The sequence below is a fragment of the Frisingicoccus caecimuris genome, assembly GCF_004340975.1.
GTDB lineage: Bacteria > Bacillota > Clostridia > Lachnospirales > Lachnospiraceae > Frisingicoccus > Frisingicoccus caecimuris.
In genome coordinates, this window is record NZ_SLXA01000004.1 from 57,672 (window position 1) to 115,342 (window position 57,671).

The following is a 57,671-nucleotide window of genomic DNA, read 5'->3' on the forward strand; positions in this document are numbered from 1 at the left end:
TGTTCACCCAGTTCTCGAATCCGGGTATCGACTTCGCCCTCCGTTAACAATACTTTGATATTGTCTTCCATTGCTCTTTTCTCCTTTTATCTTTGCGACCAATACACGCTTTGTTGTATCGGTCACTTTATAGTTATCACTGATTCGGTGCCCCATGATCCAGAGAACATGACTTCCGTCAGCAAGTAAAAGCATCTGCTCCCGCTCTTCTCTCGGGATTTTCTCATCAATCATCCACCGCTTCAGAAGCTTCCGATGCCCCTGTCCATCCAGTGTAATGAAATCTCCATTTTCCCGGGTTCTCACCGCCAGGCCATTTTTTATTTTATCATAATCGAACCATTTCGTATACCTGTTTATGGGAATTTCTTCATTTTTGAAGGACTCTTTCACAGATAATTCAATCATGATTCCCGGTCCCGGAAGGGTATAATTTCCGGGCACTTTCACGTCGATGCAGATACTCTGAGAGGTTTTCTCATCCCCGGCGGTTTCTCTTTTTATGGAAATCCCTTCATAGGTCCGAACGGCCTGAAGCTGATAGGGAAGATGGCATCTTCGCCCGACCGGTTTATCCAAAAGCCCCCGGATCATCTCCACGTGCTCCCGCTCCACATCCTTTAACTTCCCGGCAGTAACACCAATGGCACGTCGCAGGACTTCTCTCTGTATGACCACATCCAATTCCCGAAAAGTGGGGCCGTGTATGGCACAGCAGGAATTCTTTCCCACCTTCACACAGGCATCAAAACCATTTTCGCTCTGACGATCCAGATAATCCGATATATCTTTCATCAGACCGGCCATTTCCTGTATATGTTGCCCTGCTGCCGGATTTATATTCTCCTCAACATAAGGCAGGACATGATTACGTATTTTATTCCTTGCGTAGGCATCCGTCAAGTTGGTTTCATCCGTCCTCCACGAAATTCCCTTCTCCTGAAGATATTTCTCGATATCTTCCCTGCTGACACACAACAGCGGCCTTATGATCACATCCCGTACCGGGGGAATTCCCGTCAATCCCTTAAGGCCTGTCCCCCGGAACAAATTAAACAGAACCGTTTCACAGGTATCCTCCTGTTGATGGGCCACTGCGATCCGCTGCGCGGAAACTTCCCTGCGAACCTTTTCAAAGCATTGGTATCGATAATAACGTCCCGCTTCTTCCTGGGACATTCCCTCTTTCTGGGCAAACCGTTTCAGATCCACATGAAAACTGTAACACGGGATTTCCTGCTCCCTGCACACATTTTCCACATAAGATTGGTCCGCATCCGCCGATTGTCCACGAACTCCGTGGTTTACATGGACAACAACAAGGGATAAATGAAAATATTCAGCCAGTTCGGACAAAACGGTGAGTAATCCCATGGAATCCGCACCGCCGGAGACACCAACAACAATTTTCTGTCCGTCTTCCACCATATGATGTTCCTGCATATATTCACTGACTTTCTGAACCAGATTATTCATTCCCAACGCTCCTTTTCTATATCCAATCAATAAACTCATCATAACACAGCCGCTGATTTCTTACAAATCGTACAGACAAGAACCGTCATATCGTCCTGCTGTACCTCCCCCGGCTGATCCAGGGCCTCATTCAAAATTTCCGACGCCATAGCATTCGGATTGGTCAGATCCATCTCCGAAAGTAAATCACATATTGTTTCATTTCCATGATGAAAACGATTCACCACGCCGTCGGTAACCATCACGATCACGTCGCCGTCAAATAAGTTTCTGCTGAATCCTTCACAGTCCATCTCCGGAAATACGCCCATTGGCAGCGAACCGGAGGTCACACATTCCACCTTTTCTCCCCGCTTTATAAATGTAGAGGAGGCTCCGACTTTAATAAATTCACAAATTCCACTGTAAAGGTCGATCACACTCAAATCCATCGAAGAAAATAACTGACCGTCCCCATGAAACATCATAACTGAGTTGATCATCCGCAGTGCCGAACGGCGTGCAAAGCCGGTATCCACCATCTGCTCCAGGAGATTGATCATCAACTCACTTTCCTCTTTTGCACTTTCACCGCTGCCCATACCATCCGAAAGGGACATAAGAACTTGTCCCGAATCCAGATAGATAAACGCATAACTGTCGCCGCTGACCGGTTCACCCTCCTTTGGCCGCCGGGCAATTCCCTGAATCAGCCGGTACCGGGTATCCTCCACCAATTCATATACGGCATATTTCCGGCTGACTACCCCGGGATTATCTTTCTCAGGTACAAAACGCTGTCCCGCCGCCTCGCTGACAATCTCCGACAGCTCCTTCACCGTCATACAGCGCCCCCGACGTACCCGGGCTATCAAATAGATTTTTTGCCGCCGACCATGACTGCCTTCGTCCGTGACAGAGATCTTTTTTATTTTCAGCCGTTTCTTTTCAAGTTTATGAATAAGAACATCCGAAAGTTTTTTTGAATTTTCTTTGCGCTCAGACAACTCCAGGGAAAGGTCGTCCATAATTTCTGCAATCTCACCCATCTGGCCGGCAAAGGCCAGACGATTTTCATTCACTCGATTCTGCCATCTCAGATTCATATTGGCCATCTGCATGACCCGGTTCGTCTCTTTCAGAAAACCGTCGATATTTATGCATCGGCGCCGGAAACTTGCCGGTACCTGTTTTCGTTCCACCTGTCCGTGTTCCGAAAATATATGAAGCAGATTATAGGCCGACTGGCATGTATCGTAATATTCTTTTTCCCAACAATGTGTCCGCCGTCCACAGGATGCGCACATATTTTCTGTCAATTCTGAAAATGCCTGTGCCACCTCCCCCTCGGAGAGTCCTTCTTTTTCAGGAATCTCATTAGTCAACATATGCGACAGCTTCCGAAAAGATGACGCCATATCTCCCAACCGGCACCGGATAAAATTTTGTTCGTTTGCTTCTTCGACGGGTTCTTCTCTGACCGTTTCTTTTAAAAAAACTTTCATTACAGAATAAAAGAGCGCAAAACCAAGAGCACCGAAAACAGCCTCAATGATCCCCAGCCGCAATTGATGTCCTACCGCAGTGAGGGTAAGCCCCTCCCGCGCCAGTCCATATCCCACATCTGCAGATAAAATTAAAAGACTTAACATCAGTAGCATCTCCTGCTGGCTGACCCAAGCCTTTTTCCATTCCAGTATATAAGTTATGAGCATAATGCCAATCAATATGCCCAAATATTTTAGCAGCATGTTCTGCGGAATTCCCGCCGCCATACCTATAAGCGATATTACAGGTAACAGACTGCGGTGCTCCGGCCACATGTACGCCGCGCCGAAATAAGCGATTCCGAACGGATTCATCATCCCGGATATCGGCTGCTGTAGAAAACCACTCAGCAGTATGACCATCCATTGCCGAATATGGATTCGTTTCATTTTTATCCCTCCCACAAGTGCCTGTCTTTAGACATTAACATCCTATGTTGGGAGGACATGCTTATTGCCCACAATCCATCGACATTCGCCGCTGTCCTACTCGCCGCTCTTCTTAAAAATAATATCATCCGAACCGGCCAGGCCAAGCTTTTCCCGCGCCAGCTCTTTATAGTAATCATCCGAATTCATATAATTTTGTTTATTCTCCAGGGCAGTTTTCATCTCCGTCTGGTCCTCGATCTGGGACTGAAGTTCGGCTACAGAGGCTTTATATCCGTCTAATTTATCATTGAGTTTTACACTATTATACATAAGAACAACACATAAAATAAGGACAACGCAGGCGATGATCGCCATTCCGCTCCGGTTGTGCCGCTGTGTTCTTCGTTTTGCTGTTTTCTTCGCCATATCTTTTCACCTGAAATTTTAATTATCAATTAACATTGTACCTGTTTCCACAAAATATTTCAATGGTTATTCTCCGAATTCTTTCGGAATTTGCTTAAAAGAGACAATATTCCGGAAAACAACCGAAAAAACGGTTTCAAAATCCAACAAATCAACGATATATATACAGGACTTATAGTTTTGAGATAAAAAATACTTCCGACCAGCAGACCGGCGATGGTGAAACTCCGGATCTCTCCCCGGTTATATGTGAATAAAAGATAAAACAGAACAACAGTCATTGCCATCCAATACAGAATATCCTCCGCGTTCACCCAAAATAGTGAATGGCGGACAAGCCGCCGCAGAATCCGGAGTCCATCATATATAAGACACATGCCTATCCCCCAGAAAACAGCCAGGAAAAACAGATAAAACTGGCTCTGAACCTCCGCACTCATCGGCTAACGAAATAAACGTCCAAAGCCCTTTTCGGGATTCTTCGGAAGTTTCTGACTATTGGAATAAATCAGACTGTCCACGTGCCCATCAATGTGCACTTCACCCTTTTCCAGCGTCAGGTGGTTCACATGAAGATCCTCACCCCGAATCATTAAGAGACCCTCTTCTGTATCCATGACAATCTCGTTCGTATCAAAAGAAAGTACATCCAGCACGCCGGTCATCTGGGCATTACTCCGGTTGAACAGGGACAGTTTATGATTCTTTCCCCCGAGTCTTTCATCCATAAAAAAACCTCCCCACATACTCAGATTACGTTAAGTTAATCTAAATATATGGAAAGGCTCTGCAGAATATTCTTATAAATACCTGAACAGGTCTTTGGCTTCTTCCTTACGCACCGTCTCCGTCACATCAAGTACTTCAATCTTTACATTTCGAGTCCCGAAGCCAATCTCAATGATATCTCCCGCTTTCACTGCAACCCCGGCTTTGGCAACCTTGCCATTGACTGACACACGCCCTGCATCACACGCTTCATTGGCCACCGTCCGCCGCTTGATCAAACGGGATACTTTTAAAAATTTGTCCAACCGCATCGGATTATTTATTATTTACGAGGTCTTTTAAAGCTTTACCAGCTTTGAATTTCGGAGCCTTGGAAGCTTCGATCACCATAGATGCACCTGTCTGTGGATTTCTTCCTTCTCTTGCAGGTCTTTCGCTGACTTCAAATGTTCCAAAACCAACCATCTGAACTTTTTCACCTTTTTTAAGTTCTTCACCTACAATATCTACAAATGCTTTTAAAGCTTTTTCAGCATCTTTCTTGGATAATTCTGCCTGCTCTGCGATTGCTGTGATTAATTCTGTTTTGTTCATTCTTAATACTCCTCCTTGAATTTCCTTTTCTAAATATCACTATCTTTTAAATGTTTAATTTCATTCCATAATTCATCCATCTCACCGATAGTCATATGTTTGAGCTTTAACCCCTGCTTTTCAGCAGTTCCCTCAATATATTCAAATCTATTTATAAACTTTTCCGTTGCATTTGTCAAGGCATTTTCAGCATTTACGTCTAAAAAGCGGGACAAATTGACCGCCGAAAACATTAAATCTCCAAATTCCTCAAAGACAGCTTCCTGCCGGCCTTTTTCTGCAGCATCCAGCACCTCCTGCAGTTCCTCTGCAACTTTATCTGCCGCCTGATGATAGTCTTCAAAATCAAATCCCACCCTGGCCGCCTTTTTCTGAACCTTCGCCGCCCGAATATTGGCCGGAAGCGCTCTGGCTACCCGGCGCATTCCTTCAGAGATCGTCTGTTCATCCTTCTCTTTCTGCTTAATGGCTTCCCAGTTATCCAAAACCTGTTCCGGTGTATCCGCTTTGACTGTACCAAAGACATGGGGATGGCGGTGAATCATTTTCTCTGAAATGCCCTGAATAACGTCTGACATCGTAAAACGTCCTTCCTCTTCGGCGATCCGCGCATGCATAACGATGTGAAGAAGCACATCTCCCAGTTCTTCACAGAGATTATGGTCATCTCCCGTCGCCTGATAAATATCAATTCCTTCCACCACCTCATAGGCCTCTTCGAGCATGCCGTCTCGCAGACTTTCATGGGTCTGTACCTGATCCCAGGGACACCCGTCCTTCGCCCGAAGCCGGGCAATGATGTTTTGAAAATCTTCAAATGTATATGTTGTCTTATTTTCCATGTTCTTCTACTCCCCTGCACCGGCCGGACCTTCTGCCCGGCCGCCCTCTGACAAAAACTTAAGTATATTCTATCGTGACATACGGCCTCCTGTCAAATCCTTCCTCCTTTTTTGGCAGCCACCGCCGTCGGCTGTTAAGTTGCCCTTCAGCCGATTTTATGTTAAGATTTAACCATAACTTAATCAGACAGGTATACTATATCGCGCTCCGCCAGGCTTCGCGCGACAAGGTATATATTAGCAGTAAAGGGGGAATTATTATGCGTAACAAAACTCTGTATCTGGAATGTTTCTCCGGCATCAGCGGCGATATGACGGTTGCTGCTCTGATTGACCTTGGTGTTGACCATTCCTACCTTTTAAATGCTTTAGATAGCCTGAATCTTAAAGGCTATGAAGTAAAAATATCCCGGGTCAATAAATCCGGCATTGATGCCTGCGATTTTAATGTCATCCTGGACAAAGCCCATGAAAATCATGATCATGATATGGAATATCTTCATGGCGCCGGCCAACACGGACACCATCACGACCATGAACATGAACACGGTCATGAGCATCCTCATGAACACCGGAATCTGGAAAGCATTCAGGCCATCATCAACAGCAGCGGACTCAGCCGCCAGGCAAAGGTCACAGCCCTGAAGATTTTCCAGGTCATTGCCGAAGCGGAAGCCAAAGCACATAACAAACCGTTGAATGAAGTTCATTTCCATGAAGTCGGTGCCATAGACTCCATCGTGGATATCGCCGCTCTGGCCGTCTGCCTGGACGCTCTCAAAATAAAAAATGTCATCGTCTCTGAACTGTACGAGGGGCAGGGCACGGTCCGCTGTCAGCACGGTGTTCTCCCTATTCCCGTACCGGCCGTTGCAAATATTATATCCGCTTATGAACTGCCGATGCATATCATGAACATCCATGGTGAATTTGTTACACCGACCGGAGCTGCCATTGCCGCTGCTCTCAGGACCGACCGCCAGCTTCCGGAACATTTCCGGATTCTCAAAACCGGGATCGGCGCAGGAAAGCGTGAATATGAAAGGGCAAGTATTCTTCGGGCAATGCTCATTGAAGATCTGGATAGAAAACCGGATAATGACACTCCGGAAACAGCTTCATCCACGGGTTTTGAAATCACTCTGAATACGGAAAAACGACCGGCTGCCTTTAAACCAAAGGAAAAGTCCATAGATTTTCCGAAGCGTGAGGTGGATCTGGAACCCATCTGGAAGATTGAAACCAATCTGGATGACTGCTCCGGTGAAGCAATTGCCTTCACCTTCAACCAGTTATTTGAAGCCGGCGCCCAGGACGTTTATACAACACCAATATATATGAAGAAAAACCGTCCGGCAACCATGCTGACGGTCCTCTGCCGTGAATCCCTGATTGCAAAAATGGAGGATATTATCTTCACCCATACAACGACCATCGGTCTGCGTAAATATCCGGTAGAACGCACGATTCTTCCTCGGGAAATCCGCGCCATCGAAACGCCTTGGGGTAAGGCCCACGTCAAATATACTACTTGGAAAGGTCACATTTATGCCTACCCGGAAAATGACGACGTGGCGGCAATTGCCGAAAAGAATCATCTCAGCTTCCCTGAGGTCTACGCTATAATCAAAGCCATCGCCTATGATCTCTCCGGCGGCTACGCAAGCGCCATGGCCGAACGAAAAGCCATCGACTGCAAAAAAGCCCTTCCCGAAGGTGAAAAGAAATGAAATCTTTGATCGATCATTTTATCCCCCACACGGATGAGGGAATCTGCATGGCCTTCTCCGGCGGTGTAGACAGCAGCGTGCTTCTCGCTGCTGCCTGCCGGGCCGTAAAGGCATCCAAGTCGGGCAAACCAGTTCTGGCTGTGACCTTTGCGACCCGGCTCCATCCCCACGGGGACACCGCCGAGGCTGAGGCTCTTGCCCGCTCACTGGGTGCCGCCCATCAGACCATTGAAATTGATGAGTTTTCCGACAGTCGTATCCTGACAAACCCTAAAAACCGCTGTTACCTGTGCAAATCTCTGCTCTTTCAGTCCCTCCTCCGGGTCGGACAAGATGCCGGATATCGATTTTTCTGTGAAGGCTCCAATGTGGACGACACAAAAGTTTACCGTCCGGGGCTTCAGGCTGTCCGTGAGGCCGGCGTCCATAGTCCTTTGATTGACTGCGGACTGACTAAGGCAGACATTCGCCGAATTGCTGCCGAAGCCGGACTTTCCTCTGCCGACAAGCCTTCCACACCATGCATGGCCACCCGGCTTCCATACGATACGCCCTTTGACTATGAGCTGCTCGACAGAATCCACAACGGTGAGACACGGCTTCGAAAACTAGGCTTTTATAACGTCCGTCTCCGGTTCCATGAACCGATTTTAAGAATTGAAATCGACAAAACAGATTTTAACCAATTTATGGAACAGCGTGAATCCATCATCAAAGCCATGAAAAAACTTGGCTTTAAACACATCACCCTTGATCTGGAAGGCTTTCGTTCCGGAAGTATGGATATTTAAGATACTAAATGCATATACTAACGAAAGATTATAGAACAGGAGGCTTTTATCATGAAACAAACATATCCTTTTGACCTTGTTCCTCTGCCATATGACTATGATGCTCTTGAACCTTATATGGATGCAGAGACACTTCACTATCATCATGACAAACACTTAAAAACCTACGTGGATAACCTGAATAACATTTTGAAAGATTACCCACAGTATCAGAATTGGACATTAGAAGACTTACTCACCAACCTGGATGATCTGCCGGAAGATATTCGCCAGGCCGTCATGAATAACGCCGGCGGCGTTTATAATCACCAGATGTTCTTCCGGCTGCTGCATCCTCCGGTAAACGACAATCCAATGGAGCCCTACCTCACAGAAGCATTTGGCTCCTATGAAAAGTTTGTGGAAATCATGAGTGAAAATGCTATGGGTCAGTTTGGTTCCGGTTATGCCTGGCTTACCATCAACCCGGACAAAAAGCTTGAAGTGGTCAAAACACCAAACCAGAATAATCCCATTTCCAATGGTTATATTCCCATTCTCAACGTGGATGTATGGGAACATGCCTACTATCTGAAATACAAAAATCTGAGAAAAGATTACGTGGCCAATTGGTTCCATTTGATCAATTGGAATGAAGTTTACAAAGACGCAAAAAAACATCTTGAAGCTTAAATGTTCCGATCATAGGAAAGAAAAAGCCGCGGCAGCCAGGTCCTTTTTAGAAACCTGTCTGCCGCAGCTTTTTTATGTCCTGAAAAAAATTTCTCAATTTGCCAAATCCCGGAGACTTTGAAGTAAATCCAGATCTGACTGCTGAACCCGTATATTAGATGTGATGGGTTCTTCCCCTGGTCTCGTCACAGTAATCTCGATGACCGTTCCGGCTTCAATCCCTCTTGAATATACCGCACTTAAAAATGCCGTAAACTTGGGATGATTCTCCACAAATTTATTTTTTGCACTCATGATCTTCATAATTGCCGATGGATTCATGCCCTGCGTCTCCTTCTAGCCCCAAAGGTTTGCCGGATACACGCCGTCCGCAATCAATTTCCTGAAAGCGGCCACAACGCTCTCCTTATCTTCTTTATAAGTAACACCAAACCATTTATCCTGAGTCTCAAGCACCTTTACAGAAGCCTTGCCGCTCTTGATCAACTTATCTACAATCGTCGGCAGCAAATATTCCCGTTTCACTTCACCTTCCGGAATTTCCGACAAAAATGCAGAAAAACCGGTTTCCAATTCGCTTAAAAAGTTTGGCGTAAAGCCCCACATATTCATGGATACATGCTGATCCGGTGTAATGACCATATCTGAACCATTGTCTTCATGGGCAATCGTTCCCTCCGGTGTCATCACAAGTCCACCGGTCTCCACAACCTCAGACAGATAATCCTTATCATCCACTACGCAGACACCACGGGTCACTGCACCGTTATCACTCAATGTATTCTTAAGGATAAAGCCTGCCATACACATATCATATTCTTTGCCAGTCGTACCTCCACCGATCAAATAGTCATGAACCTTCTTAAAAGCTTCTTTGCCATAATAATCATCCGCATTGATGACCGCGAAAGGCTCATGAACAACACCTTTACAGCAGAGAACGGCCTGACCGGTCCCCCATGGTTTCTTACGGTCAGCCGGCACCTTAAATCCTTCCGGAAGGTCATCCAGAGACTGGAAAACATATTCCACATCAATTACCTTCTCAATTCTCTGGCCAATGATCCTGCGAAAATCTTCTTCAATATCCTTTCTAAGGATAAAAACCACTTTGTTAAAACCTGCGGCCTTCGCATCATAAATGGAGTAATCCATAATGATTTCTCCATTTGGTCCCATCGGTTCCAACTGTTTAATGCCGCCGCCAAAACGGCTTCCGATACCGGCGGCCATGATCACTAATGTCGTATTTTTCATTGTAATATCCTCCTATAATACTGAAAATCCTCTTTCAGCAATACACATTTCTACTTCCATCACATCATCCGTCGAAATGACCATGATTGGTTTTCCAGATTCACGGTTGAAGGACAGATAAATATAATCCACACTAATATTACTATCATCCAGAGCCTGAAGAAGGTGATTCAGATTGCCGACCTCATCCTCCACCTCGACGCCAAGCACTGCCGTCAGCCGGCACAAATAACCTGCCGCTTCCAGAGCCTTAACCGTTTTCTCCGGATCCGATACGATCATTCGGATAATTCCATATTCTGCACTATCATTCGTGACAGAACCAAGAATATTGATATTTTCTTTTAACAGCACTGATGTGATTTTCTGCATCGTGCCTTTTCTATTTTCAGCATATATTGAAACCTGCTTCAGCATCTGCTTTTCCTCCTGATGATATAGTCTATTCTCTTCATTTTAGCCTTTTTCCTATATAATGTCAACAATGGGTCATGAAAAAGAACCCTTCCGAACCTGCAATATGCTCCTGAAAGTTGAACTTTCAGGGGCACACCACAAGGGTCCAAAAGGGCTCTTTCTATTCTACAACGGCTGCTGCCTGTCTTTCTTTGTAATGGTGGGCTTCTTCCAGCATCATATCTTTAACTTTCATCAGACGGATCTGGGTGGAACGTTCATTTTCATCCAGCTTCATCGTGATATATTTGATATTTGCCTGAGCCCTCGGGATAATGACATGTTCCAGTGCGTTAACGCGCCGCCGGGTTTTTTCAATCTCTGCCGACATAAGCTGGCAGGCTTTTTCTGTCTCCGCCAGTTTCAGCATATCCGGCAGAATATCTGCCAGCGATTTGACTGCATCATCCAGGTCACTGGATGTGAAGGCAAATCCATAAGAATAAATGTCATTTTCATCCGCCGTCCGGGTCTTATATTCAAAGACAGGAATATCCACACTCATGATATTTTTTTTACCTGTTTCCAGATAAACGCCCTGCTTCGGGGCCATCATCGCCGTGTGCAGTGTCTCTTCTGACATTCCGGCCTTTGCGACAACAAAATTTTTATTTGCTTCCCGGATACCGGCTTCCACCCGCTCACGCAAAGCCATATTCTCCCGAACCAGATCCAGGAATTGCCGCATCAATTCATCCCGCTTATCCTTTAAAAGCTTATGCCCTTTCGTCGCCGTTACCAGCTTTTTCTTCTGTCGGCTCAGCTCCATTCGGGTCGGGTTCACCTGCGTAGATGCCAAGTATCATCACCTCTTCTTTGTTCAGGTCTTAAAATTTACCGTAATACATATCCAGATACTCATCGTCAATACGTTTCAGCTCGCTTCGCGGAAGAATCGACAAAAGCTTCCATCCAATATTTAATGTTTCCTCAATATCCCGGTCCGTGTTAAATCCCTGAGATACATATTCCTTTTCAAACTCATCAGCAAACTTTGCATAAATCAGATCAATATCTGAAAGTGCCGCTTCTCCAAGAATGGTCATCAATTCCTTAGCGTCTTTGCCCCGGGCATAGGCCGCAAACAGCTGATTCAATGTATTGGAATGGTCTCCACGAGTCTTTCCTTCACCGATACCTTTATCTTTCAGACGGGACAGTGACGGGAGTACATCAATCGGCGGATTCACACCTTTTCTGTAAAGCTCACGGCTCAAAATGATCTGTCCCTCGGTAATGTAACCAGTCAGGTCAGGAATCGGATGGGTCTTATCATCCTCCGGCATAGTAAGAATCGGAATCATCGTAATAGATCCGATTTTTCCATTCTGACGTCCGGCACGTTCATACAGGCTGGCAAGGTCCGTATACATATATCCCGGATAACCGCGGCGGCCCGGTACCTCTTTACGGGCTGCGGAAATCTCACGCAGGGCATCCGCATAGTTTGTAATATCCGTTAAGATAACAAGAACATGCATATCCTTTTCAAAAGCCAGATATTCAGCGGCAGTCAGCGCCATACGCGGCGTTGCGATACGTTCGACCGCCGGGTCATTGGCCAGATTCATAAACAGAACGGTACGGTCGATGGCCCCTGTCTCCTTAAAGCTGTCCACGAAGAAATTGGATTCCTCGAAAGTAATACCCATAGCCGCAAACACAACGGCGAACTTTTCATCCTTACCGCGAACCTTCGCCTGTCTGGCAATCTGCGCAGCCAATGCCGCATGAGGCAGACCGGATGCAGAGAAAATCGGCAGTTTCTGTCCACGTACCAGCGTATTCAGACCATCGATGGCAGAAACGCCGGTCTGGATAAATTCATTCGGGTAACTTCTCGCCGCCGGGTTCATCGGCAGACCATTGATATCCAACCGTTTATCCGGAAGAATCTCCGGCCCATCATCGATCGGCCGGCCCATACCGTCAAATACACGGCCAAGCATATCCCCGGAAGCTCCGAGCTCCATACTTCTTCCAAGGAAACGTACTTTACTATTCGAAAGATTGATGCCGGTAGAGCTTTCAAAAAGCTGTACCAGTGCATCGGTTCCGTTGACCTCCAGAACCTTGCATCGACGTGTCTCCCCATTGGCCAGTTCAATCTCGCCCAGTTCGTCATAGGTAACACCTTCGACGCCCTTTACCAACATCAGCGGTCCGGCTACTTCTTGTATCGTTCTATATTCTTTTGGCATTTAGAAGTCCTCCCTTCCGCATACTTCTTTAATCTGTTCGTCCAGAGTATTCATTACATTCTCATACTCGGCATCCAGTTTTTCTTCAACGATGTATTTATATCGGCCAATCTGTTCACGTACCGGTATCTTGATCAGGCCCTGCACGCTGGCCCCGTTTTTCAATGCTTCCATGGACTTGTCATAATAAGCAAGCACCAGACGCATCATTAAAAGCTGTTTCTTCAATGATGTGTAAGTGTCCACATCGTGGAAAGAGTTCTGATGCAAAAAGTCCTCACGAATAGAGCGTGCCGCTTCCATCTTCAAACGGTCTGGTGCAGACAATGCATCCATACCGACCATCTGAACGATTTCATTCAATTCCGCTTCATCCTGAAGCAGCGCCATCATCCGCTGACGATCCTGCATCCATTCTTCGGATACATTTTTGTCAAACCATCCGGAAATATTATCCAAATACAGGGAATAACTGGTCAGCCAGTTAATTGCCGGGAAATGGCGCTTATAAGCCAGCGCCGAATCCAGTCCCCAGAATACCTTAACGATACGCAGTGTCGCCTGGGATACCGGCTCGGAAATATCTCCACCCGGAGGGGATACAGCGCCGATAACCGACAGGGCTCCCTCTCTGCCATCCTTACCCAGATTGATCACATGCCCTGCACGCTCATAGAACTGGGCCAGACGAGACCCCAGATAAGCCGGATAACCTTCTTCACCTGGCATTTCTTCCAGACGACCGGACATTTCTCGAAGAGCCTCTGCCCATCGGGAAGTAGAATCTGCCATCAGAGCCACCGAATACCCCATATCACGAAAATATTCGGCAATCGTTATACCAGTATAAATGGAAGCTTCCCGGGCCGCCACAGGCATATCCGATGTATTTGCGATCAGAACCGTTCGTTCCATCAGGGATTTTCCTGTTTTCGGGTCCTTCAATTCCGGAAATTCATTCAAAACGTCCGTCATCTCATTACCACGCTCGCCGCATCCAATGTAAACAACGATGTCTGCCTCCGCCCATTTTGCCAGCTGATGCTGAATAACTGTTTTACCGCTTCCAAAGGGTCCCGGTACGGCAGCTACGCCACCCTTGGCAATTGGGAAAAATGTGTCGACAACCCGCTGTCCGGTGATCAATGGCATGCTCGGCGGAAGTTTTTTCTTGTATGGACGGCCTTTACGCACCGGCCACCGCTGCATGAGCGACATCTCTTTATCACCATCGGCCGTCTCGATAACTGCTATGGTTTCTTCAACATTAAATTCTCCGGCTTTAATCTCTTTAATTCGTCCTTTGATACCATATGGAACCATGATCCGGTGCTCAACAACACTTGTTTCCTGTACGGTACCGACGATATCTCCGTTCTCGACTTCATCGCCGACTTTCACTGTCGGAACAAATTCCCATTTCAGATGACGTTTCAACGACGGCACTTCAACGCCGCGCTTTAAGTTATTGCCGGATACCTTCATAATATCATCCAGCGGACGCTGGATACCGTCATAAATACTCTTAATCAGACCAGGGCCAAGTTCTACCGACAAAGGCATTTCGGTGGACTCTACCGGTTCACCCGGTCCAAGTCCCGAAGTTTCCTCATATACCTGAATAGATGCCTCATCCCCGTGCATCTCAATAATTTCACCAATGAGCCGCTGACTGCTGACACGCACCACGTCAAACATATTGGCATCGCGCATACCTTCAGCGATAACCAGCGGTCCTGCTACTTTCTTAATTGTACCTCTACTCATTAAATGGATTCACCCACTTTCTAATTATTGCTGAAGATAATATCGGAACCAACCGCCTGCTCTACAGACTTCTTAACGCCTGCCACACCGGCACCCGTATTCCCGGATACTCCCGGAATCTGAATGATGGCCGGAAGTACCTGTTCCCGATACTTGCTTATCTCATGGGCCAGCTCCGCCGCCAGCGCCTCCGTAATATAAATTACCGCATATTCACCGGAAGCCAGCGTTTTCAGCGTGTCCTCCCCCTCCTGGACATCGGATACCGGAAATGTATCCAGTCCAAGCGCCGCAAAACCATAAATACTGTCATATGCACCGATCACTGCAATCTTATACATACATTTCCCTTACCCTTTCCCGGATAGAATCATCGGATAAGCCATTCTGCTTACAGGTAAGAATGATTCTCACCGTTTTTATTTCATTTTCCCTTGCAATCACATAAGCTACCAGAGGGCCAAGGGAAAATGGATTGGTCTTCTGTGGCTTAATGGTCTGGATAATTCGATTGTCACACCAGCGTTCAAAAGCCGAAGGCGATTCCTTCAGCGCCTCTGCTCCTGCTGCATATCCATTGCCATTCAAATATTCAATAATCGAATCCATGCCTGCCAGCGCTGCACGGGCCAGTCCGTCCACATTCAGACTGTCACAGGGAGCCATAGCACGCTGCATAAATTCTAATGACTTCGCGGTTTTTAACGCCCGTACTGCGATTTTAATATTGGCTACGGCTACGGTAGATTCGGCATAATCCCGGATGATATCATCCTTTGATGCCCGCCCCGCTTCTTTAATCGCTTCCATCGTCGCACGGTCAATAATAATATCGCATAACTGTCCATCCCCTGAATGAAGCAGCGCCTCGACTGCCTCTTCTGCTGCGGTCTGCATATTTTCAGGTAAGGCTTTATAGTCTTTTTCCTTAATGATCCGGAGCATCTCCTCCTTCGGAATCGGCGTTCCTTCATAAAAAATGTTGGCGCCGCTCTTCCCGGTACAAACCTCCTTCACCGCAGCTTTCAGATTATGAAACCAGTTTGTGTAGGATAATACATTAAACACATCCATGTCCACATGCATTTCCTCCATCGTCTCCCATATCTTTTCCCGTTCCCGCGTCAAAATCGCATCAGCATCCATCGGTACATCCGTACCGCCCCAACCTTTATCCTGCAAAAATCTGAGACAGCTCTCTACATCCTTACAGGCGATCAACTGCTCTATCGTCGACGCTGAAAACAGGGATACTTCCAAAGCACGGATTCGCGCAACCGCGTAGGTATACTGTGTTTTAGACATCACAATCCTCCTTTTATGGCGAACCGGCTTCTATAAAAACAAAATCTCATTTACTTTATCCTGAAGCTCATCTTTCTTTGCATCAAATAACGCTTTCAGGGTACAGTTTTCTTCAATGCCGCCATAGACAAGAATAAAACCATCCTCAATCGCTTTTGGTTCTTTTTTCAGAACCAGGCTCCCGCCTTTTGCCTCTGCCGCCGCCGCGATCTTTTTCTCAAAATCCTGCGGCATTCTGGCCATATCCCGGGCAGAGAAATAAATCTCGCCATTTTCCGCCAGTGCATAGGCTTTTAATATTTTTTCCATCGTCCGGAAATAGCTCTCCGTATCCGCCGTTCTCAAAGTTTCCTGAGCTTCCGCGATCACTTGGGCAATCGTCTCCTGCTTTGCCCGCAAAATCGCTGTTCGCCGCTGCTGCTCCACAGAAGATTTAACCCGGCCGTCATAATTTTCTCTCAAAAGGGCATTTTTTTCATCTGCCTCAGCTTCTATAGCCTCACAGGCTTTCTTCGCTTCCTCAAGAATCTCCCCGGCTTCCTTTTGTGCCGCTTCAAGCACCGCGGCTGCGGAGGTTTTAGCTTCTTCCAGAATCTGGTTTGTAATTTTCTCCAATCCTGTCATTCTAAAGCTCTCCTTTCTTTTCTCACACCATCACTCGCCTATTCGAAGGCCTGTCAGATAGAAAAGATGGCGAGAATAGAAACAAGCAGAGCAAGAATCGCATAGGTTTCTACCATCGCCGGCAACAGCATGGCTTTACCGAACTGTTCCGGCTTTTTAGCTACAATGCCGATAGCCGCTACAGAAGTTCTTCCCTGATGAATGGCGGAAACAAGACCAACAATACCAATTGGAAGGCAGGCCGCAAAAATCAAAAGGCCTTTTACCAGTTCCGGCTCACTTCCTCCTAAAATACCAATTCTGGAAAGGGTTACGAAAGCAACCAGAAGACCGTAAATGCCCTGTGTACCAGGCAGCAACTGCATGATCAAAACTTTGGCAAACTTACTTGGATCCTCTGTTACTACACCAGCCGCCGCCTGACCGGCCACACCAACACCGTATGCGGAACCGCATCCGGATAAAACTACTGCAAGTGCCACGCCAAGCAGCGCCCATACCGTACCATTTGTAAATAATTCACTCATATTCTTGTTTCCTCCTTAACTTCAACATACTTTGTATTCGATCGAAACGGGTGAAATTCCCTTCCACCGCCTTCAAAAAACTTTCCGAAAAATTCCACATACTGTAAACGACAGGTGTGTACATAAGCTCCCAGCAGGTTAATGCCAATATTAAATGTATGTCCTATGATGAACACGATAATAAAAATGATCGCACCCAGAACTCCGCCGCCGAACATGCTGCCCATCTGGTTAAACACGGAAGCAATAACACCTGTTGCAAGTCCCAGTGCAAGCAGACGGGAGTAAGATAACACATCACTCAGCCAGCTTGTGAGACCATATAAGTCATAGGCTCCCAGCGCAAGCCGCAGGCCCCAGTTGTTTTTCTTTCTCCGTCCGGACATCAGTAAAATACCAACAGCTCCGACGATGGCCATCCCCTTCGCCAGCAGATTCACCGGTTCCGGGAACACAATGATCATCTGTGATACAGAGGCAAATATACTGCTCGGCACCAGCATCAGCACAAGGCCGGTCAGCAGCAAAAGCCACAGGCCCACATCGCAGATACAATCCATATACTTTCCGTCCCGGATATACATATAACCTTTGAGAATCATTCCGGTATACATATGAATCAGTCCAAACAACATTGCCCATACAAGAAGCCGCATCGGTTCATCCAGCGGTACAAACCACAATGCCGGAATACCGACTTCGTGTCCGAAAAAGGTCCTCGAAACGACATTGATCGCATCGCCAAAATAACCGCCGAACATAACACCCCAGAATAAAGTAGACAAGCCGCACCAGAAAAACAATTTAATGGACTTCCGCATATTCATTCCCATCCGCGGATACTTTTTCAAAAGGACACCGCAGACTACGGACACAATGAGTCCATAGGCCGCATCTGACAGCATAAGTCCAAACAGAAATATATAAAATACTGTCATAATGGCCGTCGGATCAATCTCACCCTTCGCCGGAAATCCAAAAGAAGCCAGTACACCTTCACCAGACTCTGTAAAACTGTTATTTTTGAGAAGTACCGGGGCTTCCTCATCTTCTTTTATGTCCTCCAGTTCAACAGCCGCATCATATTTATCGGATAATTCATGGAGTATCCGCTCCCCATCCTTTGCCGGTACATATCCGCTCAATGCGAAGGTATTGGCTGTCTGCGGAAGCTTTCCAAGGACCTCATACTTCTCCGCACGCATCCGATAATAATCAGATACAAGCCGAAGATCCTGCCGACTATCTGAAAAACCGCCAATCTCCTGCTGAAGCGCCCGAATCTCTTTCTGCAGCATTTCCGCTTGCGACTGAAGTTCTTCCCGGTATAAGGTCGGAACTTTATCTACTGCCTGAGCCGGTTTTGCAAAACCTCCGGCCCGAAGCGCATCTTCCACCGTCTGAGCCTCTTTTGACAGACATATCACCGCAAGATAAGTAAAATCTCTGTCCACAGAAATGATCTCCACATCCAAAGCTTCAATCTCCGGAGCAAAACGTCCAATCATGCCATAGACTTCTTCCAGACTTATTGTCCCACTGATCGTGCCGATGAGTACGGCCGTTTTGCGTGTTCCCCGAAAACTTACCGGAACAGGTAACCCAAGCCATGGAACCAGCGCTTCCATTTGATCTTTAAGCTTTTGAACCGCTGCTGTTTTCTCTGCGACCTGCTTATCCAGGTCAACAATTTGATGCGCTGTCTCAACATATCTTTCCTGATTTTGAACAGCCGTCTCAAACAATGCCTTGTCAATCAAAGGCTTACCGGCCAGGGATGACAGCATCCCCGTCTTTTCCGGCGCATATTTCTGCAAAATATCCAGCGCCCGGTCGGCTGTCTGTGCCTGTTTCTCAAATGTGGCTCTGGAATTACTGACATCCATAGTCCTATATCCGCTGTCATCTTCCAGACGGATATCAATCTCCATGGCGCCCAGTTCCTGCAGACGTTCCAGGATTGCTTTCCTGTTCTTTTTCAACGCACACATACTGATACGCTGCATCTGCAATACTGCCATATCCACATCCCTCCTTTTCCCTTTGTTATCCCATCTATCATGTCACTAACTAAATCAGTACGGAAAGCACTGCCTGGACCGCTTCTTTCTTTTTGGGAACAACCAGTTCGTTCAGCGCGTCTATTTCCTTTTGAGCCTCCGCCGCCGCAGCCTCCAGCCGAAGACTACCCTCCTGATGCATTGCATCTGCCATTTCCTGATTTTTCAACTTCAACCTTTGAAACGTATCTTCTCTCATAACTCCGGCCCGGGCTTTCGCATCTTCCAAAATCGACGCCGCCTGGGCCTCTGCCGCTTTCATAATCTCTTCGGCTTGTGCCTCCGCATCATTCACTGATTTTAAAATATTTTCTAACACTCTCTCACCTCCTCACAAAAAATTCACTCTTTATTATTATTTGACCATTTAAAAGATTATATCACACCCATTGTATATCTTCAATGTAAAATTCCATCAAGTTTCCAGATAAAATGCAAAAACTGTCATGCAATCCTAGACAAATATTCAACATCGTCATAGATTGCAAGACAGTTCATTTAAATTAAATTTCTAATTCAATTTTTCTTCCCGAGGAATCATACTTCCGATAAACAACTCCAGCCGAATCCAACATCCGCTTCGAAGCAATGACTGCCGGTGTATCAGGATATTTATCTTCCCCATATATGATTTCCTTTATACCGCTCTGAATAATGGCTTTTGCACACTCATTACACGGAAAAAGTGACACATAAATTTTGGCTCCCTCCAGGTTACCGCCCCGATAATTCAAGATCGCATTCAACTCGCTGTGGGTCACATAAACATACTTTGTGTCCAACGGCTCACCTTCTCTATCCCATGGATACTCGTCGTCTGAACAACCTAAAGGGAAACCGTTATAACCCATCGACAATATTTTATTATCCGTACTGACGATACAGGACCCCACCTGACTGTTGGGATCTTTGGACCTCAGTCCGGCCAGCCGGGCCACCGCCATAAAATATTCATCCCAGGTAATATAATCTTTCCGCTTTCCGCTCATTTTATACCCCTCCTTTGTTCCTTTTATACATAAATCTGCTGATGTCCGGCCGCCTTCAACAGACGGTTCATGATTGCCTGACCTCTGCTGCCTTCTCCAAAGCTTTCCGAATATATATAGGAAACATTTTCTCCATCCATTCGCCGCAGAATATCATAAAGATTATGCGTAATCGTATTCTCATCCTTTCGGGTACCTATGCTCATCACGACTGGCGAAACCGCCTGAGGTCCGGCCATTGCATACAACGCCTTCGTCTCCTCTGTGGCAATGATCCCCACCCGGAATCCTGCCGCCAGTTTTTCCGAAGCCAGCTCCCGGATTTTTTCTACCACCTTTTCACTGGTTCCCGAAACAAGCGTCAGATCCCCCTTCGGTGCATAGTGCTTATATTTCATCCCCGGTGCCTTCGGCCGGAAATTCTTATCTTTGTTTTCATTCAAAATTGCCGGATCCACACAAACCTCGCCCACAACCTCCATCATCATCTCCCGGGTAATATATCCCGGACGCAAGATCATCGGCACATCCCCACTCACATCCACGATCGTTGATTCAATGCCAATGCCTACCGGCCCGTCATCCAATATCATATCGATCTTTCCGTTTAAATCTTCATAGACATGTTCCGCCCGTGTCGGACTTGGACGTCCTGACGTATTGGCACTCGGTGCAGCCAGGACAATTCCCGTTGTTCCGATCAGTTTGCGTGCCACCGGATGGGACGGCATACGAACAGCCACCGTATCCAGCCCTCCTGTCGTTCCATAGGGAACCACATCACTCTTCGGAAATATCATCGTCAATGGCCCTGGCCAAAATTTTTCCGCCAGCTTCCGGGCCGTGTCGGGAATCTCCGATACAAGGCCTTCAAGCATGGATATATCTGAAATATGCACGATCAACGGGTTATCCGATGGTCTTCCCTTTGCCGCATAAATCTTTGCTGCCGCCTCCGCATCGAGAGCATTCGCTGCCAATCCATACACCGTCTCCGTAGGAATTCCCACCAGACCTCCGGCTGCAAGTATCTCTCCTGCCTCTTTCAACCAGACCTGTTCCGCTGTTTCACTTATCTTACAAACAATGGTTTCCATCCATTCCATCTCCATTTTTCCGTGGTGTTTTTTTTATTATAAGCTTTATCCTGGCTTTTTTCTACCCCTTCTGCAGAAATCACCGAATCACTCTGCATCGGTTTCCGTTCCGGTGCTGTCCTGACCTTCGCTATTGATATAATGCATCGTTCCAAGATAAATATTCCAGGCCAGTTTCCGCTGATATTCCTCCGTTCCAAGCTTTGCCTCTTCTTCTGTATTGGTCAGGAATCCACATTCCACAATGACAATTGGCACCGGAGAGTTTTTCAACATATAATAGTTCATATTGGATTTCGGCACCCGGGTATTTTCCGGATCAACTCCCGCAATGAGCTGGTTCTGCAGGCAGGATGCCAGACGCGCTCCCTCTTCTGAATCCTGATAATAGAAGACCTGAGCGCCACTGTATTTTGCATCCGTAAAAATATTCTGATGGATGCAGAGAACAAAATCCGGCTTTGCTTCTGTAATGATCTCAATCCGTTTAGCCAGATCCTCTTTCTTTTTATTTGAAGAACTTTCACTGCTGTACAATGCCTTATCCGTATCTCGCGTCATAATGACCTCAAATCCCTGTGCTTCCAGATTTGCTTTCAAAAATAGGGCTACTGAAAGGTTTACATCCTTCTCCAGTACCCCTGATACACCTATGCCGCCCGGATCGTTGCCTCCGTGGCCAGGGTCAATGACCACCCGAAGCTTTGTCTCCCCACCGGAAGCATTGGAAATCGCCGCCGCTACCCGTGAATATGTACGACCGTAAAAAACAACAGACAGGACTAAAAAGCCCATCAACACCATTACCGCCACTACTCGTTTCATAGGTTTCCCTGCAAATTTTATTATTGCTACACTATATGCCGGCCGCCTGTCATTCATGCCATAAATCCAGACTCACCTTTCTCAATTTATGTATGGCCCTATTGACTCGTTTTCTCGCACTGCTCTCACTGATATGAAAATATTCAGCCAGATCCGAATAATCCGTATCATAAAAATATCTCAGAATGACCGCCCTGTACTCATCCTCATTTAAATAAGCTTTCAGCGTTTCTGATAATTCCAGCTCGATCTGAGCTTCCTGTACCATATATGTTTCCAGTTTATCCAACACCAGCATTTCGTGTTCATCAATATGTTGACGTTTCTCCAATTCTTTCAGCATATGAAATTTTGCTGCCTTCATGATCCATCCATGAGGATTTTCGTGGCATAGCAGTATATCAACTTTTTGGCACGCCGTTGTCCATGTGGCGATCATCACATCCTCTACCAACAGCTTATCGCTGGTCATTTTAAATAGCATCCTTGCAACGGCCTGCTCAGTATCACTAATCAGCTTCTCCATAAATTTCTGCTGTTGAAGCCGTAGTTTTTTACCATTTTCTCTGTTCATCGCCGTTCATACTACTTTCTCGGTCATTTTTATATTATAGTATATCATCGCTTTTTTTGCCATGGCAAATGCCATTTTTTCGACCGGTTTTCCCGCCAAACATACGTTTTATCAGTTCGCGCTTTCTTCGGTAATATGATTTGGAAAACTGATATTCTTTTTTCCCAAGACTTTTCTTTGCTTTCTTCATTTTAAATTCTCTTTTCACAAATATACCTCTATTTTACACTAACAGCGTAAATTATTTCCACCTAAAGTTTTGGTTTAATGGTTACACTGACTATGTAATTTATTTACACATATGTTACAAATCCTTCTGTTTTCAGTTTTATCAAAAAGGGGGTAAAATATGTCTGAATTTGCAAACCGTCTCCGCGGACTTCGCTTAAAATATTATTGGAATCAAAGTCAACTGGCGAAGCGTGCTGGTGTGTCTACCAGTCTGATCAGCTCCTACGAAAAGGCAGAACGTTTTCCCTCCGTTGATATGCTCATAAAATTATCGGACATCTTCTGCTGTACCACCGACTACCTGCTCGGATTGGAATATGATATGAAACTGAGTGTCGACGGACTTTCCGATAAACAACTCCAATTGATTGTTGATTTAATCTCTGAACTAAAAAAAGAACAGATTTCCTCCCTTCCCAAAAATCATTAAAGTGCTATAATAAAGGTTGTAGCAATGACATAAGGATGGGAGGATTTTTAATGAGTAAGATCGAACAGATTCGCGGCGAGATGGTTGCCGCTATGAAGGCTAAAGATAAGGAACGAAAGGATGCACTTTCCATGCTTCTAGGCTCTTTAAAGAACAAAGCCATCGACAAGCGCAGCGACTTGACCGAAGCGGAGGAGAATGAAGTTGTAGTAAAGGAAATCAAACAATTAAAAGAAACTCTGGACTCTGCCCCGGCGGATCGCATCGATATCATTGACCAATGTAAATTCCGTATCCGGGTATATGAAGAATTTGCACCGAAATTTATGACAGAAGATGAAATCAAGGCAACCATTCAGCAGGTTCTGGATAAACTCGGACTGACCGCACCGACTTCGAAAGATAAGGGCAAGATCATGAAAGAACTCATGCCTCTTGTAAAAGGCAGATCCGACGGAAAAATGGTCAACGCACTTGTTTCTGATTTTTTTGAATAATATAGATGATGAACATAAAGGAGTCCGATATGCAAAAGAAAGATGATATTGTTAAAATATATGATGATATGTTTAATTTGATCGGCGCAGAAAAATGGTCTGTCGTTCACGCACGCGGCCTGCTCCATCAGGTTGTCCACCTCTGGATGTATGGGGATGAACCAGATGGAAGATGGCTTTACTTTATCCAGCGTTCGAAGGATCTGGATGTTTTTCCCGGCCTTTATGACCTTCCTGTCAGCGGACACATCGACCCGGAAGAAACCTTTTCTCATGCCGTTGTCACACTTACCAGGGAACGACTCGGCCTGAAACTCCTTCCGGAATATTTAAAACATGTCGGAAATATCCGGCAGATTGTTGACAGTGGCAATTATCATGACAATGCCTTTTGTCAGATTTATGTAAAACGACTCAGACTTCCAATCCCGGAATTTGAAATCCAGGGTGCAGAGATGCTTTTTAAGACCAGATATGATGAATTCTGCCAGTGGGTTGAATATCCCAAAGGTAAACTTCCAATCTATACGCCAACCGGTGAATTTATTAAAGATTCGGTGGAAGCCGACTGGTGGTGGCCTCGTAAAAATGAATTTATAAAGGTCGTAAAACCTTATATTGATAAACAGCATGAAACAATATGAAAAATGGAGCTGTTGCAAAAGCAGATTATTCATCTTCTTTTGCAACAGCTCCCATTCGATATCCCTGTCCCCAGACAGTTTCGATATAACGAGTCTTCGGGTCTGCCTTTTTCAGTTTACTTCGCAGGTTGCTGATATGTATCTTCACTGCATTATCATCTCCGGTATAGGGCTGACGCCAAACGGCCTCATACAAACTTGCCTTTGTGTAAATCCGGTTCCGGTGACGCATCAAAAGGCTCAGGATCATATATTCCTTAACGGTCAAATCCAGAGCTCTCTGATTTATCTCCGCTTTTTTAATAGAACCATTACTGATCTTCAGGCTCTTATACTGATACAGACGCATATCATGGGAGCGCCTGTAGGCTTCCCGCAAATAATATATCATACACTCTTTCAACTTTTCACTGTCCACAGGCACCTCGACCACCGTGTCCAGCCATTTTTTCTCATCTTCTGCCTCAGGTTCAGATATCCCTTTCATTCGAATTCCTAATACCGGCACATCTGAAAATAACCGAAGTTCATCGAAAATCTTTTTCTCGCTATCACCCAAAGACCCTACTGCCCATATAATCATGTCAAATGGATGCATCTTTACCATATTCACCAGCTCTGCTTCCGAAACAGAAGTTACCTGGTATCCAAGACTGTTCAGATGATCTTCCAATCGCAGTTCAGGCGGCATCCACTGATCCGCCAATAAAATAGCCGACATTCTGCCATCAATCCTTTTGAAAAGTGTAAAGCCTTTGTCCTGTGAGAAAGCCTTACACTCTAATTTATGCTTACTATTTTGTTACTAATTCATATCCAAATCACTTGTGATAACACCAAAAGATTCCAGTTTTGCTTTTAAAACCCGTAACTGGTAATTTATCTCCTTTTCACTATCTTCGGCTGTTTTTATCCTCTGTAAGTCCGTATATTTGTCAATAAGATTATTTATCATTTCTTTTTCATTCATATCAACACTCACTTTCAATCACCGCCTTTTCAATATAAATAATATTGTTCAACATCTTTATTATATCGAAAAGAATTAAACGTGTAAAGCCTTCTCAAATTGTCAAAGAACTTTTATTGGATATTTTGCTTTGAATAAAGCTTCTGAAAAACACATACCCATTTGGGCCTCTTGGATATATCTACATTATCACAAAAACTCGTTCAGTTTCAATCATTATCCATCGACATATCTCAACAGAAAAAAGGCAAGAAGTCTTTGACCTCTTGCCCGCAATCCGTTTATAACTCATTACATTTCTTTTACACCTGCTGTCAGTTTTTCCCCATCATAGCGAATCAAAATGACATCGCCCGGCAGCACCGCATCGGAAAGAATAAGCCTTCCGGCCAGGGTTTCCACATGTTTTTGAAGGAAACGCTTCAATGGCCGCGCGCCGTAAACCGGATCGTATCCCTGTTCAATAATGTAATCCTTTGCCGCAGAATCCAGTTCAATGGAAATATCCCGATCTGCCAGACGCCTATTAAGATTTTTCATCAGGATATCGATAATGCTGTGGATATCGTCTTTGCTCAGCGGTTTAAACATGATGATCTCATCTAAACGGTTCAGGAATTCCGGACGGAAATGAGATCGAAGTTCATTCATAACCTGTTCTTCTGCAGATGCTTCGATATCACCGGCTTCGTTGATGCCATGAAGCAGATACCCAGAACCAATATTGGAAGTCATAATTAAAATTGTATTTTTAAAATCAACGGTCCGTCCCTGTGAATCGGTGATTCGACCATCATCCAGTACCTGAAGCAGTACATTAAATACATCCGGATGGGCTTTTTCAATCTCATCAAAGAGCACGACCGAATATGGTTTCCGACGCACAGCCTCCGTCAACTGACCGCCTTCCTCATAGCCTACATATCCCGGAGGCGCTCCGATCAGTCGAGATACAGAAAACTTCTCCATATATTCGCTCATATCGATACGGACGATATTCGATTCGTCATCGAAAAGGCTTTCTGCCAGAGCCTTGGCCAGCTCGGTTTTACCTACACCTGTAGGACCAAGGAACATAAAGGAACCAATCGGTTTTGTCTCATCCTTAATCCCTGCCCTGGAACGTATGATCGCTTCTGTAACTTTATCGATACCTTCATTCTGACCAATGACCCTCTTATGAAGTTCTTTGTCCAGATTCAGCGTTTTCTGACGTTCACTTTCCGTCAGTTTAGCTACCGGAATTCCGGTCCATCTGGAAACAATCCTTCCAATTTCATCCTCCGTTACCTGCTCACGCACAAGAGAATCCTCTGCGCCATGAATCTTCTGCTCCTGAGCTTCAAGCTGACGTTTAAGTTCCGGCAATTTACCATATTGTAGTTCCGCAGCCCGATTCAGATCATACTCTCTCTGGGCCTTTTCAATCTCTTTATTTACACTTTCTATCTGCTCTCTGAGGATACGGACCTGATCCACATCCTTTTTGTCCGCTTCCCACTGAGCCTTCTTGACCTGAAAATCTTCACGAAATTCAGATATCTCTTTCTGAATAGCTGACAGACGCTCCTGACTTAAATGGTCATCCTCTTTCTTGAGAGCTGCCTCTTCAATCTCAAGCTGCATAATCTTTCTGGATATCTCATCCAGCTCCGTCGGCATGGAATCCAGTTCGGTCTTGATCAGGGCACAGGCTTCATCCACCAGGTCGATGGCCTTATCCGGCAGAAAACGATCGGATATATAACGGTTTGATAATACCGCCGCCGCCACCAGAGAGCTGTCCGTAATTTTTACACCATGAAAGACTTCATACCGCTCTTTCAAGCCACGGAGAATGGAGATCGTATCCTCCACCGTCGGTTCATCCACCGTTACCGGCTGAAAACGACGCTCCAGTGCTTTATCTTTTTCAATATACTGGCGATATTCATCCAGGGTAGTGGCCCCGATACAATGAAGTTCACCACGGGCCAACATCGGTTTCAGCATATTCCCTGCGTCCATAGCGCCGTCGGTCTTACCTGCGCCAACGATCAGATGCAGCTCATCCACAAATAAAATAATCTGTCCTTGACTTTTGCGCACTTCTTCAAGCACGGCTTTGAGACGCTCCTCAAATTCACCTCTGTATTTTGCCCCGGCTACAAGAGCGCCCATATCCAGTGAAAAAATCTGCTTATCTTTCAATCCATCCGGTACATCTCCCCGGACGATACGCTGCGCCAGTCCTTCAATGACCGCCGTCTTACCTACACCTGGCTCACCAATGAGCACCGGATTATTTTTCGTCTTACGGGAAAGAATCCGAATAATATTTCGAATCTCACCGTCACGGCCGATCACCGGGTCTAATTTCTGATTTCTGGCTTTCTCTACAAGGTTTTCTCCATACTTACTCAGGCTGTCGTAAGTGCCTTCCGGATTATCCGTTGTCACTCTCTGGTTCCCCCGTACTTCCATCAGTGCCTGCAAAAATCCATTTCTCTGAATCTGGAAATTTTTAAACAGGGTTTTCAGTTCCTTATTCGCTGTTTCAAGCAGCGCCAGGAACAAATGCTCCACCGAAACATACTCGTCGCCCATCTGTCTGGCTTCTTTATCTGCCTGGGTAAAGGTCCGGCTCAGATCCTGGCTCATGTACTGCTGGCCGCCCTGGACCTTTACATGTCCGGCCAGTACCTTTTCGGTCTGATAAACAAATCCGGCCGTATTCACATTCATCTTATCCATCAGTTTAACGATCAGACTGTCTTCTTTATTCAACAACGCATATAGCAGGTGAATCTGATCTATCTCCTGGTTCCCGTATTCAAGAGCCAGACTCTGGCAAGACTGCACTGCCTCCAGAGATTTCTGAGTATATTTATTAAAATCCATAGAACATACCTCCTTCTTAGGAATATTATCATTGTTATGTTTGTTATATATGTAATATAACAAACATTATCATGTTTGTCAACCAGATTCTAAAAAATTTGCATTTTTTCTTGTAGCGCGGTATAATTTGTTAAAACTATATACGGAAAGGTATTATATATTATTATGGATACATCACACTTAACGTTATTAACCGATTTATATGAATTGACCATGATGCAGGGGTATTTTAAAAATAAAACCAACGAAACGGTCATCTTTGATGTCTTTTATCGTTCCAATCCGGAAGATGCGGCTTATTCAATCACCGCAGGCCTGGCTCAGGTCATTGAATATATTGAAGGACTGCATTTTGATGAAACAGACATTAACTATCTGCGCTCCACCGGTTTCTTTCAGGAAGACTTTCTTGAATACTTAAAAGATTTCCGTTTTACCGGCGATATATACGCCATCCCTGAAGGTACCGTTGTATTTCCGAAAGAGCCTCTGCTTAAGGTCATCGCCCCGATCATGGAGGCCCAGATTGTAGAGACCGCTATCTTGAATATTATTAACCATCAAAGTCTTATCTGTACGAAAGCGGCCCGCGTTGTCTATGCGGCTGGCGGAGGTGTTATGGAATTTGGCCTGCGTCGTGCCCAGGGCCCGGATGCCGGAACCTATGGTGCCCGCGCCGCGGTCATCGGCGGCTGTGTTGGAACCTCCAACGTATTGGCTGGCCAGATGTTCGATATTCCGGTGAAGGGCACTCATGCGCACAGTTGGATCATGAGCTTTAAAACCGAACTGGAAGCCTTTCGCAATTATGCCGGTCTTTACCCGGATAACTGTCTGCTTCTGGTCGATACCTATGACACTTTAAAATCCGGTGTGCCTCATGCCATTCAGGTCTTTGATGAAATGAAAGCCAAAGGCATCCACTCAAAACTTTACGGTATCCGTCTGGACAGCGGCGATCTGGCTTACCTGTCCAAACAGGCCCGAAAGATGCTGGACGAGGCCGGTCATACCGATGCCATCATCTCCGCTTCCAGCGATCTGGATGAATATCTGATCGACAGTCTTCATACTCAGGGTGCAAAGATCACCTCCTGGGGCGTAGGTACCAACCTGATCACGTCCAAAAACTGTCCGGCTTTCGGCGGTGTTTACAAACTGGCTGCCGTATCCGACGAAAACGGAAACTTCATTCCAAAGATTAAAGTTTCAGAGAATATCGAAAAGGTAACAAATCCGGGAAACAAAACCGTCTTTCGTCTTTATGATAAAAAGACCGGAAAGATTCGTGCCGATTTAATCGCCTTATCCAATGAAACCTACGACTCAGATATCACACTGATGATTTTTGATCCGATTTCCACATGGAAAAAAACCTGGCTGCGGGGCGGAACTTATACCGTTCGCGAACTGCTCGTTCCAATCTTCGAAAACGGCCGCTGTGTTTATGAATCCCCTGCGGTCATGGATATCCGGGATTACTGCGCCGGGGAATTAGAAACGCTGTGGGATGAATCCCGCCGTCTGGTCAACCCTCAGGAGGTCTATGTCGATCTTTCAAAACCTCTCTGGGAATTGAAAAATGAACTTCTCGACCACGTTCATAACTTCGAAGACAACGAGACGAAACACGCTTAGCGAGTTTCGCTCGTTATCACGGCAGTCGCCAAGCGGACATGCAAGCATGTCCGTTTGGCTCGTTGCTTCGCGTAAATTAAAAAACAAGGCTGTGAGGAACTGCTGAATAACCAGCGCATCCTCACAGCCTTGTTATTTTTTATCCGATGGGTTCAAAGTCTGCTGCACCATGCTTACATAACGGACAAATGAAATCGTCCGGAAGTACATCCCCTTCATAAATGTAACCGCATACTTTGCAGACAAAACCTTTTTTACCTTCTGTTTCCGGTTTTGGCTTAACATTACTCTGATAATAATTATAAGTCATTGTCTCCACATCGGAAATCACCCTCGCCTCTGTCACTGTGCAGATAAACATTCCGTGAGTATCGAAATCCACATACTGTTCTACCTTCAAAGACATAAAAGCGTTAATATATCTCGGCAAAAATACCAACCCGTTATCGGAACGCAGCGGCTCAATATCCGCAAACTTGTCCGCCGTCCGGCCGCTCTGAAATCCAAAGTTCTGGAACACGCTGAACGGCGCCTCCGTGGACAGACAGTTCACATTCATAATGCCGGTCTGCTTAATGACATGATGCGAATAATTGGCTTTATTAATGCAGACGGCAACGCGGTTTGGATTATCCGTAACCTGGGATACCGTATTTACAATAAGACCATTATCCTTTGTACCATCGTTGGATGTGACCACATAAAGACCATATCCAATCTTGAAAAGTGCCGTCATATCATTTTTATTTGCCGTCTCATCCTTCTGAGCAAGATAATCCTTACAAAGTTCCTCGGCCATGGCCTCTAACTGAGCATTGCTGTCCTCATTCAATGCAGATTTGATGGAAACTGTCGTATTCGTAAACGATGTATTCTTACAGCCTTCCAGCATTTTCTTCATCACTCTGGCTGCCATCGGCGCCCAAGAGCCATTCTCAATCATACCGATTTTCCGGTTCTGGAAATTGCGTTCCAGTAAATGATCGATAAACGCTTTCATAAACGGAAAGATATCTGCGTTGTACGTGGTCGTGGCAAGAACCAGCTTGCCGTAACGGAAGGCATCCTCCACAGCTTCTGCCATATCACAACGGGCCAAGTCATTGACAACAACCTTTGGGCAGCCCTTCGCGCGAAGCTTATCTGCCAGAATTTCTACTGCTTTTTTTGTATTCCCATAAATCGATGTATATGCAATAACAATGCCTTCTGTCTCAATACCATAGGAAGACCATGTATTATATAAGTTCAGATAATAGCCAAGGTTCTCTGACAGCATCGGTCCATGGAGCGGACAAATCGTCTGTATATCCAGTTTGTCCGCTTTTTTTAGCAGATTCTGAACCTGAGTACCATATTTTCCTACGATACCAAAGTAATAACGACGTGCCTCACAGGCCCAGTCCTCTTCCACATCCAAAGCTCCGAACTTACCAAAAGCATCTGCGGAGAATAATACTTTATCATGGGCATCATAAGTCATCATCACTTCCGGCCAGTGAATCATCGGCGCCGCTACAAAAGAAAGTTCATGAGTTCCAAGAGAGAGTGTATCGCCTTCTTTAATGATGATCTGCCGGTCAGAAAATTCATCCCCGTAAAACTGTTCCATCATTGCAAAGGCTTTTGCGCTGGCTACGACCTTCGCCTCCGGATAAAGTTTCATAAAATTGACAATATTCGCCGAATGATCCGGCTCCATATGCTGTACGATCAAATAATCCGGTGCCTTTCTCCCTGTTGCATTTTCAATATTATCCAGCCATTCGTGGGTAAAGTGAACGTCAACCGAATCCATGACCGCTATTTTTTTATCTATGATCACATAAGAATTGTATGCCATTCCATTCTCAACAACGTACTGGCCCTCAAATAAGTCAATTTTGTGGTCGTTCACGCCTACATATTTAATGTCATTTGTGATATTCATATTGCTTCCCTCCTGATTAATTTGTGGATATTATACCTCATCCTTTTCTAAATTAAAACACCCTAATATCAAAACTTTCGTCCGCCGCCTCTGCTTCCGCCGCCGAAGCTTCGTCCCGAACCACCATGCATTGTCCCGCTTCTGCTCCGATGAACGGAACTTCCTCCACTGCTCCGGCCACCCCGGGAGTTATCGTCATCATCCGACTTAATTCTCTGACGAGTCACTGTCCGATTTATAAACTGATCCCGGTGCAAAATTTCATTGGCCCCACCGGCAACAAAATAATTATTGACTCCGGCAACGACTTTGCCGCCCCGGTTCCTGGCCAGGAAAAATACGATGACTGCCCCGACGATCATACAGGCAGCGAGCTGCAGAAGCAGTCTGCCTGCTGTTAATTTATTTCCGCCTTCCACACCATATCTCTCTACATTATCTAAAAATACATCACAGCTTTTATAATACTTGCCATCTCCGACCTTCTTATAAATACGATCAAGCATTTTATCAATATTTGCTTCAGAGAATGATTCCATAACAGAATTTCCCGCGGCATACACATAAATTTCCCGAGCTTCCATATTAATCAGATAGACAAGCCCATTACGCACTCTGCCACTGTCGTTATGGTTCTTGAAAAAATTCTCCGCATAATCACGGCTTGTTTTGCCCCCGGTACTGTTTGTCGTCGTGATCAGGACTCGAAACCCCGTCTTTGACTCCAATTCTCCGATTCTCTGTTCCAGCTTTCCCACTTCACTTTCCGTAAGTAATACGGCCTCATCTAAAACATTTCCCAGTAAGCGCGGCTCTTTTTCACTTTCTGTTTCATCTGTTGTATCCGACGTTTCTGGTCCGCCGAGGACATGATCGACTCCGGTCAAAAACTGCTGACAGCTTCCATAAAAATTATGATTGACCGCCTCGTCATATATATCATCCATTATACTGTCCAGACGGCTGTCCGTAAAGGTATGTATGATATCTTCTCCACTGGTAGATATATACAGCTCACTGTGCTGCATATCGATCAATAATAGCAGACCGGCGCCGGATGTGCCGGCGCCATTATGATCTTCAAAGAAATCATCGGCATAATCCGCGACTTCTTTGCCCTGCGTATCCTCGGTCGTAACGATCATCAGGTGAATCTCATACTCCGCCTCCAGCGCCTGTATCTGTGACGAAAGTCCCGTTTTTTGGTCTTCCGCCAAAATGCCCGCATCATCAAAGATACCCACATAGGCATCGTCGGCCAGCGCCCTTATTCCAGCAGATCCAAACAGAGCACAGGACCATATCATCGCCAACAATAAATATGTATATAATTTTTTCACATCATTTTCCTCCATACCCTGAATTCTATATCATTGAACCAATGAAAGTGATTATAAATAATACGGCGGAAATTCCTGCCCACCATACGGCCATTTTCCCTCTGCTGGTCGGCGGCGTCCCCGCAATCCGGCCATTCTGTCCGTTCATCATAAATTTGTAAACCTTGCCATGATAATTATAATCCACAAACCAGATGGGAACGAAAATAAACGCCTCTTCCTCCCGTTCAAAATTCACCGTATGCCCGTTCAGATGGACCGTTGAATAACCGGAAACGGCTCCCTGTGCATAGTCCCCGGCATATTTCCTGACTTTATCCTTTGCCGATGGTGAAAGCTCCCCATCATCAAAATCATAACTTGATGAATCAAAACCGGCCAGATAAGGCATATCAAAGGTCTTTAACTCGTTAAAATTAAACGGTTCCAACTTCGCCATTTCCCCATCTTCCAACTGACGCGAAGCACCCAGAGGAATATCCTTATACTGTAATTTATAGGCACGCTGGATATCGTAAAATTCAGTTTCCGTCACCTGATAGTCTCCCTGACGGAATATCCGCACATTCGTTGCCTGGGCAGATATATCCACCCGGGTATCAAATTGAAATAACCAGTAGGGAATATACATCCCCTTCAAACGCTGAATATTTTCCGCCGATGTAAAACCCTTTGGCGCAAACCGCCCATTCCGACACCATTTGCGAAAGGCTTTTTCCGCATCCTGACGGTCCAACTGGAAAGGCAGCAATTTTGCCGGACGCCTTTTTCCGGTCAATCGATCCGTAAGAATCATCGGTGCACCACAATAGGCACACATCGTCGATGTTTCTTTATCCTTTGTAATCATCAGACCGCCGCAGTTCGGACAATGATATTCCGCACCTGCCAATATTTTTCCATCAATTTCAGTTGAAGTTCCTCCCTCAGCCGTCCAGGATGTACTCTGCTGTATGATCGAACTCAGTGCTATTTCTCCAGAACAGTGTCCGCAGTGCAGTTTCCCCTTTTTAATGTCATAGGTCATCTCTGCACCGCAGTTTGGACATGGATAATGTAATATCATTATTCTCCCCTCTTTCATAATTATAAAACGAAGGCGCTGTCCGAATCCTTCATATGAAACAATTCAAGCCAGCGCCTTCCTACTATTCCTGTACCATATTAATCAGAATACCTGTTTTGAAAATATTGCCGTCCATTGCAACAACAAATTTCCCATGATTCTTCTCAATAATCTCTTTTGCAGTTTTCAACCCGCCGATCAACTCGGCTCCCGGAGCTGTCACAGCTTTCGCTGCCTCCGCCGCTTCCGCTTTCACCGCATTTTTTACAATATAAATCAACTTACCTTCCTGTGTATACATTTCTGCATATACTCTGGAATCCGGCTCTGCATACTGCTCCAGATTATCATAGATCATCGAAATAGCTTTCCACATATCTTCTTTATTCATCTCCAGAACAATCGGTTTATCTGGTGCTCTAAGTGTCACTGCAATACCGTTTTCTTTCAGAATACCCCGATGAAGTTTACGGATATCCTTATTTAACTGAATAAAATCAAAGGATGTCGCCGAATTTCTGACCATGGCAGTTCCGTCGAGAAGACTTGCAATCTCTTCTTTAGGCAGCATCACCGTGCGATCATTTTCCGACTCTTTAATCTCCGGCCCTATATCGTCAGCGCCTTCTGCATGAATCGCCATATCCACCGAAGCGCCCAGATCCATATGTTCCCAATCATCCGACGCCACAGGTGTCTGGGCCTCTTTTGCAAGGGCAGCCGCCTTTGCAAGGTCCGCTTCCATTTCATTTGCCGGACGTGTATCTCCGATGACACCCATCGGCACGGAAGTCTCTGGAACTTCTTCATGCTCTTCCGCATCATCTTCCTCGCTATCTTCCTCATCCGCATCATCTTCGTATTCCGAGTTTCCTTTACGAATAACCCAACTGATAAAGCAGATATTTTCCAGGACAAACACGATCGGTACAAGCACATATACAACCGGAATTCCAAAGAGCTCAAAAGCATCCAGTTTAAATAACGCAAACACCAAAGCTCCGTTCAACAGAACAAGCAGCAAAATGATCAACAAAACTCTCGGTACTACAGGAAAATTTCCTATTACCTCAAAAATTCGATAAATCAGCATATTGCTGATAAAAGTTCCCGCTTTTATCCGGCGGACGATACTAAAATATCCCCGTATCAGGAAAATATAAGCCAGCACCAGCGCCGCACCGGCTGCAATCAGCCGGAAACTGTAGGTCGTGCCAAGCAGATACCAGGCACCGTAAATACTGCCTCCGCCAAAGGCCACAATAAGTATGATGGAGATTTCTGTAAAAATCTTATCAAACCAGGATAACTTAATATCCGGATAACCACTGACATTTCCTGTTGCAATAATCGAGAAAATCAATAAAATCAGGAAAATGACCGCTGACACAATGATCGCGATCTTTGCAATTCCAAAGACAGAATTTAAATCCTTGAAATCCTGATAGCTTTCGTAAAATCCATCGGCAGTCGATGTAAGCTCGTTATCCACCGCCGCATAGATTGTATAAGTTCCGCTGCAGGACATCAATTCTTCCTTCCAGGCAGCCTCATCAAAGGCATCATTATTCATACCTGTACTCAGGTTGAACTGGCCTTCTGTCGAATCAAGTTTCACAAAATAATGGCTGGCCTCAATCCGATTTACCGCATCTTCACTGCTGACGATCACTTCATGATCATCCGCATCATATACGGCAAAAGAGAAGTTTCCATCCACATTCATATAATTTTTTATCAGATCCTGATTGGCCTGTTCCAATTCGTTTCCGGATATTTCGCCACGGGTTTCTATGGCCTGAACTAAATGAAGCAGTTGAACCATATTCCTCTGGTATTCCTCGCCAAAGAAACTGCTGTGATAATAATCCGGTTCGGACGACATACTGCCGCCATTACTAAAATATGTATATACCGCATATCCGGAAATACACATCACAGCCGCTGCTATAAATAAGAAAATCCGGGCTACAGCCTTCAGCGGCGTGCTTCGAGTCGGATGCCATCCGTCATCCTCCATTTCATCCAGTTCTCTCCGGATATCCGCCTCTTCCTCTTCTGATAAAGTCTGAGATCCGGATTCTTTCATAGATGAATCATCGACTTCATCCCAAAAATCCTTCTTTTTACCAAATAAGCCCATCTTCTATCCTCCTGTACACTAACTGACTTTTTCTTCACACGATATCCATCTTATTTTACACTAATTCCCCTGTATTTTCAATGTTTTAACGAAATTTCCTTATTCAGCCAGTCATACAGATCATCATAAACCTCTTTACGATTAATCTCATTCAAAATTTCATGCCGTCCGCCTTCATAGAAAATAATGTCCATATTTTCCATTCCTGCCAGAACGAACATGTCATAAACCTTCTGAACTCCCTGCCCCTTACCTCCCACCGGATCGTCTCCTCCGGAAATAAACAGCACCGGAAGCTGCTTCGGCATCTTTTTAAGATTTGTTTTCTGAGCAATGAAGGCAAGTCCTTTAAACATCTCATGATAACCATTGAGTGTGAACACAAACTGACATCTCGGTTCGGCAATATAGGCATCCACCATTGCCTCATCCCGGGTTATCCAGTCAAAATCTGTCCGGGCCGGAGTGAAGCCTTTATTATAGGAACCAAAAGCCATCTTATTGACAAACCTGCTGCGATACTTCCATCCCTTCACCGCAGCCATGACCCGGGTAAGCCCTTTCCCAAAAACAGCAACAGGCACGGAATGGTAACCCGTTCCCATAATAATCGCCCCGTCTACCTCTTTTCCATATTGGATCAGAAAATAGCGTGTTAAAAAAGAGCCCATGCTGTGTCCGAGAATGTAGTAAGGCACTCCCGGAAAACGTTTTTTAAACTGTTTTTGTATTTTACGAACATCATTGACGATACACTCAAAACCATTATCGCCAAAATATCCCCAGTCGTCCTGCGAAGCCACCGAATCACCATGACCCAGATGATCGTCTCCAACAACTGCAATACCCTGCGCACACAAAAACCGTGCAAAATCATCATATCTGTCCACATACTCTACCATTCCGTGAACGATCTGGAGGACAGCTCTTACCTTCCCATTCTCAGGAATCCAGCATATACCATGAACCTTTGTTTCTTTATTTGTTGATTTGAAATAAAAATTCTGCTTTTTAATCACTAAGTACATCTCCTAATACTTTACCAATACTATCATGAATCAATAAATTTGCCTTTCTGTCATACGGCGTTTCGCTCTTATTGATCAGCACCAGCTTATCTCCCCTGTAATACTGTATAAAACCCGCCGCAGGATAAACATTCAAAGAAGTTCCGCCAATGATGAGTACGTCAGCCTTCTGAATGGCGTGAATACTGGCTGTAATTGTCATTTCATCCAGCCCTTCTTCATACAGGACCACATCCGGTTTGATCATACCGCCGCATTTTTCACATCTCGGAATACCGTCCGCCTTTAAAATATACTCTGTGTCATAAAATTCATGGCAGCGCATACAATAATTCCGGTGTACCGTACCGTGAACCTCATAAACCCGCTTACTTCCGGCTAATTGATGCAATCCATCGATATTCTGGGTAACAACGGCTTTCAGTTTACCCATTTCTTCCAGTCTTGCCAGCGCCAGATGGGCTGCATTTGGCTTTGCATCCAGATAGAGCATGGTACTTTTATAAAAATCATAAAATATATCCGGATGGGCTACAAAAAAGGAATGGGATAATATCTCTTCCGGCGACCGTTTATATCGTTTGATTGTATTATAAATTCCTGTCTCACTTCGAAAATCCGGGATACCACTCTCTGTAGATACGCCGGCTCCACCAAAAAACACAATATTATCTGACTGTTGAACCAATTCTTTTAACGTCATGTCACACTCCCCTTTCCTACGCTATCTTGCCCATCCATAAGACCGTTTTACCGCTTCATGCCAGCCGAAAACAGCCTTTTCTCTGCTGCTTTCTTCCATATCCGCCGTAAAAGTCCGGGCAAGCTTCCAGTTTTCCTTAATATCTTCCGTATCCTTCCAATAACCTACGGCAATGCCGGCCAGATAAGCAGCGCCCAGCGCCGTTGTCTCCACGCATTCCGGCCGATGCACCGGCGTGTTTAGTATATCCGCCTGAAACTGCATCAAGAAGTTATTCGCACAGGCTCCGCCGTCCACCTTCAGAGCCGACAGTGTAATTCCCGAATCCGCTTCCATTGCCTTTAACACATCGTAGGTCTGATAGGCCAGGGATTCAAGCGTAGCCCGGATAAAATGTTCTTTTTTTACGCCCCGGGTCAAGCCAACCACCGTTCCTCTGGCATACTGATCCCAGTAGGGCGCCCCCAGACCGGTAAAGGCCGGAACCACATAAACACCATTGGAATCCTCCACCGCCAAAGCATATTCTTCCGAATCTCCGGCCGATTTGATCATCCGCATTTCGTCCCGAAGCCATTGGATTGCTGCGCCGGCCATGAAAATACTTCCTTCCAGTGCATAATTTACGCTGCCGTCTGCACTGGCCGCAATCGTCGTCAAAAGACCTCTTTTTGAAGTCACCGCTTCCTTACCCGTATTCATTAATAAAAAGCAGCCCGTACCGTATGTATTTTTTGCTTCTCCCGGTTCAAAACAGCACTGGCCAAACAGAGCCGCCTGCTGATCTCCCGCAATACCGCTGATCGGAATCCTTCCTCCGAGAATGCCCTCATTTGTATACCCGTAAACATGACTGGAAGGCTTTACCTCCGGCAGCATACTCTTTGGAATATTCATCACTGCCAGGATTTCTTCATCCCAACACAACTCATGAATGTTGTAGAGCATGGTCCGGGACGCATTCGTATAATCTGTCACAAAAATCTCTCCACCGGTCAGTTTCCAGATGAGCCACGTATCAATGGTTCCAAAAAGCAAATCGCCATTTTCTGCCGATTCTCTGGCGCCTTCCACATTTTCCAGAATCCATTTAATCTTGCTTCCCGAAAAGTAGGCATCCGCGATCAGACCGGTCTTTTCCAGAATGTCCTGATCATAACCTTTTGTTTTCAACGAGTCGATATATTCCGACGTTCTCCGGCATTGCCAGACAATGGCATTATATACGGGAAGGCCGGTATGCTTATCCCATACCACCGTTGTCTCTCTCTGATTCGTAATTCCAATACCCGCAATATTTTCCGCCGTCACTCCGGCTTTGCCCATCGCCGCAATAGCCACGCTCATCTGTGTTGTCCATATCTCCAGCGGGTCGTGTTCCACCCATCCGGCCTTTGGATAAATCTGCGAAAACTCCTGCTGAGCCACACTGACAATTTCTCCGGCCTTATTAAACAAAATACACCGGGAACTCGTCGTTCCCTGATCCAATGCCATCATATACTTTTCCATGTCACTGCCCCCTGTCCCATTCCCTAAATTAATTTCTTTTTACCCAATCGAATTTCAAATGCTTTTAAAATCTCCGGATCCTTTACCTTCTGATAATACCGCTCCGCTGCCACCGGATTGCCCATGCAGGCGCAGGCCCGCCCCGCCATTATGAGATAACTTTCCGCCGGATGGATGGCATAAGCCTCTTCATAACACCGCAGCGCTTCTTCAAGACAACTATTGCTCACCAGAAGATTTCCTTTCATGACCAGCAGATCGTCCCCATCCGGTTCCAGACGGATTGCCCGATCGATTGCTTTCAACCCCTTCCGCACAATCCCAAGCTGGTAATAAGCCATAGCCAGATAGTACCAGCCATTTACATTATCCGCCTCCATCCGGGTCACTTCCAAAGCTGCCTCTGCCAGTGCTTTCACCGTACCAATCCCCTGGCACCTGTCTTCCATGATCTCAGCCGCAAAAATCTCGCATCTCTGCAAAAGCCGACTGATCCGTTCTTTTCTTCCCACATTTTTTCCCCGGTCATCCGCCATGGTTTTTGCATAATCCACAGTCTCAAAGGGTCCTCTGTCTTCATTGATCAATGATTTCAAAGGGAAATATCTCTCATCTCCGCTTTCAATGACCAGATAATTTTTATCCCGTGAAAATTCCAGGCCTTCAACAAATATCGAATGTTTTAACAGCCGTACATTTCTCGTGTCCGCACAGATATTACCCTCCAGAAAAAGGGACGGATGACGGATGTACCGATAGACCGTCGCCGATATATACCAGCCAACTGCCTGATCTCCATGAATAAACACCACCGGAACCCCTTCCATATGGCCGCTCCGCACAGTCCCCTCATAAAAATCTTCCAGCTCGGCGCCCACCGCATCTTCCCCGTCTCTGCTGCGGCTGAGGGCCCAACAGTGTCCCGCATAATCAAAAAATTCGTTCATCCGCAGCGTCGCCAGATTGTCGATTTTTACCGCAAGAATGGCCATTTTCAAGTTCCCTCCTCAAATTCTGATATGCTCATATTATAGAACATTTTATCTGTTTATTCAATGAAAAGCCTTTACTTCCTATGGAATTTCAGCTACAATATGAAAGTGGAAATTATAAAAGAAAGGTGGATTTATCATGTCAAATCCAATTGTTACGATCACTATGGAAAACGGCGATGTGATGAAGGCTGAACTTTATCCTGAAATCGCTCCGAATACAGTAAATAACTTCATCTCCCTTGTACAAAAAGGATACTATGATGGCTTGATCTTTCATCGTGTCATCAAAGGCTTTATGATTCAGGGTGGATGCCCGGACGGCACAGGCATGGGCGGCCCTGGCTACTCCATTCGCGGTGAATTTTCACAGAATGGTTTTGAAAACAACCTGAAACACGATGCAGGCGTATTATCCATGGCCCGCACGATGATGCCGAACTCAGCAGGTTCCCAATTCTTCATCATGCATCAGGCTGCTCCGCATCTTGACGGTGCTTATGCTGCTTTCGGAAAGATCATTCAGGGTATGAACGTGGTCGATAAAATCGCTACTGTACCAACAAACCGCATGGATGCTCCAAAACTTCCTCAGAAGATCCAGTCTATGACTGTAGAACTTTTTGGCGAAACCTACCCGGAACCGGAAAAATGTTAAAAGTTATCAAAAGTTTTTTATAAAAAACACTTGATTATTTTTTAATTATTTGATAATATAAAAAAGTCGCAAACATAATATTGTAGCGAATGCAGTTGTGGCGGAATGGCAGACGCGCTAGATTCAGGTTCTAGTGAGGTAATACTCGTGTGGGTTCAACTCCCATCAACTGCATACAGCGTATCCGAAAAGAAAACCTTCAGGATACGCTATTTTTTTCATAAAGATGAAATAATATCGAACTGTAAAGCCCTGGAAATCAGCCCGGGGCTTTTTTGAATTCTGAATCCTGTTTCTCTCGTACCCCTTCCCCTGATACCACATATATTATAAGGAAACCAATTTAAAAAGGTATAAATGTTTATGAGAGATTATGTCACTCTTTCAATAGAAACCCATCTTTTTTTCGCAAGAATCATGAAGGAACACGCTCTTTTTCTGAAAGCAGGTTTTCCTTGCTGTGAAAAAGATTTTATAGAAGAAGCCGAATATTTTCTCCGGAAATTTGAAGAACTTTTAAATGATACTCTCAAAATTTCTGCCGGAAATGTCCATGAATCCGTTTTAAATTCCAATGAACTGATTACTGAATTCACGATCCCCGCAGAACGCAAGACCGAGGCTTTAAGCGGTATCGCCATCGACAGCAAAATTTCAAAAAAAACGCAGGCGCTGCACTATGGCTGTCTCTGTGAAGAAAACCAGCCACTGTATGAACCGGTTTCCTGTATAAATGAACGCGCCCATGAACTGTTAAATGGATTTATCCGCTTTAAGGAACGCATTCTGTGTGAAGTGAATCACTGCCAGCTTTACACAGCCAATTACCCGCTCCTTATCGAACACATTATGCGTGAAGCCAGACTGTACCGGGACATTTTAATGCGGATTACGTCAAACAGGAATATTTGCTACCAGAATCTCTATGAAACTGAGGCCTTCTGGAATCAAATTATGATGGAGCATGCCTGGTTTATCCGGGGTCTTCTGGACCCATCCGAAACAGCACTTATTGAAACTGCCGATGATTTTTCTAAAAAGTATGCGCAGCTTCTCGAGACAGCCTGCCGCCAGGATCGCCGGGCCAACCGGATGACGGAAAAGGCATTAAAAGAAACCCTGAAATACCGAGACTTTAAAGCCGCCGGAGCAAAGGGGATTCTCGACTGTCAGATTTCCTCGATTATACTGCCTCTGTTGGCAGACCATGTTCTTCGGGAAGCCAACCACTATATCCGTGTGTTGGAGACCGGACGAACTCGATAGGGGGTGTCTGAATGGAGCTTTGCAATTATTCCTGCGCTGACTAAACTCGTTATACAGCGAGAGGGTGCTTTCGTTTTTTACCCGAAAGCACCCTCCATTATAATATTTCTCACATTTTATCGCTCTTCACGGAAATATGATATGCCAAGATGGGCCGGAGGCTGTGTCTCCCGGCTTTCCCGAATACTGATAATGATCAGTACAATGATGGTTACGACATATGGAAGCATTTTGAATAACTCCTGATCACTCATTCCCAGATTTGGAATGTAATTATATATAATAAACAGACCGCCAAACAAGATGGAACCCAGGATGCTCAGATTTGGTCTCCAGATAGCGAAAATAACCAGAGCAATGGCAAGCCATCCCCGGTCACCAAAACCATCATTGGACCAGACGCCGTTGGCATAATCCATAACATAATACAGACCGCCCAGTCCTGCGATCACACTGCCAAGACAAGTGGCTACGTATTTATACCGGTTGACATTAATACCGGCCGCATCTGCCGTCGCCGGATTTTCACCGACCGCCCGAAGATGAAGACCCACACGGGTTCGACCCAACACATAAGACGTGATCAAAGCCAGTACGATGGCCACATAGGCGAGAAAGCTGTAGGAAAACAGCACCTGTCCCACCGGACCAAATTTGTTTGCAAATGGCAATGTTGTCCGAAAGCAGTTACTTGTGGCAGTCAAACTAATGGATGGCATGTCACTTTTCACCAGCTTGATCAGAGAACCGCCAAAAAAGTTACCAAAACCGGTTCCAAAAGTAGTAAGGGCAAGACCCGTTACATTCTGATTAGCTCGAAGAGTTACAGTCAAAAGGGAATAAATCAATCCCATACATAATGACCCCAGCACACAGGTCAAAAGGGGGATAATCACTGCCAGAAATGGATTCATTGCAGATGGATCCGCCAGAGAACGTTCATACATAAATGCGCCGATGACACCACTGATTCCGCCCACATACATGATTCCCGGAATTCCCAGATTCAGATTACCGGACTTTTCAGTGATGATCTCTCCGGTAGAACCAAATAAAAGCGGAATTCCCTGAACAACCGCACGTTGAATAAAAGATGCTATCATGATTCTTTCTCCCCTTTCTTAGAATTGTGAACCTTAATTGTATAATTAATAAAAAATTCACTTCCTATGATAAAGAAAATAATAATTCCTGTCAGGATATCAGAAAATGAACTGTTCAATCCAAAAGTCGTTGATATCTCTATAGCTCCCTTCTGAAGAAAAACAATCAGGAAGGATGTCAGAACCATATACAGAGGATTAAATTTGGCAAGCCAGGAAACCATAATAGCTGTAAATCCACGGCCGGCCGCTGTGTCTCTTGTAATCGTATGGTCCGTTCCGCTGACTAACAGAAGGCCTGCAATTCCGCAGATTGCACCCGAAAGAAGCATTGTACGGATAATAACCTTCTTTACATCGATTCCCACATACCGGGCCGTATTCTCACTCTCACCTACAACAGAAATTTCATAACCCTGCTTACTGCTGCGCAGATAGACGAACATAAACACCGTCAAACCCGCCACCACCAAAATATTCAGCAGATAATCATATCCGCCCAAAGACGGCATCCATCCGCTACGAGTCGACTGATTAATAACGCCAATCTGTCCGGATCCCTTTGGTACGGACCAGATATAGGTGAAATAGGATACAAGCTGAATTGCAATATAATTCATCATCAGTGTAAACAACGTCTCATTTGTCTTCCAGTTTGCCCGGAAAAATGCCGGAATCACCGCCCAGACAGCGCCGGCCAGACAACTGGTGATGATCATTAAAGCATACAGTGCGACACTCGGCAGCTTGTTGCCGAACAAAATCATACAGGCCGCTGTGGCAAGTCCTCCTGCCAGTACCTGGCCCTCGGCGCCGATATTCCAAAACCGCATTTTAAATGCCGGTGTCACTGCGAGAGACACACACAAAAGCATCGCAATATTCTGGACCAGACTCCATATTCTCCGTTTTGTTCCGAAGGCTCCCTCAAACATCTTTACATAAACACCAATTGGATTCTCTCCTGTCAGAACCACCGTCACCAATGCGCATACGATCAGGGCAGCCGCAACTGCGCAGATTCGAATCAGCCAGGATTTCCACCAGTCAAGCGCGTCTCGCTTGGCAATATGAAACTTCGGCTCATGTTTCTTTTTACTCATGCGTCTCCCCTCCATCTGTTTTTGTCATCAGTAAACCAATCTGTTCTTTTGTTGCCGTCCGTCCATCGACCATTCCTGTTATTTTACCAGAACCAATGACCATGATGCGGTCGCAAAGTTCCAACAGCACATCCAGGTCTTCTCCGACAAAAATTACGGCGACGCCCGCTTTTTTCTGCCGATTCAGCAAATTATAAATAAGATAGGAAGAATTGATATCCAATCCCCGGACCGGGTAAGCAGCCATTAACACCGTAGGTGATGCGGCAATCTCACGGCCTACAAGCACCTTTTGTACATTACCGCCGGAAAGTCGTCGTACCGGCGTATTAACACTTGGCGTAACAACATCCAACTGCTCGATAATATGCTGGGCCAGGTCCCTCGGCGGCTTACGCTTAACAAAAACCGATTTGCCGCTGCGGTAACTCCGAAGCATCATATTGTCCGTAATATCCATATTGCCCACAAGTCCCATGCCAAGACGGTCCTCCGGAACAAAAGACAAACGCACACCCATATCCCGAATCTGCAGCGGCGTTTTATCTCTTAAATTGCTCTCTTCTCCCGTCTCCGGATCATAGTAAAAGATTTCACCGCTCTGAAGCGCCTGAAGTCCGGCGATCGCTTCCAGAAGCTCCCTCTGTCCGCTTCCCGCGATACCGGCAATACCGAGAATTTCTCCGGAACGCGCTGTAAAAGACACATCCTTTAATATCTGCACACCGTTCCTGTCTCTGCAATTAACATTGCGGACTACTAAACGTTCCTTTGGATTCTCCGGTTCACTACGTTCAATATTCAATGAGACTTTCTTGCCGACCATCATTTCGGTGAGCTCCGCTTCGTTTGTCTTTGCAGTCTCCACCGTGCCGATATATTCGCCCTTTCTGAGAACCGACACACGGTCGGACAACGACAGGACCTCATGAAGTTTGTGGGTAATAATGACAATTGCCTTTCCGTCTTCACGCATACGCCGCAGAATATCAAACAAATTCCGGGTCTCCTGTGGCGTCAGGACTGCCGTCGGCTCATCCAGAATCAAAATATCTGCGCCCCGGTACAATACTTTAATAATCTCCACCATCTGCTTTTCGGAAACAGACATCTCATATACTTTTTTCATCGGGTCTAAATGAAAACCGTATTGTTCACTGATCGCAAGAATACGTTCGGCTGAACGGCGGATATTGTAACCGCCCTCTTCTTCAAAGCCCAGTACAATATTCTCTGTCGCCGAAAATACATCTACCAGTTTAAAATGCTGGTGAATCATACCGATTTTATAATCAAAGGCATCCTTTGGAGAAGCGATGATTGCTTCCTTACCGTCAATAAAGATCTGACCTTCGTCCGGGAAATAGATACCTGAAATCATATTCATCAGGGTTGTTTTTCCGCTGCCGTTTTCTCCGAGTATGGAAAGGATTTCGCCGCGGTTCACACAAAGGCTGACATTTTTATTCGCAACGACTTTTCCAAAGGTTTTCGTAATGTTGCGCAACTCAATCGCCGCGTTTTTTTGTTCCTCCATAATTCCTCCTATATGCTGTAAATATAGAAAGGCGGGGCAGTCAATGCCCCGCCCGGTTGGGTGAATGTAATAATTTAGAACATTTCATTCAATGTTGTAATTCCGTCGATACGAAGATCGAAATACGGAGCTGACCGCATCTCGGATTCATGGAAATATCCGTCAGAGATTACTTCGGTATCTGGTGTGTAATCTGCATCTGTATCCACATCTGCCATGTAGGAATCCAAAGCAGCGCCATCTACAGTGAATGTTGTTGTATCAAATACATGTAAATCACCGGAAACTAATTTTTCTTCAGCTTCTGCAATAGCTTCTGCGGTTCCCTCAGCTGCAGCAGCGTCATTTAAGTCTGTAAGAACGACAGAACCTTCGGCTATACCTTTGCACCAGTCAGCATCAATAGCTTCGCCATTTGCTACACAGTTTACAATGTATTCAAAATAAGGAGCCCAGTCGATCTTGGAAGAAACAATAAATGTATTCGGACAAGCGGATACTGTACTTCCGTTATAAGATACGTTTGGAACACCGGCACTCTCACAGGCTGTTGGTGCACCCATGGAGTCTGCATGCTGGCTGATCAACTTACAATCACGGCTGATCAGAGTATTTGCTGCTTCTTTTTCAGCAGTTTCATCATACCAGCTTCCCGTAAACTGTACTTCCATTGTAACGCTTGGGCATACGGATTTAGCTCCAAGATAGAAGGAGGTATATCCGGAAATAACCTCAGCATATGTATAAGCGCCTACATAACCAATCTTTGCTTCATCTTCAGTAAATTCGCCGTCAGCGATCATTTCATTTAATTTCATACCTGCAGCGATACCAGCCAGATAACGACCTTCATAAATAGAAGCGAATGCATTGTGGAAGTTATCTAAACCTGCTGTATGAGCCGTTGTTCCTGTTGCATGACAGAACTGAACATCCGGGAATTCTGCAGCGGCCTGTGCGATATACTGTTCATGCCCAAAGCTGTCTGCAAACACGATATTGCATCCACGGTCTGCCAGGTCAGCAGCTGCTTCATAACATTCACTGCTCTCAGGAATATTGGTTTTAAAGATGACCTGCTCATCAGAAAGTCCAAGTGCTTCCTTTGCAGCGTTTGCAGCATCGATGAAATTCTTATCATAAGTAGAATTCTCATCATGAAGGAAAATAAAACCAATCTTAATGTCCTTTAAATTTGTTGCTTCCCCTTTAGTTTCTCCTGCGGTTTCGCCTGTCTCCGTTGTTTCTGCAGATTTTTCAGAAGAACTTCCGGAATTGGAAGAACATCCGGTAAGGACACTCATGGACAACACCGTTGTCACTGCCAGAGCAAGTGCTAAAAACTTTCTCAACTTCATTTTCATACCTCCGTTTTTAATGAATCCTTATTTTGTTTTTCAGCCCAAAAATGAAAAAGAAAACAGACTTAATTACTTAAGTCTGCTGCCAATATGCGTCCATTACACTACTATACTCCAACAAGTAATCATCAAATGTAATAAGCTATCATAAGTACCAATAGTCACAACTTCCGGCGTGCGGTAGAAACGTTTGGGCCAGACATCCAAACCTATATTGGCATAACGCATTTAATCACTTTTTCATGGTAGCATACCCCTTGACCAAAGTCAACAAATTTCTACTTCTTTCCTTTTTGAATCCGGCTTCTGTAATCTTGTCTGTCGATAATCTCCTCCAATTCTTCCAGCTGATCCAGCTCTTTTTCAAGTCTCTGCTCTCTCCTCCGATTTCTTTCCCGGCGTCTCGCCAGCATTTCTCTTCTGCGTTTGCGTTTTAAGTTCTGTTCAACACGTCGGAAGATAACGAATACTACAGCGATAGCCGCCAATGTAGCCAGCGCAATAAGTACGGCCTTAACAACAGGGAACGGTATTTTCGTAAATGTCACCCTCACGTGGTGATCTCCCTGAACATTGTTCAGCGAAAAGCTTACCGCATCCTCCGCCATTTCCTGGACGGCACCGTCCAGCGTCAATTCTGAAAATTCATACCCCTCATCCGGAGTAAAATCGATTGAACATTCCCCGCCGCGAAGGACTGGAATCCGGGTTCCGCTGACCTGTCCATTCTCACTCTCCACCGTGACATAATGATAATAAGGCACCTGGGTTTTATAAAATCGTGCAACATGATTGGCATTTCCTGTGTAGATATTGACCACGGCCAGAATTTCTCCCGGTCCGATCTCACACAGAGATTCCGGTTCTTCAGATATCCCTTCATCAATCCCAAAATCCAGACGGGTCTCCTTGACCATACACCGTCCTTTTATGGAATACACACTGAAATAATCACCGATTCCCATATCCAATGTCAGCGGAAATGTGATAATATAATCGCCGCTCACCATACAATCCTGAAAATTGATCCCCACCGTCGAATCCTTAAATTCCCCCAGATCATCGATCACCTGGAAATTCCTGTCAAGAATTTTAAAGCTGTAGCCCCCATCCACATTGGTCTGAATCACATACTGGTCGAATTCCTCAATGTAATCAATACCAAGAATATTATAATCATCGGCTACCTTGACCGTCCGTTTATACGACAATGTATCCGGATCCATTACATAAAGGCAGCCCCGGTTCTCTTCAATCGTATTCGTATACAGAGAAACATAAATCTCATTGGTCCTTCGATTATATGTCATGCCATTTCCATGTTCCCATTCCCGGTCCTGAACACGATTTGCGAGAGAATACTGCTCCACCGGATTGCCGTCAGCGTCCTTATCATAACGATAATAGGCAGAGACTATATCCAATGTTTCCGAATTATCCGCCATATTTTCAATACAGATGATATAATTATCCGTCACGCACATGGACTGAATCACTCCGCCATGAAGCTCCTCCTCATGCACCAGTTCCCAACTCAGCCCGTCAAATGCTTCCGGTCCTGTAATTTCTGCATAAGTTTGAATAGGTATAATAAATATCAGAAGAATCAGAATTCCTCCGAGCCAGCGTTTTGCTCTCATTTATTCTTCTCTACTTTCTCCCGTCGTATAGTCAATTTCAATGCCCGGCTGTACATTAAACACATAAACATTAAATCGTATATCATGGCTTCCTACAGACTCAGCCTCCATCTGTACGCCGCTCGCCAGCAGATTGGCGCCCTCAAAAACCGGCGTTACCCTGTACATGACCGCATCCCCGGTCCGTTCGATGTATTCCGCCACCTCATTTTCCCAGGGCAGCATCCCTTCCACATTCATATATCGGGTACCTGTGATCAGATTTCTTTCGTTTGCATTTTCTCCGGTAAGCTGATAACCGATCAAATGGCAGCGGTTATACAAATACTTACCGTCGACAAAATCATATTTCACCGTATGCCACCCGGAAGGCTTTACTGAACCAATGGCCCCCCGTTCCTCCACAGGCATAAGCTCCCGGCTGATTTTTGCTTCCGCAATGCCACATCTTCCAAGGGCATCCCGTTCACTGTAATATTCATAAGCCGGACCATTTTTATCTTCGTCACTAAAAGAAGGCTCATTCTCATTCACTACCACATAAGGCTGACCCTCATACTCAGGAATCTCTTCCAGGTTTTCCACCTGCCGGGCGGACATAAATATATTTGAATAAAGCCCCTGATAAGAGCCATATCCGGCCGCCAGAGCACCGATCAAAGCAAGTCCGGCAACAATCCTTCGAAATCCAAAGGCTTTGCTTTTCCTGCTCCGGGAGGTTCTGCGTTTTCTACTCATTTTCTGTCTCCGTTGTCTCTATTGTCGTTTCCACGGCAGTTTCCGCTTTGTTCTGATAATTATAGGTAATCTTTCTCACCGCACCCAGAATAATCAAAATCCCCAGAATAATTCCGGCCATCATCATATATTTTCCATCAAAATGTCCCATTGTACTTTCAATATCGTCTTTATATCCCGCCTGCTTCTCTCCGGAAGCCTTTGTCTTTTCTTTTTTTACAGGTGTCCCGCAGGACCGGCAAAAACGGTCGCCCGGGTCAACTTCTTTCCCACATCTTCTGCATACCATAATTTATTTCTCCTTTATACATTGTTTTCTTCTATCGAATCTGCTTTTGACGCCATTTTCCTGTACGATACTCGCAGAACGAAATCAAATAATTAGCTGTCCATCCGATGGGTACCGCATACCAGACGGCCGGCATTCCCAGAACCGGAGACATTAAAAAGGCAAATGCCACCCGGATTCCCAGATTTACCAGATTCGAAATCGTAAACACCGTCATATCCCCTGCGCCCCGGAGTAAACCGTCCGTAATCATCTTCAGACCGATCATTGTAAAGAAAAGGCCCATAAATCTCAGATAGGACACTCCGGTGGATAAAGCAATTCCTGTGGAATCTGCCCCGAGAAAAGCGCCGATGATTCCCCTGTTACAGGTCTCCAGGATTACCAGAATAAGTACGCCAAAAAAGGCAACTATACCATAGGCCGCATGATATCCCTGAACGACCCGGTCTTTTTGATCTGCACCGATATTCTGAGCTGTAAAGGTGGAAACCGCATTTCCCATGGCCGACATCGGCACAATGCAAATCCCTTCAATACGAATTCCGGCCGAATAGCCAGCCAGCGCTGCCGAACCAAAACTATTGACAACACTCTGTACCAGCATCATCCCGATGGATACAATGGACTGCTGTAAGATGGACGGCAGGGCAATCTTCACCATACGTCCCAACATTTCCCCATCGAACAAAACGCCCTGTTCCGGCTGACCTTTCAAATACCGGACAAGTACAAAAAAAGAAATCACTGCCGAAATACCCTGAGCAATAATCGTAGCCAGCGCCACACCGGCAACGCCCATATGCATCACCATAACCATAAACAGGTCCATAATGACATTCAAGATAGAAGAAAAAATCAAAAAGTACAGAGGAATCTTTGATTTTCCCAAAGCATTAAACACACTGGCCAAAACATTATACATGAATAAAAACGGTAATCCGACAAAATAAATCCTTAAATACAATACCGCCTCGGCAAAAATATTGGCCGGTGTCCGGAGCCACACCATAATGGCCGGACTGGCTGACACTCCGAAAACCGCAAGAACAACACTCACTGCAAAAAAACTGGTCAGCGCCGTATACACAGAGGTTTTCATAGAACCATAATCCCGGCTTCCAAGATACTGGCTGGTCAAAACGGAAGACCCCACGCCACCACCAATGGCAATACATATAAATACATTCGTTAAAGAATAACTGGCTCCAACCGCTGCCAATGCATTTTCGCTGACAAACTTTCCTACAATAGCGGAATCGGCCATATTATAAAACTGCTGGAACAGATTACCTATAATCATCGGCATGGCAAAAAAGACCATCGACCAAAGCGGTGACCCTTCCAGCATATCCGTTGATTTTTTCTGAAACATCCTGCTCCTCCTTAACATCCATACCTTATTATACGCTATTTCCCTGTTTTGTAAAATAAAAATGAAGTCATCCATCGGATCTCATACAAGTAAAAAAGCACCGTCCCCGCAGCTCCTACGTCTGCAAAAACAGTGCTTTGTGTGCGCCTTCAGGGGCTCGAACCCTGGACACCCTGATTAAGAGTCAGGTGCTCTACCAGCTGAGCTAAAAGCGCATATACTGTACATTTTTCAGTGCAAATAGAATTATATACTGGTTTCCGGAAATATGCAAGTACTTTTTACAAAATCTACAGAATTTTTTTGAACTTTTTTTTGAAATATTTAAGATTTACCGGTATCCCCTGTCGACTTTTTGTACTATAATAATATTATTATTAATACAGAAAGGAAGATTTGGTCATCCCAAACACCCCCTATTATGAATACGGACACAATTTCTCAAATTTTAGAATTATCTATAGGCTCTCTCTCGGTAGAGAAGTTATTTTATATTTTGCTCCTGACACTTTTATGCTATATTGTGAGCAAAATCCTCTTAAAAATCTTTAAGAGAATCATACAGCGGTTTTCTCCGGACCGCTCCATCCAGGTATTCCTGAACAACGGGCTGAAAATCCTGTTGATTTTTATTTCCATTATTATTATCACCGAATATCTCGGCATACCGACGACATCCCTTGTAGCATTATTGAGTGTGGCCAGTTTGGCGATTTCTCTGTCTGTTCAGGGACTTTTATCCAATGTGGCGGGAGGACTGACGATCCTCTTTACCCGTCCCTTTGCCGTGGGTGATTATATTAAACTGGATAGCCTGTCCGGCAAAGTCACTCAGACCGGACTTATATACACTCAGCTTTTGACTCCGGAGAATAAAACGGTTTTTCTTCCAAACAGTCAGGTTGCGGAGGGGCGAATCATCAATTATACCTCTCAGACACAACGGCGTATTGAAATTTTTGTTGGCGCTTCCTACAACGCCCCTGTAGAAGATGTAAAAGAAGCCCTCCATGAAGCCATTCGCTCTTTTCCTGATTTAATTCAGGAACCGTTACCTGCCGTCCATGTACGCAACTATCAGGACAGTTCCATCCAGTATGTCATTCATGCCTGGGTGCCTACGGAATTGTACTGGGATGCTTACTATATATTGATGGAAGAAATCAAAAAATCCTTTGACCGGCATCATATTGCTATGGATTACCCGCATATGAATATTCACATGATAGGAGACGAGAATAATGGATGAACCCCAAAAACAGCCGAAGCGTAAAAAACGTTTCGAGTCCAATAATACTTACTTTACCATCTGTATTTACGCAATTGCAACTTTTGCCATCTGTCTGCTGATTTTCCGATTTACCAGCAACTGGCAGTCCACAAAAAACCAGATCGGCCAGATACTGTCCGTCTTTTCACCTTTTCTTCTTGCATTTTTAATTGCTTACTTTACTAATCCAATGGTAAAACACATTGACAATTTTCTTTTTCAAAAAACGCTGAAGCATAGGTTTGAACGGGGACATCTGCTGCTTTCCATGATTCTGGCCTATGTGATCGCCATCGGCGCGATCATCCTCGTGTTTATCTTTATTGTACCTCAGATTATAAACAGTATCAGTCAGCTTGTAAGGATTTCACCGACGCTTTATCAGAACGCACTGGATATGCTCTATTCTCTGGATGAACGCTTTCCGACTCTGGATTTATCTTTTATCTACCAGGCAGCGGAAGATGTCATGCCGGATTTATTTAATTTTTTCCGTACATTTATGTCGGATACGGTCCTTCCGTTTTTATACAACGCCGGCCTTTCGATCATTAGCTGGTTTATCAATATTATATTGGCCTTTGTCATCTCCTGCTATCTGTTATTCAGTAAGCAGAAGCTGATCAAATCATTAAAACGGGTAGCCTATGCCATTTTCCCGGAAGACATCTGTCTCACTCTGTTTGATACCTTAAAAGACTGTAACCAGATTTTCAGCCAGTACATCATCGGAAAGACGTTGGATTCCACCATTATCGGTATTCTCTGTCTCGCCTGTATGACCATTTTAAAACTGCCTTATGCGCTGATCATCAGCTTAATTGTCGGAATCACCAACATGATTCCTTACTTTGGACCATTTATCGGAGCCGTTCCGGGTATATTGATCCTGCTCATTATCAGCCCGAAATCTTCTCTGATTTTTGCAGTTTTAATCCTGGCGATTCAGCAGTTAGACGGTTCTGTCATCGGACCAAAGATTCTCGGAAAATCCACCGGCCTCCAGCCGATTTCCATTATCTTTGCCATTACGGTCGGCGGCGCTCTTGCAGGGCCTCTTGGAATGTTCCTCGGCGTTCCGATCGTTGCCGTCCTGACCTTCCTTATCAATAAGCTGATAAACTACATTCTTAAAAAAAAGCATATTGAACCAGATTTAAGCAATACAAAAGATTCCCGGACTTCCGAACGGTCGTCAAACGACCCATTTATCGACGAATTTGAAGAATCAGATCCAAACGACTAACAACAAGTAAAGCGTACACTTCAGATCAAACTAAAGTGTACGCTCATTTTCTTTTCTCTGCTTCTCTTCCAGACGTTTTCTTCGAAGCCGTTCATAATTTTTTCGTCTTTTACGCCGACGCATCGTGTGCAAAAATATGCTGAACATCAGAATGAGAATAAGTATTACTGCTGCACAAGCAGCCACCCATACAGGTGATATCTCCATTCGGAGCAAACGACCATAGAGAGATTTTGCCGCTGCATTGACCGAATCTTTTGCCGAAACCGGCATCTGCTGCTCTTTCGCTTCAAGCATTGCCATTAATCGCTCATTGGACATGACCGCATTCAAAGAAAGCGTGGTGTCCGAAGCAAGTTTCGGCAAAACCATATATACAGGAACGCTGCCCATACAGCGTACACCATCGTAATATTCCACCGTTCCGCATTGGCCCGTGTAGGAATCGTAGGGCGGAACTCCCAAAGCCACGGTATTCGCCGGTACAAAGGTTTCCGTCAACTCGGCCAGAGACCCATTTACCCTCACGTCCACTAATTTGCCCGAATTCAAAAAGAAATTCCAGCTATTTATCCGATGATCAAAGTTCCACACACTCTGCCAATCTTCTACCTCCGCTTTGAGCCGGAGCGCCAGATCTGTCTGATCTGTGACAGAGGTCTTTGCGTATGTATTAAAACAATAATCCAGTGCCTGAATCGTATCTGTATAGTGATGCCAGTTCTGTGCTTTCATCGTCACACAGACAAGCCGCAGGCCATTTCTTTCCGCATAGGTCACCAACGTACTTCCCGCCTCTGAAGTAAAGCCGGTCTTTCCGCCCAGACACCCTTCGTAGGTATATTCCGAATCCATATACATCTTATGTTGTTGAATCAGCTCTATCGGTTCTTCTTTTTTATTTGTTTTCTCAATGACATAGGCCGGTTCCTGAAGCAATGACCGGAATTTTTTATTTGTATATGCCAGCCGGGCAATCTGTGCCATATCATAGGCTGTTGTATAGTGATTATCGTCGTGCAGGCCATTCGGATTGGTAAAATGGGTATCTTTACATCCAATACCCGCCGCTGTCTTATTCATCAGTTCAGCAAAGGCAGGAACCGAGCCGGACACGGCCTCTGCCAATCCGCATGCAACCTCATTTGCTGAAACCATCATCAATGCATGAAGCGCCTGGTCAGTAGAAAGAACCTCGCCTTCCTCCATTCCGATATTCATATCCATCCATATATCAATGCCGTCCAAAGCTTCTTGCGTGAATGTAATTTCCCCGTTTAAATCCAGATATGTACAAGCCAGATACCCGGTAAGCACTTTCGTTATACTGGCCGGATACAATCTTCGATTCATATTTTTACTATAAAGGACTGCGCCCGTATCCATATCAATAACCGCGACACCTTCCGAATACAAGACGATATCTTCCGTTGAAACCTCATCATCCGGTTTGATTTCCGGAGGCGCCTCTGTCTCCGATTCCGATTCCGCCGCCACCTCCGGGGACTCTCCTTCCGTGTAAATATCTTCCTCCGCATAAACCGGAAAAACAAAAGACAGACTCAGAATGCCAATCATAAACAGCGTAAATAATCGCTTCATCGAATTCTCCTTTACCTGAAAATTTACATTACATTATATAGTAAATGAAAGTAGAAAAAAAGTCAATTTTATGATATATTCGTACGAAGAAGGAGTTGATACAGACATGCGTTTACGAAATGTAAAAGGTTCACGGGAGACCATTGCGGCTAATCCCCTGGTCATCTGTGATATCACAGAAAAAAAAGGACAGTGGCATGAGGTCTTTGAAAATTCAAAACCTCTTTATATAGAAATCGGTATGGGAAAAGGGCAGTTTATTCTGGAAATGGCCCGGAGAAATGCGGACAAAAATTTTATCGGCATTGAAAAATATTCCAGTGTTCTTGTCCGCGCCCTGGAGAAGTGTGAAACCTTCGAAGGTGATAACCTTCGTTTCATCCGTATGGATGCAGAAAAAATCACCGAAGTTTTTGCCCGGCATGAAGTCGACGGTATCTACCTGAACTTTTCCGACCCATGGCCGAAGGACCGCCATGCAAAACGCCGCCTGACCTATCGTGACTACTGGAGCCGCTACAACGAGATTCTCAAACCGGAAGGCGAGGTCATCTTCAAGACTGACAACCGACCGCTTTTTGATTTTTCTCTGGAAGAAGTTCAAGCCGCCGGTTGGGAATTAACCGACGTTACCTGTGACCTGCATCACAGTCCGGCTGTCGAAGACAATGTTATGACCGAATACGAAGCCAAATTCTCTGCTTTAGGAAATCCCATCCACCGGCTGATCGCCCGCCGATAACACACTGTCAGCAGCTTCACATATAATGATTAATAATAACTTTGAGGCCGATTTGTTTTGAAAAATCAAAAAAATTTAAATAAAAATTTATCTGTTCTCTGTTACGACCATAAAGCGCTGGACCGTTGTTGTATCCAGTGTCACAAATCATGGAAAGAGGTCTGTCAGTTTATTTTGAATATCGGCAGAAAAAAAGATTGTTGACACCTTCACGGTTTTTATATGAAAAAAGTGCCGCATTCTGCGGCACTTAAGGTACGATTAATTTTATAGCCTTTGGTATAACAGAAAGCTCCACCGGAAGCTTTCCAAAAACCTGACCATCATAATCAACAACAATATCCGTATCATCTGCCGATTCTATCCGAATCCGCTCTGTTCTGAAATGCCGCACCTTCGGATGCTTCACCATCTTTTTCGTCAATGCCTGTATACCTAACCCCGGCATCTGCCCCAAATCCATCTTCTTTACGATCATGACATCCAGTGTCCCGTCATCCGGATCCTTTTCCGGAAGCCCCCGGTACATTCCAAAACCGGCGCAGGTATTCAACACCATAAAGCTGATGACTTCTCTTTCTCCCTTAAACTGCATCGAATCAAACCGAACCTTTAAGGTTTCCACGCCCTTCTTTGAGAAATCCAGAGCGCCTTCCATATAATAGGCCAGCTTCCCAAGTACCGCTTTTGACTCCTGAGAAACTCTATCCCCCACATTCGATCCAAAGCCGCCGCTGACCCGGTTGATAAAATATCGATCGTCAATCCTGCCCACATCGATACGCCGGATTTTAAATTCCATGATCATCTTACAAAAGGCCTCCGGCGTCTGCGGTGGTTTTACATATTGGGCAAAATCATTGGCCGTCCCTACGGAAATAACCGCTAAAGGCGTCT

The 57,671-nt window shown here is 45.2% G+C and carries 58 protein-coding genes, 2 tRNA genes, 1 pseudogene and 1 riboswitch (2 of these 62 cut by a window edge); of the genes and pseudogenes, 13 read left to right on the forward strand and 48 right to left on the reverse strand.

All coding sequences use genetic code 11. The annotated features are described in order from the left end of the window. The 9 genes from hpt to mazG all read right to left on the reverse strand — a co-directional run. Nucleotides 1–71 carry the 5' portion of a hypoxanthine phosphoribosyltransferase gene (hpt, locus tag EV212_RS05685; protein WP_132090207.1) on the reverse strand. Its footprint begins 457 nt before the window's first position, so the window shows 71 of its 528 coding nt (coding positions 1–71); it begins with the start codon at nt 69–71; the stop codon falls past the left edge of the window. Next, nucleotides 4–1,518: a tRNA lysidine(34) synthetase TilS gene (tilS, locus tag EV212_RS05690; RefSeq protein ID WP_132090210.1), complete on the reverse strand. Its 1,515-nt coding sequence runs from the start codon at nt 1,516–1,518 to the stop codon at nt 4–6. Before tilS ends, hpt begins: the two co-directional genes overlap by 68 nt. Then, complete coding sequence (locus EV212_RS05695; protein ID WP_132090213.1) at nt 1,515–3,392, reverse strand: SpoIIE family protein phosphatase; 1,878 nt, start codon at nt 3,390–3,392, stop codon at nt 1,515–1,517. The genes tilS and EV212_RS05695 overlap by 4 nt, the downstream gene beginning before the upstream one ends. Nucleotides 3,393–3,488: 96 nt before the next feature. Then, nucleotides 3,489–3,800 carry an FtsB family cell division protein gene (locus EV212_RS05700; RefSeq protein ID WP_132090216.1) on the reverse strand — a complete coding sequence of 104 codons (312 nt, stop codon included), beginning with the start codon at nt 3,798–3,800 and terminating at the stop codon, nt 3,489–3,491. A gap of 59 nt (nt 3,801–3,859) precedes the next feature. Next, nucleotides 3,860–4,240, reverse strand: coding sequence for a spore cortex biosynthesis protein YabQ (yabQ, locus tag EV212_RS14030; RefSeq protein ID WP_132090219.1), 381 nt, complete (start codon nt 4,238–4,240; stop codon nt 3,860–3,862). A gap of 3 nt (nt 4,241–4,243) precedes the next feature. Continuing rightward, nucleotides 4,244–4,528, reverse strand: coding sequence for a sporulation protein YabP (gene yabP / locus EV212_RS05710; RefSeq protein WP_132090222.1), 285 nt, complete (start codon nt 4,526–4,528; stop codon nt 4,244–4,246). A 72-nt stretch (nt 4,529–4,600) separates the two neighbouring features. Next, nucleotides 4,601–4,840 (reverse strand): RNA-binding S4 domain-containing protein, encoded by a 240-nt coding sequence (locus EV212_RS05715; RefSeq protein WP_132090225.1) that lies wholly within the window; start codon nt 4,838–4,840, stop codon nt 4,601–4,603. Between the two features lie 4 nt (nt 4,841–4,844). Beyond that, nucleotides 4,845–5,123: an HU family DNA-binding protein gene (locus EV212_RS05720; RefSeq protein ID WP_132090228.1), complete on the reverse strand. Its 279-nt coding sequence runs from the start codon at nt 5,121–5,123 to the stop codon at nt 4,845–4,847. 29 nt (nt 5,124–5,152) lie between these two features. Beyond that, the gene (mazG, locus tag EV212_RS05725) at nt 5,153–5,965 is read right to left on the reverse strand and encodes a nucleoside triphosphate pyrophosphohydrolase (RefSeq protein WP_132090231.1); all 813 of its coding nucleotides are present in this window, start codon (nt 5,963–5,965) and stop codon (nt 5,153–5,155) included. 260 nt (nt 5,966–6,225) lie between these two features. On the opposite strand from mazG, the gene larC reads away from it, so the two are divergent. The 3 genes from larC to EV212_RS05740 are packed head-to-tail and all read left to right on the forward strand — an operon-like array spanning nt 6,226 to nt 9,158. After that, nucleotides 6,226–7,695 carry a nickel pincer cofactor biosynthesis protein LarC gene (gene larC, locus EV212_RS05730; protein ID WP_132090234.1) on the forward strand — a complete coding sequence of 490 codons (1,470 nt, stop codon included), beginning with the start codon at nt 6,226–6,228 and terminating at the stop codon, nt 7,693–7,695. Next, the gene (larE, locus tag EV212_RS05735; protein WP_132090236.1) at nt 7,692–8,486 is read left to right on the forward strand and encodes an ATP-dependent sacrificial sulfur transferase LarE; all 795 of its coding nucleotides are present in this window, start codon (nt 7,692–7,694) and stop codon (nt 8,484–8,486) included. The genes larC and larE overlap by 4 nt, the downstream gene beginning before the upstream one ends. Nucleotides 8,487–8,537: 51 nt before the next feature. After that, nucleotides 8,538–9,158, forward strand: a complete 621-nt coding sequence (locus EV212_RS05740; RefSeq protein WP_132090239.1) for a superoxide dismutase — start codon at nt 8,538–8,540, stop codon at nt 9,156–9,158. Nucleotides 9,159–9,251: 93 nt separating this feature from the next. Here EV212_RS05740 and EV212_RS05745 read toward each other — a convergent pair whose 3' ends face one another. From EV212_RS05745 to EV212_RS13435, 17 genes are all read right to left on the reverse strand, one after another. Then, a complete protein-coding gene (locus EV212_RS05745) occupies nt 9,252–9,479 on the reverse strand; it encodes a hypothetical protein (RefSeq protein WP_243115474.1) in 228 nt (75 codons plus the stop codon). A 15-nt stretch (nt 9,480–9,494) separates the two neighbouring features. After that, nucleotides 9,495–10,415 carry a nucleotidyltransferase family protein gene (locus tag EV212_RS05750; protein WP_132090242.1) on the reverse strand — a complete coding sequence of 307 codons (921 nt, stop codon included), beginning with the start codon at nt 10,413–10,415 and terminating at the stop codon, nt 9,495–9,497. Nucleotides 10,416–10,427: 12 nt separating this feature from the next. After that, on the reverse strand, nt 10,428–10,832 hold the full coding sequence (locus EV212_RS05755) for an ACT domain-containing protein (RefSeq protein WP_132090245.1): 405 nt from the start codon (nt 10,830–10,832) through the stop codon (nt 10,428–10,430). 160 nt (nt 10,833–10,992) lie between these two features. Then, the gene (locus EV212_RS05760; RefSeq protein WP_132090248.1) at nt 10,993–11,670 is read right to left on the reverse strand and encodes a V-type ATP synthase subunit D; all 678 of its coding nucleotides are present in this window, start codon (nt 11,668–11,670) and stop codon (nt 10,993–10,995) included. A 28-nt stretch (nt 11,671–11,698) separates the two neighbouring features. Then, nucleotides 11,699–13,072: a V-type ATP synthase subunit B gene (locus tag EV212_RS05765; protein WP_132090251.1), complete on the reverse strand. Its 1,374-nt coding sequence runs from the start codon at nt 13,070–13,072 to the stop codon at nt 11,699–11,701. Further along, a complete protein-coding gene (locus EV212_RS05770; protein WP_132090254.1) occupies nt 13,073–14,839 on the reverse strand; it encodes a V-type ATP synthase subunit A in 1,767 nt (588 codons plus the stop codon). 20 nt (nt 14,840–14,859) lie between these two features. Beyond that, nucleotides 14,860–15,180 carry a V-type ATP synthase subunit F gene (locus tag EV212_RS05775; protein ID WP_132090257.1) on the reverse strand — a complete coding sequence of 107 codons (321 nt, stop codon included), beginning with the start codon at nt 15,178–15,180 and terminating at the stop codon, nt 14,860–14,862. Then, nucleotides 15,173–16,144 carry a V0D/AC39 family V-type ATPase subunit gene (locus EV212_RS05780; protein ID WP_132090260.1) on the reverse strand — a complete coding sequence of 324 codons (972 nt, stop codon included), beginning with the start codon at nt 16,142–16,144 and terminating at the stop codon, nt 15,173–15,175. The genes EV212_RS05775 and EV212_RS05780 overlap by 8 nt, the downstream gene beginning before the upstream one ends. A gap of 30 nt (nt 16,145–16,174) precedes the next feature. Next, nucleotides 16,175–16,768 (reverse strand): V-type ATP synthase subunit E, encoded by a 594-nt coding sequence (locus tag EV212_RS05785; protein ID WP_132090263.1) that lies wholly within the window; start codon nt 16,766–16,768, stop codon nt 16,175–16,177. A 53-nt stretch (nt 16,769–16,821) separates the two neighbouring features. Beyond that, complete coding sequence (locus EV212_RS05790) at nt 16,822–17,295, reverse strand: V-type ATP synthase subunit K (protein WP_132090266.1); 474 nt, start codon at nt 17,293–17,295, stop codon at nt 16,822–16,824. After that, nucleotides 17,292–19,316 (reverse strand): V-type ATP synthase subunit I, encoded by a 2,025-nt coding sequence (locus tag EV212_RS05795; protein WP_132090269.1) that lies wholly within the window; start codon nt 19,314–19,316, stop codon nt 17,292–17,294. The genes EV212_RS05790 and EV212_RS05795 overlap by 4 nt, the downstream gene beginning before the upstream one ends. A 49-nt stretch (nt 19,317–19,365) precedes the next feature. Beyond that, nucleotides 19,366–19,674 (reverse strand): hypothetical protein, encoded by a 309-nt coding sequence (locus tag EV212_RS05800; RefSeq protein ID WP_132090272.1) that lies wholly within the window; start codon nt 19,672–19,674, stop codon nt 19,366–19,368. 184 nt (nt 19,675–19,858) lie between these two features. Then, the gene (locus EV212_RS05805) at nt 19,859–20,344 is read right to left on the reverse strand and encodes a deoxycytidylate deaminase (RefSeq protein ID WP_132090275.1); all 486 of its coding nucleotides are present in this window, start codon (nt 20,342–20,344) and stop codon (nt 19,859–19,861) included. A 23-nt stretch (nt 20,345–20,367) separates the two neighbouring features. After that, the gene (locus EV212_RS05810) at nt 20,368–21,441 is read right to left on the reverse strand and encodes an L-threonylcarbamoyladenylate synthase (RefSeq protein ID WP_132090689.1); all 1,074 of its coding nucleotides are present in this window, start codon (nt 21,439–21,441) and stop codon (nt 20,368–20,370) included. A gap of 87 nt (nt 21,442–21,528) precedes the next feature. Further along, nucleotides 21,529–22,266, reverse strand: coding sequence for an N-acetylmuramoyl-L-alanine amidase (locus EV212_RS05815; protein ID WP_132090278.1), 738 nt, complete (start codon nt 22,264–22,266; stop codon nt 21,529–21,531). A 49-nt stretch (nt 22,267–22,315) separates the two neighbouring features. Then, a complete protein-coding gene (locus tag EV212_RS05820; RefSeq protein ID WP_132090281.1) occupies nt 22,316–22,840 on the reverse strand; it encodes a sigma-70 family RNA polymerase sigma factor in 525 nt (174 codons plus the stop codon). Nucleotides 22,841–22,874: 34 nt separating this feature from the next. Next, nucleotides 22,875–23,030 (reverse strand): hypothetical protein, encoded by a 156-nt coding sequence (locus tag EV212_RS13435; protein WP_165873314.1) that lies wholly within the window; start codon nt 23,028–23,030, stop codon nt 22,875–22,877. Between the two features lie 159 nt (nt 23,031–23,189). Between EV212_RS13435 and EV212_RS05825 the strand changes: the two genes are divergently transcribed. From EV212_RS05825 to EV212_RS05835, 3 genes are read left to right on the forward strand one after another with little or no spacing between them, the layout of a single operon-like run. Continuing rightward, the gene (locus EV212_RS05825; protein ID WP_132090284.1) at nt 23,190–23,501 is read left to right on the forward strand and encodes a helix-turn-helix domain-containing protein; all 312 of its coding nucleotides are present in this window, start codon (nt 23,190–23,192) and stop codon (nt 23,499–23,501) included. Between the two features lie 50 nt (nt 23,502–23,551). Continuing rightward, nucleotides 23,552–23,998, forward strand: coding sequence for a GatB/YqeY domain-containing protein (locus tag EV212_RS05830; RefSeq protein ID WP_132090287.1), 447 nt, complete (start codon nt 23,552–23,554; stop codon nt 23,996–23,998). Nucleotides 23,999–24,027: 29 nt separating this feature from the next. Further along, nucleotides 24,028–24,642 (forward strand): NUDIX hydrolase, encoded by a 615-nt coding sequence (locus EV212_RS05835; RefSeq protein ID WP_132090290.1) that lies wholly within the window; start codon nt 24,028–24,030, stop codon nt 24,640–24,642. Between the two features lie 25 nt (nt 24,643–24,667). On the opposite strand, the gene EV212_RS05840 is transcribed toward EV212_RS05835, so the two are convergent. The 3 genes from EV212_RS05840 to clpB form a co-directional block, all read right to left on the reverse strand. Next, nucleotides 24,668–25,363: a winged helix-turn-helix transcriptional regulator gene (locus tag EV212_RS05840; protein ID WP_132090292.1), complete on the reverse strand. Its 696-nt coding sequence runs from the start codon at nt 25,361–25,363 to the stop codon at nt 24,668–24,670. Nucleotides 25,364–25,447: 84 nt separating this feature from the next. After that, entirely contained in the window at nt 25,448–25,624 is a 177-nt protein-coding gene (locus tag EV212_RS13440) for a hypothetical protein (RefSeq protein WP_165873309.1), read from the reverse strand. Between the two features lie 279 nt (nt 25,625–25,903). Further along, a complete protein-coding gene (gene clpB / locus EV212_RS05845; RefSeq protein WP_132090295.1) occupies nt 25,904–28,492 on the reverse strand; it encodes an ATP-dependent chaperone ClpB in 2,589 nt (862 codons plus the stop codon). Nucleotides 28,493–28,657: 165 nt separating this feature from the next. Between clpB and EV212_RS05850 the strand changes: the two genes are divergently transcribed. Next, nucleotides 28,658–30,130, forward strand: a complete 1,473-nt coding sequence (locus EV212_RS05850; RefSeq protein ID WP_132090298.1) for a nicotinate phosphoribosyltransferase — start codon at nt 28,658–28,660, stop codon at nt 30,128–30,130. Between the two features lie 139 nt (nt 30,131–30,269). Here the strand turns inward: EV212_RS05850 and EV212_RS05855 are convergent, their stop codons facing one another. The 8 genes from EV212_RS05855 to EV212_RS05890 all read right to left on the reverse strand — a co-directional run bounded on the left by EV212_RS05855 (nt 30,270) and on the right by EV212_RS05890 (nt 40,844). Further along, entirely contained in the window at nt 30,270–32,060 is a 1,791-nt protein-coding gene (locus EV212_RS05855) for a flavin reductase (protein WP_132090301.1), read from the reverse strand. A gap of 68 nt (nt 32,061–32,128) precedes the next feature. Next, nucleotides 32,129–33,400 carry a TPM domain-containing protein gene (locus tag EV212_RS05860; protein ID WP_165873315.1) on the reverse strand — a complete coding sequence of 424 codons (1,272 nt, stop codon included), beginning with the start codon at nt 33,398–33,400 and terminating at the stop codon, nt 32,129–32,131. A gap of 25 nt (nt 33,401–33,425) precedes the next feature. Continuing rightward, nucleotides 33,426–34,466 carry a TFIIB-type zinc ribbon-containing protein gene (locus tag EV212_RS05865; RefSeq protein ID WP_132090307.1) on the reverse strand — a complete coding sequence of 347 codons (1,041 nt, stop codon included), beginning with the start codon at nt 34,464–34,466 and terminating at the stop codon, nt 33,426–33,428. 82 nt (nt 34,467–34,548) lie between these two features. Next, nucleotides 34,549–36,609, reverse strand: a complete 2,061-nt coding sequence (locus EV212_RS05870) for a hypothetical protein (protein WP_132090310.1) — start codon at nt 36,607–36,609, stop codon at nt 34,549–34,551. A gap of 77 nt (nt 36,610–36,686) precedes the next feature. Next, entirely contained in the window at nt 36,687–37,628 is a 942-nt protein-coding gene (locus EV212_RS05875) for an alpha/beta fold hydrolase (protein WP_243115476.1), read from the reverse strand. Beyond that, nucleotides 37,621–38,340, reverse strand: a complete 720-nt coding sequence (locus EV212_RS05880; RefSeq protein ID WP_132090315.1) for an NAD-dependent protein deacylase — start codon at nt 38,338–38,340, stop codon at nt 37,621–37,623. The genes EV212_RS05875 and EV212_RS05880 overlap by 8 nt, the downstream gene beginning before the upstream one ends. 21 nt (nt 38,341–38,361) lie before the next feature. Then, complete coding sequence (gene glpK, locus EV212_RS05885) at nt 38,362–39,852, reverse strand: glycerol kinase GlpK (protein ID WP_132090318.1); 1,491 nt, start codon at nt 39,850–39,852, stop codon at nt 38,362–38,364. A gap of 23 nt (nt 39,853–39,875) precedes the next feature. Continuing rightward, nucleotides 39,876–40,844: a tetratricopeptide repeat protein gene (locus EV212_RS05890; RefSeq protein ID WP_132090321.1), complete on the reverse strand. Its 969-nt coding sequence runs from the start codon at nt 40,842–40,844 to the stop codon at nt 39,876–39,878. A gap of 139 nt (nt 40,845–40,983) precedes the next feature. Here EV212_RS05890 and EV212_RS05895 point away from each other — a divergent pair, with 139 nt between their 5' ends. The 3 genes from EV212_RS05895 (at nt 40,984) to EV212_RS05905 (ending at nt 42,768) form a co-directional block, all read left to right on the forward strand. Continuing rightward, complete coding sequence (locus EV212_RS05895) at nt 40,984–41,502, forward strand: peptidylprolyl isomerase (protein WP_132090324.1); 519 nt, start codon at nt 40,984–40,986, stop codon at nt 41,500–41,502. Nucleotides 41,503–41,593: 91 nt separating this feature from the next. After that, nucleotides 41,594–41,676, forward strand: a tRNA-Leu gene (locus EV212_RS05900). A gap of 189 nt (nt 41,677–41,865) precedes the next feature. Further along, complete coding sequence (locus EV212_RS05905) at nt 41,866–42,768, forward strand: DUF2935 domain-containing protein (RefSeq protein ID WP_132090327.1); 903 nt, start codon at nt 41,866–41,868, stop codon at nt 42,766–42,768. Nucleotides 42,769–42,884: 116 nt separating this feature from the next. Here the strand turns inward: EV212_RS05905 and EV212_RS05910 are convergent, their stop codons facing one another. The 9 genes and pseudogenes from EV212_RS05910 to EV212_RS05950 all read right to left on the reverse strand — a co-directional run bounded on the left by EV212_RS05910 (nt 42,885) and on the right by EV212_RS05950 (nt 52,129). Beyond that, nucleotides 42,885–43,871, reverse strand: a complete 987-nt coding sequence (locus tag EV212_RS05910) for an ABC transporter permease (protein WP_132090330.1) — start codon at nt 43,869–43,871, stop codon at nt 42,885–42,887. Continuing rightward, nucleotides 43,868–44,974: an ABC transporter permease gene (locus EV212_RS05915; protein WP_132090333.1), complete on the reverse strand. Its 1,107-nt coding sequence runs from the start codon at nt 44,972–44,974 to the stop codon at nt 43,868–43,870. The genes EV212_RS05910 and EV212_RS05915 overlap by 4 nt, the downstream gene beginning before the upstream one ends. Then, a complete protein-coding gene (locus tag EV212_RS05920; RefSeq protein WP_132090336.1) occupies nt 44,967–46,511 on the reverse strand; it encodes an ABC transporter ATP-binding protein in 1,545 nt (514 codons plus the stop codon). The genes EV212_RS05915 and EV212_RS05920 overlap by 8 nt, the downstream gene beginning before the upstream one ends. Nucleotides 46,512–46,585: 74 nt before the next feature. Next, entirely contained in the window at nt 46,586–47,869 is a 1,284-nt protein-coding gene (locus tag EV212_RS05925) for a BMP family ABC transporter substrate-binding protein (protein WP_132090339.1), read from the reverse strand. Between the two features lie 141 nt (nt 47,870–48,010). Further along, a riboswitch (purine riboswitch) is annotated at nt 48,011–48,109 on the reverse strand. A 41-nt stretch (nt 48,110–48,150) separates the two neighbouring features. After that, nucleotides 48,151–49,512, reverse strand: coding sequence for an InlB B-repeat-containing protein (locus EV212_RS05930; RefSeq protein WP_132090342.1), 1,362 nt, complete (start codon nt 49,510–49,512; stop codon nt 48,151–48,153). A 6-nt stretch (nt 49,513–49,518) separates the two neighbouring features. Further along, nucleotides 49,519–50,250, reverse strand: a pseudogene (locus EV212_RS05935) (DNA/RNA non-specific endonuclease); the annotation flags it as partial. Further along, the gene (locus EV212_RS05940; protein WP_132090348.1) at nt 50,243–50,539 is read right to left on the reverse strand and encodes a zinc-ribbon domain-containing protein; all 297 of its coding nucleotides are present in this window, start codon (nt 50,537–50,539) and stop codon (nt 50,243–50,245) included. The gene EV212_RS05940 and the pseudogene EV212_RS05935, both read right to left, overlap by 8 nt. A gap of 31 nt (nt 50,540–50,570) precedes the next feature. Next, complete coding sequence (locus EV212_RS05945) at nt 50,571–51,914, reverse strand: MATE family efflux transporter (protein WP_132090351.1); 1,344 nt, start codon at nt 51,912–51,914, stop codon at nt 50,571–50,573. A 142-nt stretch (nt 51,915–52,056) separates the two neighbouring features. Beyond that, nucleotides 52,057–52,129: transfer RNA gene (locus EV212_RS05950), tRNA-Lys, on the reverse strand. A gap of 206 nt (nt 52,130–52,335) precedes the next feature. On the opposite strand from EV212_RS05950, the gene EV212_RS05955 reads away from it, so the two are divergent. Both EV212_RS05955 and EV212_RS05960 read left to right on the forward strand, forming a co-directional pair. After that, a complete protein-coding gene (locus EV212_RS05955) occupies nt 52,336–53,163 on the forward strand; it encodes a mechanosensitive ion channel family protein (protein ID WP_132090354.1) in 828 nt (275 codons plus the stop codon). Beyond that, nucleotides 53,156–54,430, forward strand: a complete 1,275-nt coding sequence (locus tag EV212_RS05960) for an AI-2E family transporter (protein ID WP_132090357.1) — start codon at nt 53,156–53,158, stop codon at nt 54,428–54,430. Before EV212_RS05955 ends, EV212_RS05960 begins: the two co-directional genes overlap by 8 nt. A gap of 30 nt (nt 54,431–54,460) precedes the next feature. Here the strand turns inward: EV212_RS05960 and EV212_RS05965 are convergent, their stop codons facing one another. After that, nucleotides 54,461–56,032 (reverse strand): D-alanyl-D-alanine carboxypeptidase family protein, encoded by a 1,572-nt coding sequence (locus EV212_RS05965; RefSeq protein ID WP_132090360.1) that lies wholly within the window; start codon nt 56,030–56,032, stop codon nt 54,461–54,463. Nucleotides 56,033–56,138: 106 nt separating this feature from the next. On the opposite strand from EV212_RS05965, the gene trmB reads away from it, so the two are divergent. Next, nucleotides 56,139–56,774 (forward strand): tRNA (guanosine(46)-N7)-methyltransferase TrmB, encoded by a 636-nt coding sequence (trmB, locus tag EV212_RS05970; protein WP_132090363.1) that lies wholly within the window; start codon nt 56,139–56,141, stop codon nt 56,772–56,774. A 250-nt stretch (nt 56,775–57,024) separates the two neighbouring features. Here the strand turns inward: trmB and EV212_RS05975 are convergent, their stop codons facing one another. Continuing rightward, nucleotides 57,025–57,671 carry the 3' portion of a diacylglycerol/lipid kinase family protein gene (locus EV212_RS05975; RefSeq protein ID WP_132090366.1) on the reverse strand. Its footprint extends 250 nt past the window's final position, so 647 of the gene's 897 nt are visible here — the last part of the coding sequence; its start codon lies off the right edge, out of view; the stop codon is at nt 57,025–57,027.

Coding starts and splice junctions, on each gene's coding strand:
- mazG (WP_132090231.1), bottom strand. CDS start 5,965: ATGGAAAATAAGACAACATATACATTTGAAGATTTTCAAAACATCATT.
- EV212_RS05765 (WP_132090251.1), bottom strand. CDS start 13,072: ATGCCAAAAGAATATAGAACGATACAAGAAGTAGCCGGACCGCTGATG.
- EV212_RS05785 (WP_132090263.1), bottom strand. CDS start 16,768: ATGACAGGATTGGAGAAAATTACAAACCAGATTCTGGAAGAAGCTAAA.
- EV212_RS05815 (WP_132090278.1), bottom strand. CDS start 22,266: ATGAAACGAGTAGTGGCGGTAATGGTGTTGATGGGCTTTTTAGTCCTG.
- EV212_RS05715 (WP_132090225.1), bottom strand. CDS start 4,840: ATGCGGTTGGACAAATTTTTAAAAGTATCCCGTTTGATCAAGCGGCGG.
- EV212_RS05835 (WP_132090290.1), top strand. CDS start 24,028: ATGCAAAAGAAAGATGATATTGTTAAAATATATGATGATATGTTTAAT.
- EV212_RS05865 (WP_132090307.1), bottom strand. CDS start 34,466: ATGATATTACATTATCCATGTCCAAACTGCGGTGCAGAGATGACCTAT.
- EV212_RS05905 (WP_132090327.1), top strand. CDS start 41,866: ATGAGAGATTATGTCACTCTTTCAATAGAAACCCATCTTTTTTTCGCA.
- EV212_RS05960 (WP_132090357.1), top strand. CDS start 53,156: ATGGATGAACCCCAAAAACAGCCGAAGCGTAAAAAACGTTTCGAGTCC.
- EV212_RS05930 (WP_132090342.1), bottom strand. CDS start 49,512: ATGAGAGCAAAACGCTGGCTCGGAGGAATTCTGATTCTTCTGATATTT.
- EV212_RS05740 (WP_132090239.1), top strand. CDS start 8,538: ATGAAACAAACATATCCTTTTGACCTTGTTCCTCTGCCATATGACTAT.
- EV212_RS05825 (WP_132090284.1), top strand. CDS start 23,190: ATGTCTGAATTTGCAAACCGTCTCCGCGGACTTCGCTTAAAATATTAT.
- yabP (WP_132090222.1), bottom strand. CDS start 4,528: ATGGATGAAAGACTCGGGGGAAAGAATCATAAACTGTCCCTGTTCAAC.
- EV212_RS05805 (WP_132090275.1), bottom strand. CDS start 20,344: ATGAGCGGAAAGCGGAAAGATTATATTACCTGGGATGAATATTTTATG.
- EV212_RS05925 (WP_132090339.1), bottom strand. CDS start 47,869: ATGAAGTTGAGAAAGTTTTTAGCACTTGCTCTGGCAGTGACAACGGTG.
- EV212_RS05945 (WP_132090351.1), bottom strand. CDS start 51,914: ATGTTTCAGAAAAAATCAACGGATATGCTGGAAGGGTCACCGCTTTGG.
- EV212_RS05915 (WP_132090333.1), bottom strand. CDS start 44,974: ATGAGTAAAAAGAAACATGAGCCGAAGTTTCATATTGCCAAGCGAGAC.
- EV212_RS05965 (WP_132090360.1), bottom strand. CDS start 56,032: ATGAAGCGATTATTTACGCTGTTTATGATTGGCATTCTGAGTCTGTCT.
- EV212_RS05755 (WP_132090245.1), bottom strand. CDS start 10,832: ATGCTGAAGCAGGTTTCAATATATGCTGAAAATAGAAAAGGCACGATG.
- EV212_RS05810 (WP_132090689.1), bottom strand. CDS start 21,441: ATGGAAACCATTGTTTGTAAGATAAGTGAAACAGCGGAACAGGTCTGG.
- EV212_RS05780 (WP_132090260.1), bottom strand. CDS start 16,144: ATGTCTAAAACACAGTATACCTACGCGGTTGCGCGAATCCGTGCTTTG.
- trmB (WP_132090363.1), top strand. CDS start 56,139: ATGCGTTTACGAAATGTAAAAGGTTCACGGGAGACCATTGCGGCTAAT.
- EV212_RS05770 (WP_132090254.1), bottom strand. CDS start 14,839: ATGAGTAGAGGTACAATTAAGAAAGTAGCAGGACCGCTGGTTATCGCT.
- EV212_RS05720 (WP_132090228.1), bottom strand. CDS start 5,123: ATGAACAAAACAGAATTAATCACAGCAATCGCAGAGCAGGCAGAATTA.
- EV212_RS05870 (WP_132090310.1), bottom strand. CDS start 36,609: ATGGGCTTATTTGGTAAAAAGAAGGATTTTTGGGATGAAGTCGATGAT.
- EV212_RS05855 (WP_132090301.1), bottom strand. CDS start 32,060: ATGAATATCACAAATGACATTAAATATGTAGGCGTGAACGACCACAAA.
- EV212_RS05820 (WP_132090281.1), bottom strand. CDS start 22,840: ATGAACAGAGAAAATGGTAAAAAACTACGGCTTCAACAGCAGAAATTT.
- tilS (WP_132090210.1), bottom strand. CDS start 1,518: ATGATGAGTTTATTGATTGGATATAGAAAAGGAGCGTTGGGAATGAAT.
- EV212_RS05920 (WP_132090336.1), bottom strand. CDS start 46,511: ATGGAGGAACAAAAAAACGCGGCGATTGAGTTGCGCAACATTACGAAA.
- EV212_RS05795 (WP_132090269.1), bottom strand. CDS start 19,316: ATGGCAGTATTGCAGATGCAGCGTATCAGTATGTGTGCGTTGAAAAAG.
- EV212_RS05695 (WP_132090213.1), bottom strand. CDS start 3,392: ATGAAACGAATCCATATTCGGCAATGGATGGTCATACTGCTGAGTGGT.
- EV212_RS05790 (WP_132090266.1), bottom strand. CDS start 17,295: ATGAGTGAATTATTTACAAATGGTACGGTATGGGCGCTGCTTGGCGTG.
- EV212_RS05880 (WP_132090315.1), bottom strand. CDS start 38,340: ATGACGTTAAAAGAATTGGTTCAACAGTCAGATAATATTGTGTTTTTT.
- glpK (WP_132090318.1), bottom strand. CDS start 39,852: ATGGAAAAGTATATGATGGCATTGGATCAGGGAACGACGAGTTCCCGG.
- larE (WP_132090236.1), top strand. CDS start 7,692: ATGAAATCTTTGATCGATCATTTTATCCCCCACACGGATGAGGGAATC.
- EV212_RS05745 (WP_243115474.1), bottom strand. CDS start 9,479: ATGAATCCATCGGCAATTATGAAGATCATGAGTGCAAAAAATAAATTT.
- EV212_RS05830 (WP_132090287.1), top strand. CDS start 23,552: ATGAGTAAGATCGAACAGATTCGCGGCGAGATGGTTGCCGCTATGAAG.
- EV212_RS05890 (WP_132090321.1), bottom strand. CDS start 40,844: ATGGCCATTCTTGCGGTAAAAATCGACAATCTGGCGACGCTGCGGATG.
- EV212_RS05895 (WP_132090324.1), top strand. CDS start 40,984: ATGTCAAATCCAATTGTTACGATCACTATGGAAAACGGCGATGTGATG.
- clpB (WP_132090295.1), bottom strand. CDS start 28,492: ATGGATTTTAATAAATATACTCAGAAATCTCTGGAGGCAGTGCAGTCT.
- EV212_RS05775 (WP_132090257.1), bottom strand. CDS start 15,180: ATGTATAAGATTGCAGTGATCGGTGCATATGACAGTATTTATGGTTTT.
- EV212_RS05940 (WP_132090348.1), bottom strand. CDS start 50,539: ATGGTATGCAGAAGATGTGGGAAAGAAGTTGACCCGGGCGACCGTTTT.
- larC (WP_132090234.1), top strand. CDS start 6,226: ATGCGTAACAAAACTCTGTATCTGGAATGTTTCTCCGGCATCAGCGGC.
- EV212_RS05910 (WP_132090330.1), bottom strand. CDS start 43,871: ATGATAGCATCTTTTATTCAACGTGCGGTTGTTCAGGGAATTCCGCTT.
- EV212_RS13435 (WP_165873314.1), bottom strand. CDS start 23,030: ATGAAGAAAGCAAAGAAAAGTCTTGGGAAAAAAGAATATCAGTTTTCC.
- EV212_RS05850 (WP_132090298.1), top strand. CDS start 28,658: ATGGATACATCACACTTAACGTTATTAACCGATTTATATGAATTGACC.
- EV212_RS05840 (WP_132090292.1), bottom strand. CDS start 25,363: ATGTCGGCTATTTTATTGGCGGATCAGTGGATGCCGCCTGAACTGCGA.
- EV212_RS05700 (WP_132090216.1), bottom strand. CDS start 3,800: ATGGCGAAGAAAACAGCAAAACGAAGAACACAGCGGCACAACCGGAGC.
- EV212_RS05750 (WP_132090242.1), bottom strand. CDS start 10,415: ATGAAAAATACGACATTAGTGATCATGGCCGCCGGTATCGGAAGCCGT.
- EV212_RS05955 (WP_132090354.1), top strand. CDS start 52,336: ATGAATACGGACACAATTTCTCAAATTTTAGAATTATCTATAGGCTCT.
- yabQ (WP_132090219.1), bottom strand. CDS start 4,240: ATGAGTGCGGAGGTTCAGAGCCAGTTTTATCTGTTTTTCCTGGCTGTT.